Here is a 41,078-nt window from a genome sequence, read left to right as displayed (position 1 = left end):
CCGTCGCACTGGCGGCGTGACTACAACCTGTCACCTATCCGTGCAGCAGTCCCCCGGGAGCGTCGAGGACTGGCTCAGCGCCCAGAACAACGCCGTGGTGTCGCGGGTCGTCCTCGAAGCCATCCGCCCGTACCGGGAGGGTGCGCCGCTCCGAGGGCACGCGGTGATGGTCAGCCTGCAGAAGCGTCTGGTTCGCCTCGGGGCGGAGGGGCACCCGGGCACGCCGGGGGCGCTGTCGTTCCTGCGCGACCGGTGGCTGGCATCGGAGCACACGCCGGGTGAGGACCCGAGGACCGAGTGGTGGGTCGCGCTGAAAGGCGCGGTCGAGAAGTACGGAGGCAACTGATGGCACCGAAGAAGACCAACGCGGAGGATGCGCCGACGCCGGGTGTCGCGTTCACCGATGAGCCGTCCGACGTTCTCGCGCAGACGGTCGTGGATGGCCCTGCACCTGAGGTGCCGCTCGCGGACCCGAAGATGTTCGAGCCGCTCAACACTTCGAAGTGGTTCGAGGGGGAGTGGCTGCCGCCAAAGCGCATCGGTCGAGGAGCGATCCTGCTCGACGGTCACCTCAACTGGCTCGACGGTGAATCCGGGTCGGCCAAGACGTGGCTGGCCGCGTCGTGGGCGCTCGACTTCCTCCGCGACGGTCGCAAGGTCGGCTGGCTCGATGAGGAAATGGGCGAGCCGGGGCTCCGAGAGCGAATGCTGAATGTCGGCGCGACGATCATCGACCTCGCCAACTTCGACGCACTCGAACCGATGTCGCGCGACCTCGCCACCTACGTGTCGCAGTTCCACGACTGGGCGGCGACGCTCGGCAAGGGTGCGCTGCTGGTGATCGACTCGGCCGCCCCGGTCCTCGCCGCCGCAGGCGTCGAGGAGAACAGCAACGGCGAGGTGACGCAGTTCCTCAGTCGCGTCGTGCTCCCGCTGTCGCGCCGCCTCGGCATCACGGTGCTGGTGATCGACCACAAGTCGAAGGACGCCAACGGGTCGAAGTACAGCCGAGGTGCCGGGTCGAAGCGCAACATTTCGGATGCCTATTTCTCGGTGCGGAAGATCACGCCGCTGACCAAGGAGCAGGACGGCCAGTACGAGCTGATGGTCATCAAGGATCGCGGCGCGAAGTACGCCGAAGATGACCTGTTCGACGTGGCCGCGAAGCGGGGAGTGCGACACGAGGTCGAGTGGGTGTTCACGCGCCTCGATGCCGCCGAGAAGATGCGACGCAAGGAGGCCAAGGCCGAACGCGGCGCGAATGACCTCACCGAGAAGATCATCGGCACACTCTGCCGGATTTACGACGAGGGCATGTCGGCGTCGAAGCTCCGCGACGAGATCGGCGGTGCGGACTCCGACATCAAGGAAGCCCTCAAAGCAGCAGAGGCTCTCGGGCGAGTCGCGCAGGACGGCCCCTCCGCTGGCGGTCACAAGACATGGCGCGTCACCGAATCCGAACGTGCCACGCAGGCGAAGGGGATCAGCGATGTGCCGTGACCACCGCCGGCCTAGTTCTTCTAGTTCTTCCCGAAGAGGTGCCGAAGAACTTCGCGACTGCCCAGTTCCTAGTTCTTCTAGTTCTTCCCGCCCCTTAGGGCGGAAGAACAGGAAGGCACTAAGGACAGTTCTTCCCGCCACCAACAACAACCCACCCCGTCTTTACGACCCTTCACGCGCGAGAGGAGCGCATCGATGAACGACAAGAGCAGCATCCCGCAGTTCAAGATCCCCGAATGGCTCCGGCCCCACGTCGCAGAAGTCCGCACATGGGGACCGGTCGGCGGAGAAGACACCGACTGCTGGGTCGAAGGGTGCACGCGCTCGCCGCACCTGCACGGCCTCTGCCGCCGCCACTACTTCCGCGCCTCGGAGAAGTGGAAGCGCCCCCGTGCCCGCAAGGCCGAGAGGAGCGAGCGATGAGCGAGCAGCAGCACGAAACCGACGAGGTGGGGGTGATCGACTCCTTGCGCGCGCCCGCGCGGAATCTGCATGAGACGTGGCGCTCGGACCTCACCAAGACGGCGGGTCAGTTGATGGCCGAGGAGGGCATCGACCGCAAGGAGGCACAGAACCGGGTCTTGTGGGCGCGCCGTCAGCAGAAGCGCGAGGACAAGGCATTCGCCTTCGCGGAGGCGCTCGCCGCGAAGCACGCCGCGAGGCGCAGACCTGAGCCGGGGCGCACGCCCTCGCTGCAAACCGAGACCAGCAGCACCAACAACAACGACCAGGAGGTCACGCAGTGAACAGCAAGCAGCAGATCAAGATCAACCGCGCCGAGGCCGAGTACGCCGAGGCGGTCGCCCAGGCGCAGGCGGTGCCCTCGGGCTACACGCGCCGCCAGGTGAAGAAGGCCGACCGGGCGCGCAAGCTCGCGGCCCTGCCCATGTGGAAGCGGGTAGTGCCGTCCGTAGTCATCGTCGGGCTCTTCGTGATCGTCGTGGCCTCGTGCACCGCGAACGGCCAGGCCGACCGCGCCGAGGTAGAACGGTGCATCGCCGCCCAGGAGTCGGCGCTGGCCGACGCGGGTTCGGAGCGGGCGCTGACGACCGAGGAGGTCGCCGCCTGCAATGACCCCGCGAAGCGCGCCTGGATTCTCGGGGAGCAGTGATGGCGGCTCCGGGCCTGGCGCGTCCGCCCCCGCGCGGTCCCGCCGCCGACAACCAGCAACCAACCAAGGAGAGCAAGACCATGACCATCATCAGCCCCAAGTTCATCGAGGACGCCAACCTCCTCGATATCGAGGCCGAACTCGACCGGGCCCGTGAAGCGCTCAACGAGGCACGCGCCCAGCTCCACCGCGAAGCCGAGTACGTGCTCGTGACCGTCGAGTACAGACACGGCGAAGACGGCGAACCCGTCGAGGACCGCGACATCACGTACGACGGCGACTTCGTGAAAGCCGTGATCGCCGTGAAGCAGGCTCGCGCCCGTATGGACGACCTCGAACTGCGCGAGTTCGAGGCGCGCCAGCGCTGAACCCAACACCGCCGGGGGCTGGGCGACTGGCCCCCGGCATCAACCGCAACCAAGGAGATCAACATGACCACGACCGTCGACCTCGAACCGTACGACGCCGACGCACCCGGCATCCCCGAGTACGTCCGCCAGAACCGCCGCATCGGCAACTTCTTCGCCGCCTACCCGGCAATGCGGACCCCGACCGAGAAGCTGACCCTCCGCGACGCCCTCGAACGGATGGCGATCTCGAACCCTCACTGGCGTAAGCGGGTGTTCCTCGGGCACCGGGACACCGGGGAGGAAATGCTCGCCTACGCGCGGTTCCTCGGGGCGGAGCTCGACGACCTCGTGTCGCCCGAGTTCACCCACCAGCTCGGACTGCACCTGTACGGGCTGTACCAGGCCGCGTGGGACGAGCGGACCAGCACGGAGGAGGGCCGCGCCTACATCGCCGCCGTCCGCAAGCAGATGGGGCGGGTGCTCTGATGAGCAAGCAGGAGAAGACCGAGGCACGCATCGTCCGGTGCCAGCGACTGATCGTGCTCGGGATCATCGCGCAGAAGGCCGGTGACGCCGACGAGGAGGCCCGCTACCTCGCGCTCTATGAGCGCGAGTTCGCGAAGCTCCCGCACGTCCACCAACTGATCCCGGTCCACGAACACGAGGTGGCCCAGCCGGTCCAGCAGATGTTCAACCGCCACGGCGTCCTCGGGATGCGGGAGCGCGCGGTGGCAGAGGACTGGACGGCGGAGTTCGCGGAGCAGTGACGGCGGGATACCCCTACCGCCCGCCCTGACTCCATGCCCCGTAGTCACGCTCTGGCGTGGTCAATTGTGCAGCGAATTTCGGCCTGGTGGACTTCCGCCCGAAGTCCAATATCCACGGGCTCAACAGCAACTTCCTAGGAGAACTGATGGCACTCGACCTCGGCACCCTCGTCGCCAAAGTCCGAGTCGATGACGACGACTTCGACAAGAAGACCAGCGGATGGTCGCAGAAGGGCGCAGGCATCGCCTCGGCCTTCGGCAACCTCGCGGCGGACGCCATCAGCCAGGCATCCAACATGCTCGTGGACTTCGTGGGCGACGCCGCCGAAGCGTCCGACGCCACCGACAAGTTCCGCAAGACCCTGGACTTCTCGGGCCTCAGCACGTCGGCAATCGACGCCCTGACCGCCTCGACCCAGGCGTACGCCGACGCCACCGTCTACAGCCTCGGGGACATCCAGAACATCACGGCCCAACTCGCATCCAACGGCGTGCAGGGACCGGACGAGCTGGCCAAGGCCCTCGGCAACCTGAACGCCGTGGCCGGTGGCAACGCTGAGACCTTCGGTCGGGTGGGCTCCGTCCTCACGCAGACGACCTCGCTGGGCCAACTCAACACCGAGAACTGGCGGCAGATGGCCGAGGCGATCCCCGGCGCGACGGGCGCGGTCAAGGATGCACTCGCCCAGGCCGGGGCCTACACCGGCAACTTCGAGCAGGCGCTCTCCGAAGGTCAGATCACCGCCGAGGAGTTCAACGCCGCCCTGATGACCGTGGGCACCGACCCCATCGCTGTGGAGGCCGCGAAGAGCACCGAGACCTTCGAGGGCGCGGCGGGTAACCTATCGGCCACCATCCAGGGCAAGCTCGTCGAAGCGCTCAACATGGTAAAGGGGCCGATCACCGACTTCCAGAACGGGCTGTCCTGGTTCATCGACAACATCGCGCAGTTCACCCCACTCCTGGCGGGGCTTGGGGCCGCGATCCTGGTCGCAGTGGCACCCGCGATCTGGGCCGCTGTGACCGCGACGTGGGCCTGGACCGCCGCCCTGCTCGCCAACCCCATCACGTGGATCGTCCTGGCAGTGGGGGCGCTGGTCGCGGCCATCGTGTGGCTGGTCATGAACTGGGACACCGCCGTCGCGTGGGTGACCGAGGTGTGGGGCGGCTTCGTCGACTGGATCACGGGCGTCATCGACGGCTTCGTAGCCTGGTGGAACGGAATCTGGGCAGCGGTCGGCGCGTGGATCACCTCGGTCTGGGAGGGGTTCGTCGGCTTCGTCAGCGACGTGTTCCGCAACTTCATGCTGGGCATCCAGATCATCGGCAACGCCATCGCCTCGTGGTGGAACGGCCTCTGGTCGGGCATCGGCTCGTTCTTCACCGACCTCTGGACCAACATCGTCAACTTCGTGCAGGGCGTCATCCAGGGCTACGTGTCGTTCGTCATGGGGATCTTCAACGGGTTCCTGGGGTTCTGGAACGGGCTGTGGACGAACGTCGGCAACTTCTTCCGCACGACCTGGGACGGCGCGCTCGCGTTCGTGCGAGGTATCCCGCAGGCGATCTTCGACGTGTTCACCGGGGCGGCGACCTGGCTCTACGACATCGGCAAGAACATCGTCCAGGGGCTCTGGAACGGCCTCAAGGCGATCTGGGAGTCGGTCAGCTCGTGGTTCCAGGACACCTTCGGCGGGATCATCGACACGGTGGCCGGGATCTTCGGCATCCACTCGCCCAGCCGGGTGTTCAGCGAGTTCGGTGTCTTCATCGGTGAGGGTCTGATCGAGGGTCTCGCGAAGATCCAGCCCGACGTCGAGAACGCGTTCACGGACATGGAGCGGGTGCCTTCGACCGGCGGCTGGAACTCTGCCGGTGCGGATGCTCCGGTCTCGGGTGGCAACACGCGGAACATCACGGTGCAGATGTTCGAGCCCCAGCACCCCGACACGGAGGAGGCGCTGTACCACGCGCTCGGCTCGCCTCGGGTGCGCGACTGATGCCCGGGCTTACAGCAGGAGCGTCCGTCCCGGCGACGGCTTCCGCTCTCCACGCCTCTCCGGCGAACTCGCACCCCGTGACCCTCCTCCCGGGCCTCACTGACACCGCGAGTTCGCCGGAGATACCTCCGCAGGCAGGGGAAACCCGCTCCCGGCCCACGCTGACCACGGCGCAGACCGACAAGCTGATCGAGGACGTGCTCGCGCGGCACACTCAGAGCTTCGCCGCGCTGGACGCGTTCGAGGATCTGAGCCACGGTCTACTGCTCGCTCGCGAGAAGCGCCAGGAAGTGCCCTGCCTCGGGCCGGGTGCGGAGGCATGGACCTCGGACGACGAGACCGACCAGGAACTCGCCGCCGACCTCTGCCTGCTCTGCCCGGTGTTCACGCTCTGCCAGCGGTACGCCGACGAAGCGAAGCCGGAGGCGGGGACGTGGGCGGGTGTGACGCGCGATCCTGCGAAGGACCAGACCGGCAGGCTCAGGCAGCGCAGGCCAGGCATGTGTGTCCGTGGCCTACACGACGTGACGCGACCCGGTGCGGTCTACACGTCACCGCGTGGCCGCAAGGAGTGTATGGAGTGCCGCAACGCTCGCCAACAGCGGGGGACCAGGCGCACCGAGCGTCAACGTCCGCCGCGCACGGGGCGTCGGTGGAATCCGGGGACGCGTGAATGCCGGTGCGGGTGCGCCGGGGTGACCAAGGGCGGCAACTATCTCCCGGGCCACGACAGCCAGCACCTCGCGCGGCTTACCAAGGAGGTCCGCGGCGGGCGGTCGCTGGATGACGCGCTGGTCGAGGTCGCGCACTCCGAGCGCCTCGGGGTGAAGCTCCGCGCCTGGCTCGGGAAATAGCCCTGATGAACGACCAATTGTGCCGAAAACACGGGCATGTTTTCATTGAAAGTGAGACAAGAAAGCCCCGGTCAGAAGCCAAATCCAGGAGATACCCCATGAACACGAAGGCCACCGCCACCAGCAAGACCACCGAAGCCCGCGCTTGCGCGTGCGGCACCTGCCACGAAGCCGTCAGCGCCAAGGCGACTTACCGCCCGGGCCACGACGCCCGCCACGTCAGCTACCTGCTCCAGGGGCTCGTCAACAGCTACGCGGACGGCCAGCCCGTCACCAAGGCGCTCATCAACGGCATGGCGAAGGAGCTTCCCAGCGAGCCACTCCGCGCCAAGTTCCTCCGCGCCGCCGACCGCCTCGTCGCGAAGGAGACCGAGGCCGCGAAGGCGAAGGCCGACGCCGCGAAGGAGGCGAAGGCCGCGTGAACGTCCACGACGACCAAGCACGCTCCGCCGAGATCGCGGGCGAGATCGGCCAGCGCATCCTCGCCAGGCAGGCCGCGCAGTCCGACGACTGGGCGAGCCTGCCCGAGAACCTGAACCCCACGGAGGCGGGCGCGCACATCGCGCTCGTGTCCGTGGCGGACCCGTACACCCGCTTGGAGCCGAACGCGACCGGCGTGGTCGAGTCCGTCGATGACGCCGGGACCGTTCACGTCGCCTGGGACGACGGCTCGACGCTCGGGCTCATCCCCGGAGTGGACCACTGGCGACGCATCCACCCGCGCTGGCTCCCGACCCCGATGGAGGAGGTCAAGTGATGACCATGACCGCCGAGCACACCAAGACGTGTTCCCACTGCACCCGAGACCTGCCGCTGTCGGCGTTCGCCCGCCGCAGACGAGGAGCCGAGACCCGCCAGGCGTGGTGCCGCGACTGCATCAACCAGACCCGCCGCGAGGCATACGCCCGAGCCCACGGGAGGACCGCATGAGCATCAGCAAGACCCGCGCCGCGACGTACCGGCGAGTCTCATCGGAGGGCCAGCGCGACAACACGTCACTGCCCGAGCAGAAGCGGCTGACCCGCGCGGAAGCGGAGCGCCGCGACTGGGAGATCGTGGCCGAGTACGCCGACGAGGGTATCTCGGGCAAGCTGGAGGACCGCCCCGGGTGGCAGCAGATGCTCAGGGACGCCAAGGACGGCAAGTTCGACGCGCTGATCGTGCTCAACGTCAAACGGTTCAGCCGGAACAGCGCCCACGCGATCCAGCAGGCGAACAACCTGCACGAGCTGGGCGTGTCCATCGTGTCCCTCAGGGAGAAGTTCGACTACTCGACGCCCGCCGGTCGAGCGATGTACGGCGTGATGGCTGTCTTCGCAGAACTCGACCGGGAAACCATCGTCGAGGGCACCGCTGCCGGTCAGCGTGGCGCGGCGCGGATGGGTCGGTGGCCGGGATCAAAGCCCCCGTTCGGCTGGCGGCTCGAAGGGCTCAAGAAGGACGCCCGCCCCGTACCGGACGAGCGGGAACGCGAGGTGCTCCGCACGATGCACCAGCTGTTCGTCAAGGAGCGCCTGAGCACCGCCGAGGTGGCCGAGCGCCTCAACCTCATGGGGCTCCGCCCGCGCCAGGCCGCAACGTGGCAGTACCAGACCGTCCGGCAGACCGCGACGAACCCGACCCTGTGGACGGGAGAGTCCGAATGGGGGGCGGCGGTGCGGGGCAACTACCGCCCGCATCGCAAGGTCACCAAGATGAACCGCGACGGCACGCCCAAGTACGGCGACACCGTGACGGTCGAACTCGGCAACCCAGTGTTCACCCGGCAGGAGTGGCAGGCGCTCCAGCGCGCGGTGAACCGCCGTGCAGGGTGGTCGCCCTCGGCACCCCAGCGGCAGATGCTGACCGGGCGGCTGTTCGGCCCGTGCGAGTTCGGCAAGCACTACGACGGGGTGACCACGAAGTCCCGCCCGTCCCACTGGTACACGTGTGCCGGTCGCCGCTACCGGTCGAAGGAGCAGCCGCGCTGTACCTGCACCCAGATCAAGGGACCGGCCATCGACGAGCCGGTGTGGGCCGAACTCGCCGCGATGCTGGCCGACCCCGAGCGGCTGGAGCGCCTCGCGCGCCAGTGGCTCGAACTGGACGACGACGCAGACCTGAACGACGAGGCCCCGATGACCGCCGCGCTCCGCAAGCAGGAGGCCACTCTGGAACGGGCGATGACTCGGGCCAAGGACCTGTACCTGATGGCCGACGACCCCGCCGAGCACCTGGCGACGGTCGAGCGGCTCCGGGGCGAGCTCGCGGACGTGCGGGAGCGCCTGGAGGCTATGGCCTCGATGCAGACCCGGCGCGCGGACCAGGCCCAGCGGATCACGGACGTGGCGGCGCTCGCGGAGCGGGCTCGTGGCCGTCTGGCGGACGCATCGGCGGCGATGCGCCGTGAGGTGGTGGAGCTGCTCGACGTGCGGGTGATCGTGTCGGACATCGTGGCCGGACGGCCCCAGGCGATCACCATTCACGGGGTGCTCGACCCGTCGATGTTCCTCCCGGCGGATGCGGCAGAACGCAAGCCAGCCCAGCAGGGAGGCTCCTGCCTCTGGTCTTTCTCATCCTGCCTCTCAGCGTGCTGTTCGCCGTATTCCCCGGCATCTTCATCCTGCGTCTCGGGCTCGGCTGACCGCCTTCCGGAAAGGACAATCCATGTTCAGAACTCCCTCTCGCGCGTTTCCTCCGCCCTCGGGGAACGGCGAACCGGATGATGCCGAGCGGGGCGACGTCCCCGGCTGGGTTCTCATTACCCTGATGACGGCGGCGCTGGTCGTCCTGATCTGGGCCGTCGCCGGGCCGGCGCTGACGCACCTGTTCGAGCAAGCCATCTCGCGAGTCGGCGGTCTCTGAGATCGGCATGTCCGACGATCTGTGGCCTCCCCACGTGACGGGCGATCGGGCCCATGCGACCGGCGATCGGGGATCCAGTCCCGTTGAGTTCGTGCTCGTCGGGGCCCTGCTCACGGTTCTCACTCTCAGCGTGATCCAGCTCGGGCTCGGCCTCTACGTGCGCAACGTCGTGCACGACGCGGCGGTGGAGGGCGCGCATGTCGCGGCGCTCGCCGACACCGATCGGGCCGAAGGCGTGCAGCGGACCCGGCTCCTGATCTCCCGCGCTGTGGGATCCGCGTTCGCCACCGACGTCCGCGCGCGCGAGTCCACGGCGCTCGGCACCGCGACCGTCGAGATCACGGTGCGCACGACGCTGCCTCTCATCGGGCTGATCGGCGTTCCGTCCGGGCTGGAGGTGACCGGACGTGCTCCCGTGGAGAGGCTCGCGGAGGAACACTGAGACGTGGGTGCTCACGCGGCCATATCGGCTGACCGAGCACGCTCGACGTTTCGAGCCCGCCCGACCGGCCGAGCGCATCCGACTCGGACTCGACTTCGCGCCGGCGGACGGCGTCCCGCCCGCGGAGCGAGGCAGGGAAGCCGGGTCGGCGGCTCTCGAGTTCATCGCGCTGGGAGTCATCCTGCTCGTACCTCTGGTGTATCTCGTCCTCGCTCTCGGCGCAATCCAGGATCAGACCCTGGGCGTCGAGTCGACGGCGCGGCACGCCGCGCGCACGATGAGCGCCGCGTCCGATGCCGACGACGCGCAGGCGAGGGCCGCCGCAGCGGTCCGATCCGGCGTCGAGGACTACGACCTGGATCGGGATGCCGTCACCATCGAGGTCCGCTGCGCGCCCGCCGGCGTCGACTGTTCCTCCGCGGGGGCGACCGTGGTGGTCACCGTGCGCGCGACGGTCCGGCTGCCCCTGCTGCCCTCCATCCTCGGCCTCGATCGCGTCGCGACGGTCCCGGTGCAGGCGAGTTCCGCATACAAGGTCTCGCGGACATGGACAGGTCGATGAGCGGCGCGCGGGGAAGTGTCGGTCGGCCGAGGCCGGGTCCGCCGCCCGACGCGGGAAGCATCCTTCCGCTGATCCTCGGCTACGCCCTGCTCGCAATCGCCCTCATCGTCGTGTGCGTCTGTGCGACCGATCTGTACGTCGCTCAAAAGCGCCTGGACTCGGTCGCCGATGCGGCCGCGCTCGCCGGAGCCGACGGATTCCGGGTCGAAGTGCAGGGCACCACGATCCGCGCCGAGCTGACGGATGACGACGTCCGGGCCAAAGCCGGGGCCGTACTCGATGTGCTCGACGACGGGTCCGAACTCGTCTCCGCGGAAAGCCCGGACGGCGTGTCCGCCCGGGTGGTCATCCGCACGACCTGGACGCCGCCGCTGGTCGGCGACTTCGTCCCGCCGCTGCTGACGCTGCACGCGACGGGGACGAGCAGGACGGCCCTCGGATGACGGCGGAGGGGGATCGTGCCTCAGTCTCCGCGACGCACGCGGTAGACCGTGAGTGCCCGGCGCACGGCGCGCACGCGCAGCGTGTCCGCGGGATCGCCGACCTCTCCGTCGCGGGCGACGCGTTCGGGTCCGTCCGGCAGCGTGATCTCCAGCTCCGGAGCGGACACCTCGTGGTACTGCTTCACCCTCGCGAGCTGTCCGGTGAGGGTCGCCAGCAACACGACGAATCGCGACCAGCGACTCGACACGTCGAGGATGCGCAGATCCAGCAGCCCGTCCTGGAGATCCTCGCGTTCGCTCGGTGCGAAGCCGCGCGGTACGTACTGTCCGTTGCCGACGAACAGCAGACTCGACTCCCGCGTGGCTCCATCGACCGTGACGGCCACGGACCGATCCCTCGACATCGTGCGCCAGCCGGCGACGAGTGCGGCGAGGGGCTTGCCGATCCTCTTCTCCAGGCTCTCGCGGATGCGCACGAAGTCGGTGTAGGCGCCGACACTGGCCGTGTTGAGGAAGATCTCGTCGTTCAGGTAACCGACATCGACCTTTCCCGCCGTGCCGCGGCGGATCGCGTCGACGGTGCGTGTCGCAGGATACGCGCCGATCGCACGCGCGAAGTGATTGAACGTCCCGGCGGGGAAGACCGCCAGCGGCAGGTCGTGATCGATCGCCGCCTGCGCGGCGACGCCGACCGTCCCATCGCCGCCGGCCACGGCCAGCACCTCCGCCTCGGACGCAGCCTGCGCCATCACCGCGCCCACGTCGTCGCCGTGGCGCAACTCGACGATCCGCATCTTCGGGAGGCGACGGTGCAGGCTCTTCGACAGCTTCGCACCGCGCCCGCTGTGCGAGGCGGGGTTGACGACGAGCGTCACCCCCTCGCCGCGCGGACGGGGGGCGAGCTCGTCCAGCTCCCGAGGAGCCGACACGGTCGGCACGGGAACGGGGGGTACGAGCCGGCGCCCGATCGCGGCCACCGTGCTGCCGAGGACGAGTCCTGCCGCCACGTCGGAGGGATAGTGTGCCCCCGTCGCGACGCGCGAGAAGCCGACGAGCCCTGCGAGCACCTGCAGGGGTACGGCGAGCGCCGGCATCTCGGCCGACACGCCGGCCGCGAAGGCCGCGGCACTGGCCGAGTGCCCGCTCGGAAAGGACGAGGAAAGAGGCGCGTGTCGAGAAAGGCGACCCAGGGGGACGAGGGTCCGCACCGGTCGTTCGCGATGGTGCAGACGTTTCGCGAGCTGGTTGGCGATCAGACTGGTCGCGCCCAGCGTGATCACTCCGCGCAGCGCCGCGCGCCGGGGGCGGGCACGCCCCGTCAACGCGAGGGCGCCCGCGATGCCCAACCAGAGCATCGAGTGGTCCGCGACATTCGTGAGCTTCGGCATCCAGCGGTCCAGCACGGGGCTCGGGGTGGACGCGATCGCCGAGAAGACGGCCGAGTCCAGGGCGTGGATCTGCTCCCGAGCCTCGTAGGCCGCCTGGCGGACCTCGCCCGGTCGACCGTGCCGCTGCGGCAGGAGCCTGTGCGCCTGTCGGCCCTGCGTCTGCCTGCTCTGCGTCTGCCGGCCCGCCGTCTTCCTCCGCTGCGCCATCCGCCACCTCCGGGATTCACGTTAGCGAACCGGCCGCGCATCGGTGCGCCGCCGTGCGGGCCCGGCCCTCCGGAGCACGCGTCAGCGGAGGGACGATTCGGTCCGCGGGTGTGGTAGCTGTGGAGCATGCGCGCGCGATCCTGGATCCCGGCGGTCGTCGCGCTCCTCGCCTACGTGCTGCTCTGGGTCGCGTGGGCGGCGGGGGCGCCGGCGGTCGCGGCGATCGATCGTGCTCTGCTCGATGGTGCCGTGTCGCTGGCGGCGGGCCGACCGGGCTGGGTGCAGGGGTGGGACGCGTTCTGTCGCGCGGGGAGTCCGGCGGTCCTGCGGGTCCTGCTGATCGCACCCATCATCTGGCTCGGGGTGCGGCGGCGCTGGCGCGCTGCGCTCTTTCTGCTCGTCGCCGGCGAGGGGAGCGGACTGGTCGACACCCTTGCGAAGGCGCTTGCCCAGCGTCCGCGTCCGGCCGGAGCCCTGGTGCCCGCGTGGGGCTCGTCGTTCCCCTCCGGGCACGCGCTGGGGACCCTCGTGATCGTCCTGGCGGTTCTCGCCGTGGTCCTGCCCCACGTCGGGCCGCGGTCGCGTGCGCTGCTGAGCGCGGTGGGGCTGTTGTTCGCGATGGCGATCGGGGTCGGACGGGTGATGCTGCTGGTGCACCATCCGAGCGACGTGCTCGCGGGGTGGCTCCTGGGGTATGCGTTCTTCACGCTGTGCCGGGGAATCCTCGGCCCTTCCTCGACGGCTGCTCGGGTGCCGTCGCCGACGACGACCGCGCCTTCGCCGTCCGGAGCGTCGTCCACGTCGCCTCGTCGTGTCCGTGCGTCACGGGGCGGGGCGACGCGGCACGAAACGGGGGATGTAGCGGATGAAGCCGATCGCCCCGAGGACTCCGATCGCACCCATCGCCGCGGCACCCACGGCGAGTGAGCTGAGCGCAGCCACACCGGAGAAGATCAGCGGCGCCACGGCTCCGCCGGCATCGGTCAGGGTCCGCCACGACCCCAGGAACGCGGCCGGCTCTGACTGCGGGGCGACGTCGGCGCCGAGCGTGAGCAGGATTCCGCTAGACAGGCCGTTGCCGACGCCGAGCACCGCGGCGATCATGCCGAACCACAGCACGTTGGTCGCGACGTCATGGGTGATCGACAGCACGAGGAACCCGGCGCCCATGAGCACCATCGCCGGCAACGCCGCCCAGAGCCGGCCGAAGCGGTCCATGACCTGGCCGCTCGCATAGAACAGGGCGAAGTCGATCGCACCCGAGACGCCGACGACCAGCGCGATCGAGGAGGCGTCGAGGCCGATCGACACCCCCCACAGCGGCAGCACGACCTGGCGGGCCGACCGCACCGCCGACAGGCTCGCGGCCGACAGTCCCAGACGGGAGAGCACGCCCCGGTACCGCCAGAGCGTGCGGAAGACGCCGGCGCGCTCGACAACGGGAATGGATCCGCTGACCGCCTCGCCCGAGTCCTCCCTGTCTCCGTCGTCGCTGTGCACGTCGTCGCTATGCACGTCGTCCCTGTGCACGTCGCGATCCATCGCGGTGGCCTGGGCCTCCGGATCCGGTCCGAACAGCACGAGCACGATCAGAGCGACCAGGCACACGGAGAAGAACCACAGCGCCGCGTTCTCCGTGTGGAAGACGGCGAGGAGCGCCGCGGCGACGAACGGTCCTACGAACATGCCGGCGCGGAACGATCCGCCCAGCAGCGACAACGCCCTGGCGCGGAACACGAGGGGCACCCGCGTCGTCATGAAGGCGTGGCGAGCGAGCCCGAACGCCGCGGCCGACATGCCTACGACGAACACGGCGACGCTGAACAGCGCGAGGCCGGGAGCCAGAGCGGTCGCGACCACCCCGAGAAGCGAGACCGCACCTGCGATCACCATCGTCACCCGTTCGCCGAGCCTCGCGACCAGCCACCCCGCCGGGATGTTCCCGCAGAGCTGCCCCACCACGAGCGCCGAGGCGATGAGACCGGCGGACGCGAGAGTCGCTCCGCGGCTCGCGGCGATCACCGGGATCAGCGGAACGACGGCGCCCTCGCCGAGCGAGAAGAGCAGGGTGGGCAGGTACACCATCGGCCCGAACTTCCACAGCACCGAGATCGCACGTTCCGCCACGCTCCCACGGTAGTCCCGCGGAGGAGCCGGTTCGCCACGGCCGCGGCGCGCGCGATACTCTGGACTGCCATGCTCGAACTTGATCTCTCCGCCGAAATCGCGGCCCTCCGTCAGACCTTCGGCGACATCCGCGAGGTCGTCGACGTCGATTCCCTCCGCGCCGACATCGAACGTCTCAGCGAGGAGGCCGGCGCCCCCGACCTCTGGGACGATCCGGAGAAGGCGCAGAAGGTGACCAGCGCGCTGAGCCACCGTCAGGCGGAGCTCAAGCGCGTCACCGAGGTCGAGCAGCGCCTCGACGACCTCGAGGTCCTCGTCGGCCTGGCCAACGAGATGGAGGACGAGGACTCCGCCGCCGAGGCGCGCACCGAGCTCGCCGCCCTCACCGAGACCATCAACCAGCTCGAGGTGCAGACCCTCCTCGACGGCGAGTACGACGAGCGCGCCGCGATCATCACGATCCGCTCGGGCGCGGGAGGCGACGACGCCACGGACTTCGCCGAGATGCTGCTGCGCATGTACCTCCGCTGGGCCGAGCGCCACAAGTACCCCGTCAAGGTCATGGACACGTCCTACGCCGAGGGCGCGGGCATCAAGTCGACGACGTTCGAGGTCGACGCGCCGTACGCGTTCGGCACGCTCTCCGTCGAGGCCGGCACGCATCGCCTGGCACGGATCAGCCCGTTCGGATCCGCCGACAAGCGCCAGACGTCCTTCGCCGCGGTCGAGGTCATCCCGCTCATGGAGGAGGCGACCGAGGTCGACATCCCCGAGGGCGACATCCGCGTCGACGTCTTCCGCTCCTCGGGCCCGGGGGGACAGTCCGTGAACACGACCGACTCCGCCGTGCGCCTCACGCACCTCCCGACCGGCATCGTCGTGTCGATGCAGAACGAGAAGTCGCAGATCCAGAACCGCGCCGCGGCGATGCGCGTGCTGCAGACCCGCCTGCTGCTGCTGCAGAAGGAGGAGGAGGCAGCGAAGAAGAAGGAGCTCGCCGGCAACATCACGGCGAGCTGGGGCGACCAGATGCGCTCCTACTTCCTCTACGGTCAGCAGCTCGTCAAGGATCTTCGCACCGGGTTCGAGTCGGGGAACCCGACGACCGTCTTCGACGGCGACCTCGACGGCTTCATCTCGGCGGGTATCCGCTGGCGCAAGCGTAAGGACGACGACGACTGAGTCGTTCCCAGCCGATGTCCGGTTCCGCCGCGTAAGGTCACGGCCGATGGAATCGACACGCAGAGTGGCCGCGGCGGCCGCGATCACGGCCTTCCTCGTCCCGTTCGCCGTGACGACCGCCCTCACGGCCCAGGCGTCGGACGTGCCGGCCCGTCACGGCGTCTCCCTGGTGGTGGATCCGCAGTCCTACACGGTCGCGTCCGCGGCGCGTCACCCCGACGTCGCCCGGGCGGTCTTCGAAAGCTACACGCCGCCTCCGCCGCCGGCGGCCGCCGCACAGCCCGCGGCGACGTCCGAGGCTCAGGAGACCTCCTCGACGTCGTCGATCTCCGCGCAGGCGTTCTCCGGAGAGGCCGTCGTCGACTATGCGTCGCAGTTCGTCGGCGTCGTGCCCTACGGCCTGGGCAACGATCCGAGCGACTCCTTCTCCTGCGACGGCTTCGTGCAGTACGTCTTCGGGCACTTCGGGATCAGCCTGCCGCGCGGCGCGGACTACCAGGCCGCACTGGGCACGGTGATCCCGGCGAGCGAGGCGAGGGCCGGGGACCTGATCTGGTACCCGGGGCGCCACATCGGCATCTACGACGGTGCGGGAGGAGTGATCGACTCGCCCGACTGGGGGCGCTTCGTCGAGCACCACGCCCCGTGGCCCAGTTCCGGTACTCCGGTCTACGTGCGTCTCTGAGGGTCGCCGATCGCGACGGCGGAGATGGCATCCTCGTCGCCGTCGCGATCGGTTGCTCGATCATGATCAACCGTTCAGGTGCTGCACGGCGTAGTCGGCTTCTTCCTGCGTGAACTGCTCGCCGTATTCGCTCGTGAGTTGGTCGCGGATCGCTTCGGGCGACATGGACATCTGCGACTGGTAGTCCTTGGCCTTGGCCAGCGCGTTCGCGTTCCAGTCCGCCTTCACGTTGTCGATCGCGTACTGGGCCGCCTCCGGGGAGAACTTCTCGCCGTACTCCGACGTGAGCTGTCGATAGACGCCTGCCTTGCTCATGTGCAGGATGTTCGAATATTGGGTGGCCTTCGTCAGCGCCGAGCGGTACTCCACCGGGACGTCGGGCACGGCGGGGGGAGGGGTGGTCGCCACGGGCGACGGCGTCGTCGTCTCCACCGGGACAGCGGACTCCGCGGGGACCGTCGCTTCCGGCTCAGCGTCGGCGGAGGATGCGGTGGATGCCACGTGCGTTCCGATCGCGGCGATCCCCAGCGTCATGCCCGTCGAGGCCAGAACCGCGATCCCGGCCAGCACGATAGCCGTGACGCCGAGACCCTTCGACTGGCGCCGAAGCAGGGCGAAGATTCCGAGGCCGACGCCGGCCAACCCGAGAAGGATTCCGAGTACCGGGACCAGTCCGGTGAGGAACGCGACGATTCCGACGACGAGGGCGGCGATCGCGAGGCCCTTCGCCTTTCCGGAGACGCCCGAGACAGGTGGTGTGGTTCCCGGGGCGTCCGTCACCGGGATAGTCGGCGTCTCCGTGACGCCCGGCGAGGCGTGCGTCGCGGGAACGTCGGTCGCCGCATCGGCGTACTGTTCCGTCCACTGCTGGCCGTCCCACCAGCGCTGTCGTCCGGAACCGTCGTCGTACCACCCTGCGGGCGCGTCCATAAGCTCTCCTAGCGTTCAGCTAAATTCGGGCAATTGCTCAGCATATTGTCAGATACGTCGGTCGGACGCCACCGCGTCCGACGGCCGCGTCGCTGCTCCGAGGGCCGAACCGCGGCGCGCGGGTGTCGCTCGCGGGCTGCGCGCCAGGCCCGCTTAGGCTCTACACGCCATGATCCGATTCGAGAACGTCACCAAGCGCTATCGCGGGACGAAGCGCCCCGCGCTGTCCGGGGTCGATTTCGAGGTGCAGCGAGGCGAGTTCGTCTTCCTCGTCGGCGCGTCGGGATCCGGGAAGTCGTCCTGCCTCCAGCTCATCCTCCGCGAGGAGTCCCCGACCTCCGGCCGCGTCGCCGTGCTCGGTCGCGACCTGAAGACCATCGCGAACCGCAAGGTGCCGTACTTCCGGCGCAGCATCGGATCCGTGTTCCAGGACTTCCGCCTGCTGCCTTCGAAGACCGTCTATCAGAACGTGGCGTTCACGCTGCAGGTCACCGGATCGTCCCGCGGCTTCATCCAGCAGGCGGTGCCGGAGGCGCTCGCGCTGGTCGGGCTCAGCGGCAAGGAGAAGCGTCTCCCGCACGAACTGTCCGGTGGTGAGCAGCAGCGCGTCGCGATCGCGCGCGCCATCGTCAACCGTCCGCAGATCGTGCTCGCGGACGAGCCGACCGGAAACCTCGACCCCGCGACCTCGGTCGACATCATGCAGCTGCTCGCGCGGATCAACGCGGGAGGCACGACCGTGCTGATGGCGACGCACGAGGCCGCGTTCGTCGACCAGATGCAGCGCCGTGTGATCGAGCTGCGCGACGGCGAGCTCGTCCGCGACGAACTGGGCGGCGGTTACGGCGACACCTCCAACGTGCCGCTGCTGACGCCGGAGGCGATCCGCGGGGCCGCCGCGGCCGCCGCGCTCACGGCCGTCCTGGAAGTGCAGCGCGAGACCGAGGCGGCGATCTCGGGGCCGATCGCGGCTTCCGCGCTCGTCGTCGACGGGCCCGGCGAACGGTCGGAGACGATCGTGCAGGCGGCGCCGTCCGCCGAGGAGAGCGGGCCGGCCACGCCTCCGATCGTGGTTCCGCCCGTGGACCTGGCAGAACTGGGGGTCGCAGACCGGCTCGGCCTCGACAAAGGCGACGACGAGGAAGTGGGCCCCGTCTCATGAGGTTCGGACTCATTCTGGGCGAGGCCCTCACGGGGCTGCGCCGCAACGCGTCGATGGTCATCTCGGTCGTCCTCGTCACGTTCGTCTCCCTGACGTTCGTCGGGGCGGCGATCCTCATGCAGGCCCAGATCGGGACGATGCGCGCCTACTGGCAGGACCGCGCACAGGTCGCCGTCTACATGTGCTCGTCGGTGTCGACCTCGGCCAGCTGCGCGGACGGCGCGGCGACCGAGGAGCAGATCCAGGCGGTCAGGGCCGAGCTCGACAGCGACACCCTCAAGCCGCTCATCGCGAAGATGAGCTTCCAGACCTCGGAAGAGGCCTATAAGGAGACGCTCACGCTCGTCGGCAAGGACTACGCCGGGGTGCTCAGCGCCGACCAGGTCAACGCGGTCTTCAAGGTCAACCTCAAGGATCAGACTCAGTCGTCCGTGATCGCCGAGGCGTTCCACAACGCCAAGGGCGTCGACGAGGTCAAGGACCAGCTGGAGTACCTCGATCCGCTCTTCAACGCGCTCACGGTGGCGACCTACATCGCGATCGGCATCGCCGTGCTCATGCTGATCGCGGCGGTGCTCCTGATCGGCACGACGATCCGATTGTCGGCCTATGCGCGGCGCCGGGAGATCGGGATCATGCGTCTCGTGGGCGCATCGAACCGCTTCATCCAGACGCCGTTCGTGCTGGAGGGCGTGTTCGCCGCCGTGATCGGCTCCGTGCTGGCGAGCGTGACGGTGCTGCTGGGCGTGCAGTTCGGCGTGCACGACTACCTCAGCAAGCGCGTGCCCTTCATCACGACCTGGGTCGGCCTGCAGGAGGCGGCGCTGGTCGTCCCGGTCCTCATCGGGATCGGTGTGGTCCTCGCCGCGCTGAGCGCCGGATTCGCGATCCGTCGCTGGCTCCGCGCCTAGCGGCCCGCCGCTTCTGTATATACTGGCGGGCTGGCCGTTCGGCCGGATCACCATCGACACATGCAGGAGACAGCCATGCCCAGGGAACGCGGGGAGAAGGTCATCGCGACCAATCGTCGCGCACGTCACGACTACAACCTCGAGAAGTCGTACGAGGCGGGACTCGTGCTCACGGGCACCGAGGTGAAGTCGCTGCGCCAGGGACGCGCCAACCTGACGGACGGATACGCGTTCATCAAGGGCAACGAGGCGTTCCTCGACGCCGTGCACATCCCGGAGTACTCGCAGGGGCACTGGACGAACCACTCGGCCAAGCGGATCCGCAAGCTCCTGCTGCACAAGGAGGAGATCGCGAAGCTCTCGCACGCGGTCTCCGCCGGCGGCTACACGCTCGTCCCCCTGCGGCTGTACTTCTCGGACGGGCGCGCCAAGGTCGAGATCGCGCTCGCGAAGGGCAAGCGCGAGTACGACAAGCGCCAGGCGCTGCGCGAACGGCAGGACTCCCGTGAGGCGGAGCGCGCCATGCGGCTGCGCAACCGCATGGGGGAGTAGCCGACGCGACGGTCGGCCTACGGGCGCGACGCGAACCCGAAGACCCGTCCGAGGAAGCGCACTTCGGCCTCCGCGGCGGCCTCGATCGTCTGGGCCTGTCGGAACCCGTGCCCCTCGCCGGGGAAGAGCAGGTACTCGTGGTCGACGCCTCGGGCCGCCAGGGCGTCGCGGATCGCGGCCGACTGCGACGGCGGGACGACGGTGTCGTCCTCGCCCTGCAGGATCAGCACGGGCACGTCGATCCGCGCGGCGTGGGTCAGCGGGGAGCGCTCGACGTAGACGGCGTCGGCCTCCGGCAGCGGGCCGACGAGACCGTCGAGGTAGAAGCGCTCGAAGTCGTGCGTCTCCTCCGCGAGCAGGCGGAGGTCGGCGACGCCGTAACGGTCGATCCCCGCGGCGAACACCCCGCCCCGCACGAGCGACGACAGCACCGTCCATCCCCCCGCGGATCCGCCGCGGATGGCGATGCGCCGCGGATCCGCGATGCCGTTCTCGACCAGTCCCCGTGCCGCGGCGAGCACGTCGTCCACGTCGACGACACCCCACTGCCCGTCCAATCGCGAACGATACGCGCGTCCGTATCCGGTGGATCCGCCGTAGTTCACCTCCAGTACCCCGATTCCCCGGCTGGTGAAGTAGGTGATCCAGCCCGTCTGCGCGCCCGCGGCGTGCGCCGTCGGCCCGCCGTGCACCTGCACGACGTAGGGCGCGAGGGTACCGGGCTCGCCGGAGGCCTCCGGGTTCGCCGGAGCGTGGTCGAACGCGTGCACGGGGCCGTGCGGACCCTCGAAGGTCACCGGACGCGCCCCCGGCACCCACGCCGGATCCGCCGGCGCCCCTCCGCGGATCGTGCGCAGAGCCCCGGTGTCGGTGTCGAGCTCCCACAGCCCGGGGGAGACCGGCCGTCCCTGCCCTGTGACGAGCACCCGCGATCCGCGGGAGTCCTCGATGCTGAGATCGGCGTCGAACGGCACCTCGAAGACACGGATCTCCGCACCGTCGCGGTCCAGAAGCGCCAAGGAGTCCGAGCCGTCCGTGCGGACGGCGAGGATCCGCCCGTCGTCCAGGACGCGGAACCAGCGCTGGCCGAGCACCCAGAGGCCGCCGCCGGTGTCGGCCGGTGCCGCCGGGAAGACGGTCGTCGTGCCGTCGAGCGCGGCGCGGACGAGGTTCCACCGCCCGGTGTCGTCGCTCGCGAGGAGCACCTCCCCGTCCGACACCCATTCCGGCTGGAGCGCCGCACGGCCGGGGAGCGTCGTCACGGAGCCGGTGTCGGAGTCGGAGTCGGAGTCGGTGCCGGATCCGAGCCCGAGGACGACCGCCTGAGACGCCTCCCACGGCATCCGGCGCTCGTCCCAGCGGACGAATGCGAGTGCGGAGCCGTCCGGCGACAGGGAAGGGTGGGCGAAGAAGCCCGGACCGCGGGCGAGGAGATCCACCGCGCTGTCGTCGTCGGCGGCGGAGCCGTCGGTCGGGATCTCGACGATCGCCCGTTCGTGCGGATCCCCGCGCAGATCCTCCCGCACGGCGAACAGGCGCCCCTGCTGCCGTCGCAGGCCCCCGTACCGGGGCCCCTCGGCGGTCAGCGGCTCCGGGCCGTCGGCACCCGGCGCCAGCCGATGCACGCGCTGACTGTCACCGTCGACGAACAGGAGCGCTCCGTCGTCGGTCACGGTCCAGGCGCCCCCGCCGTACTCGTGCACGCGGGAGCGGGCGCTCCACGGGGTGGGCAGCACCTCGTGCACCGAGCCGTCGGGATCCTGTCGGCGCACGGTCATGCGACCGCGCTCGGCCGGCACGGACTCGCTCCACCAGATCCCCTCGGCGGAGTACCGGGCGCCGTCGATCCGGGAGCCGGAGATCGCCAGTGAGGCGGCGGAGAAGGGGGAGGGCCAGGAGCCGTACGCAGAAGCCATGCACCGAGCGTATTGACCCTGCGACACATGGTGAAACACAGAACGCGGGCATCCTCCGGGCCGCCTAGGTTGGGGAGACCGCCATCAGCCAGGAGAGTCATGTCGTTCGACGCGCCGCCGTTCGCCCCCGCCGGGGGCGTCGTGCCGCGCGTGCCGATCTCCTTCGAGCTGTACCCGCCGCGCACCTCCGCACCGGCCGAGGCGCTGCACGAGACCATACAGCAGCTCGCGGCCGTCGCTCCCCGGTTCATCTCGGTGACCTACGGCGCGGGGGGATCCGTGGGCGGACGGTCGCTCGACGTGCTGCGCTACATCCGCGCGCACACCGCCGTGGAGCCGCTCGCGCACCTGACCTGCGTGGGCAACACGTATGCCGGCGCGTCGCGCCTCATCCGGGAGTTCCTCGACGCGGGGATCCTCAGTTTCCTCGCGCTGCGGGGCGATCCGCCGCTCGACGAGAGCGAGCCGTTCCTCGGCGACCTGGAGAGCTCGGCGCAGCTCGTGCAGCTCATCGACCGGGCGCAGGCGGAGCGCGCCCCCTACGAGGAGCGGCCGATCCCCGGCGTTCCCGGCGCCGTGCAGGTCACCCCGAGGAAGAGGGTGAGCATCGCCGTGGCGGCCTATCCCAACGGTCATCCGCGCTCCACCTACCGCCACCAGGACGTCGAGGCCCTGCTCGCCAAGCAGGCGGCGGGCGCGACGCTCGCCATCACCCAGCTCTTCTTCCACCCGGACGACTACTTCGCGTTCGTCGAGCGCGCGCGCCGTGCCGGGGTGACGATCCCGATCCTGCCCGGCATCATGCCGATCACGTCCCCCGCGCGCCTGCGTCGCGTCCTGGAGCTCAGCGGCGAGGAGCTGCCCGCGGAGCTCTCGATCGCGCTCGAGGTCGAGCCGACGGTCGAGGGGCGCACGGAGATCGGGATCGCCCGCGCCGCCGCCCTCATCCGGGAGCTCGTCGACGGCGGCGCCCCCGGGATCCACCTGTACGCGTTCAACCAGCACCGCACGGTGCTCGCCGTGCTGGAGGACGCCGGCATCCTGCCGAGCACGGCCGACCGAGTCCGCGGCGCGCACTGAGCCGCACCCTTCCCTTCCGTCAGAGAGGACCGACATGACCGCTTTCCCCGAGGGCACGATCCTGGGATATCCCCGCATCGGCCGACGCCGCGAGCTCAAGAAGGCCGTCGAGGCTTTCTGGGCCGGACGGATCGACGAGCGGGAGCTCGAGGAGACCACCGCAGCCCTGCGTGCGGCGACCCGCGACAGGCTCGCCGCCCAGGGCCTCGGCCGCGAGGACTCCGCGATCCCTGAGTCCTTCTCCTACTACGACCAGGTTCTCGACGCGGCGGTGACCGTGGGTGCGATCCCGGCCCGCTTCGAGGACCTTCGTTCGGCGGACGGCACCATCGGGCTGCCGGCCTACTTCACGATCGCGCGCGGCGAGGGCGATCGTGCCCCGCTGGAGATGACGAAGTGGTTCGACACGAACTACCACTACCTCGTGCCGGAGATCGGTCCTGACACCGCGTTCTCGCTGTCCAGCGATCGGCTCGTGCGTCAGGTGCAGGAGGCGGCGGAGGCCGGATTCCGTACGCGCCCTGTCCTCGTCGGACCGGTCACCTTCCTCGCGCTCGCGAAGGCCGCCGACGAGGCGCCCGAGGGCTTCGATCCGCTGTCCCGTCTCGACGATCTCGTGCCGGTGTACGCCGAGGTCCTCGCCGCGCTCCAGGCCGCGGGGGCCGAGTGGGTGCAGCTCGACGAGCCCGCGCTGGTGAGCGAGTCGCTGCCGGCGTCGGCGTCGGTGCTCGGCGATGCCGCCGCGCGGGCGTACGGCGCGCTCGGGGCTCTCTCCGACCGTCCCGCGATCTTCGTCGCGGCCCCCTATGCGGCCCTCGACGCGAACCTCGCGGTGCTCGCCGCGGCGCCGATCGAGGCGATCGGACTCGATCTCGTCCGCGGGACGGTTCCGGCGCCGGTTCCCGGTCTGGAGGACAAGGTCCTCGTCGGCGGCGTCGTGGACGGTCACAACATCTGGCGCGGCGACCTGGCCCGTGCGTTCGACACGCTCGAGGCGCTGCGGGGGCTCGGCGCAGCGGGCATCGCGGCGTCGACGTCCACCTCGCTGCAGCACGTGCCCCACGACGTCGAGGACGAGACGAAGCTCGATGCGCGTCTGGTGAGCTGGCTCGCCTTCGCCGACCAGAAGGTCGCCCAGGTCGTGACGCTCGCGAAGGGTCTGCGCGAAGGCCGTGCGGCGATCGCCGAGGAGCTCGACCCGGCCACCGCGGCGCTCTCCGACCGTCTCGGCGCCCCCGGCGTGCGCGTCGACGCCGTGCGCGCCCGCACCGCGGCGCTGGCGGCCGCGGACTTCGACCGGGGCGACTACGAGGCGCGCGTCGCTGCGCAGGACGCATCTCTCGGCCTGCCCGCGTTGCCGCTCACGACCATCGGATCCTTCCCGCAGACGGGCGACATCCGCCGTGCCCGCGCTCGTTTCACCCGCGGAGAGATCACCGCGGAGGACTACGACGGGTTCCTGCGGGCCGAGATCGGCCGCGTCGTCGCGCTGCAGGAGGACCTCGGACTCGACGTGCTGGTGCACGGCGAGCCGGAGCGCAACGACATGGTGCAGTACTTCGCCGAGAACCTGGACGGTTTCGACGTCACGGAGAACGGCTGGGTGCAGTCCTACGGGTCGCGGGCGACGCGCCCCTCGATCCTCTGGGGCGATGTCTCGCGCCCTGCGCCCATGACGGTCGCCTGGTCGCGGTACGCCCAGTCGCTCACCGCCAAGCCCATGAAGGGCATGCTGACGGGACCCGTGACGATCCTGGCGTGGTCGTTCGTGCGCGACGATCAACCGCTCGCCGAGACGGCCAATCAGGTCGCCCTCGCGCTGCGCGACGAGATCGCCGACCTCGAGGACGCGGGGATCACGGTGATCCAGGTGGACGAACCGGCGCTGCGCGAACTCCTGCCGCTGAAGAAGGCGGACCAGCCGGCCTACCTCGACTGGTCGGTCGCCTCGTTCCGCCTCGCCACGGCGGGCGCGGAGACGGCGACCCAGGTGCACACGCACCTCTGCTACTCGGAGTTCGGCGTCGTCATCGACGCGATCAAGGCGCTCGACGCCGACGTCACCTCGATCGAGGCGGCGCGCAGCCGCATGGAGGTCGTCACCGACATCGCGGCGAGCGGCTTCGACCACGGGATCGGCCCCGGCGTCTACGACATCCACTCGCCGCGCGTCCCGGCCGTCGACGAGATCGAGACCCTGCTCCGCCGCGCGGTCGAGGAGATCCCGAACCGCCAGCTCTGGGTGAACCCGGACTGCGGACTGAAGACGCGGGGATACGACGAGACCAACGCCTCGCTCGCGAACATCGTGGAGGCCACGCGCCGCGTGCGCGAGGACGTGTCCGTCGCGATCTGAGCGAGAACGACGAGGCCGCCCCGGATCCGATCCGGGGCGGCCTCGTCGCGTGTGCGGGGCGGCGGCTCAGACGGCGCGCAGCACCGCCACGATCTTTCCGAGCACCACGGCGTCGTCGCCGAGGATGGGCTCGAACGCGCTATTGCGGGGGAGGAGCCAGACATGGCCGTCACGACGGCGGAAGGTCTTGACCGTGGCCTCGCCGTCGAGCATGGCCGCCACGATCTCGCCGTTCTCCGCCGTACCCTGGGAGCGCACCACGACCCAGTCGCCGTCGCAGATCGCCGCATCGATCATCGACTCCCCTGACACCTTGAGCATGAACAGGTCGCCCTTGCCCACGAGCTGGCGGGGCAGCGGGAAGATCTCCTCGACCTGCTGCTCGGCCGTGATCGGCACCCCGGCGGCGATCCTGCCGACGAGCGGGACGAGCGCCGCGTCGCCGAGGGACGGCGCCGCGTCTGCGGGATTCTCCGTCGACGATCCGGGCAGGTCGATGAGGACCTCCATCGCACGCGTCTTGCCGGGGTCTCGGCGCAGGTAGCCGCTCAGCTCGAGCTGACCGAGCTGATGGGTCACGCTGCTCAGCGACTTGAGCCCGACCGCGTCGCCGATCTCGCGCATGCTGGGCGGGTAGCCGTAGCGGGCGATCGACGTCTGGATGACCTCGAGGATCGCCATCTGCTTCGCGCTCAGGCTCTTGCGGCGCCGCGTCCGCGGGGCCTCGTCGGGGGTCGCGCCGTCGCTCATGCCATCTCCTTCGTGTGCGCGATGCCCTCATCGGTGCTCGGATCGCGGGTCGGGGACCTCGTTCCCGCCGGCGGCGGTTCGAATGTCGGTGGTCCGTGATGAGGTCTGTACATCGAAACCGTATCCGAGAAATTCCCGGATTCGGAAGATCTGTTCGAGCGTGTCGAGCGATTCTCCGGAGTGATCTTCGAAGAAGGGTTGACAGATGTTCGAACTCGAAAGTATCTTCGGAACGTAGGTTCGCCTCTCCAGAGGCCCGGGGCGGCTCTTCCTCACACGGAAGAACTCCCCGGGGAGAGGCGGATCCCCACACACCAAAGGAGAAGCACCATGAGCAGCATCACCTTCGCCCCTGCAGCCCCCGTCACGCGCCTTCGGATCACCGCGCGCGGGCGTCGTGTGCTGGCGGCTCTGGTCGCGGTGCCGCTCTCCGGTGCGCTCGTGTTCGCGGCGCTGAGCGGAGGGGCCGCGCTCGCCTCGGGTGACCTCGGGCACGCGCAGTCGTTCGAGACCGTCACGGTGCAGCCCGGCGACACGCTGTGGTCCATCGCGGGCGACATCGCGCCGGAGGCGGACCCTCGCGACGTCGTGGCCGACATCTCCCGGCTCAACGTCATCCAGGCCGGTGCGCTCTCGGTCGGCCAGCACCTCGCGATCCCGGCGCAGTACTCGTCGCACTGATCGTCGCACGGACGTCATGAGGAGTCGGTGTTCAGCCGGGACGCCTAGCATGGGACGGTGACTGTCTCGCTCGACGACCTACCGCTTCGCGACGATCTACGCGGGCTCCGCCCGTACGGTGCGCCGCAGGCCCCGCTGCCCGTGGCACTGAATGTGAACGAGAACACCCACCCGGTGCCGGAGGGGGTGGCGAGCGACATCCTCGACGAGATCGCGGTCGCGCTGCACGACGTGAACCGCTATCCCGATCGGGAGTTCACCGAGCTGCGCGAGGGCTTCGCGAACTATCTGGGTCACGGCCTCGAGGCGAAGAACATCTGGGCCGGCAACGGTTCGAACGAGGTCCTGCAGCACATCCTGCAGGCGTTCGCGGGCCCCGGCCGGACGGTGTTCGGGTTCGCACCCACCTATTCCATGTACCCGCTGCTGGCGCAGGGCACCGGCGCCACCTGGGTCGCCGGGACGCGTCACCCCGACTACGAGGTCACCGTCGACGACGCGGTCGCGCAGGTGCGCGACAACGACCCCGATGTGATCCTGCTCTGTTCACCGAACAACCCGACGGGTACGCCGCTCTCGCTCGACGTCGTCGAGGCGGTCTACGAGGCCTCCTCTGGCATCGTCATCGTCGACGAGGCGTACCAGGAGTTCGCGCCGAAGGACGCGCCCTCGGCGTTGTCTCTGCGCGAGGGGCGCCCGCGTCTCGCGGTCTCGCGCACGATGAGCAAGGCCTTCGCGTTCGCCGGCGCCCGCGTCGGCTATCTCGCGGCGGACCCGGCGTTCATCGACGCACTGCGCCTCGTCCGCCTTCCGTATCACCTCAGCGCGCTGACGCAGGCGGCGGCCGTCGCGGCGCTGCGCAACGCGCCGACCATGCTCGCGATGGTCGACGAGATCGTCGGGCAGCGCGATCGGATCTCCGCCACGCTCGAGGCCCTGGGCTACACCCCGCACCCGTCCTGGGCGAATTTCGTCCTGTTCGGCGGGGTCTCCGATCCCTCGGCGACCTGGCGTGCGCTCTACGACAAGGGCGTGCTGATCCGCGACGTCGGGATCCCGCAGCACCTGCGCGTCACGGCGGGCACGGAGGCCGAGACCACCGCGTTCCTGGATGCGCTCGCCTCGATAGGATCGGCATCATGACCGCCCGCACCGCCCGCCGTTCCCGCGCCACCTCGGAGTCGACGGTCGAACTCGAGCTGAACCTCGACGGCACCGGCCAGAGTCGTATCGACACCTCGGTCCCGTTCTTCGACCACCTGCTCACGGCGTTCGCCAAGCACTCGTTGACCGACCTGACCGTGCGGGCCTCCGGCGACACGGACATCGACGCCCACCACACCGTGGAGGACGTGTCGATCGTGCTCGGGCAGGCGATCCGCGAGGCGCTCGGCGACAAGAACGGGATCTCCCGGTACGGCGACGCCCTCGTGCCCCTCGACGAAGCGCTCGTGCAGGCCGTCGTTGACATCTCCGGCCGTCCCTACCTCGTCCACGAGGGGGAGCCGTCCGGCTTCGAGCACCACCTCATCGGCGGTCACTTCACGGGATCGCTCGTCCGCCACGTGTTCGAGGCGATCGCCTACAACGCCGCCCTCACGGTGCACGTCCGCGTGCTGAGCGGACGCGACCCGCACCACATCGCGGAGGCCGAGCTCAAGGCCTTCGCCCGTGCCTTCCGTCAGGCGAAGGCGCTCGACCCGCTCGTCCAGGGCGTGCCGTCGACGAAGGGCTCCCTGTGAGCGATCCCGCCGTGCGTCGTCCCACCGTGGCGGTGTTCGACTACGGGTCCGGCAACGTGCACTCGGCGGTCAAGGCGCTCATCCGCGCCGGGGCCGATGCCGAGCTGACGGGCGATCGGGCTGCCGCGCTCGACGCCGACGGCCTCGTGGTGCCCGGCGTCGGCGCGTTCGCCGCGGTCCGCGAGGCGCTCGCGGCGCAGGGCGGGGACGAGATCATCGAGCGTCGACTCGCGGGCGGTCGTCCCGTGCTGGGCATCTGCGTGGGCATGCAGGTGCTGTTCGCGCGCGGCGTCGAGCGGGGAGCGGACGTCGATGGTCTCGGCGAGTGGCCGGGCGCGGTCACGGAGCTCGACGCACCGGTGCTTCCGCACATGGGATGGAACACCGTCGAGCCCGCCGAGAACAGCGTCCTCTTCCGCGGGATCGAGGACGAGCGGTTCTACTTCGTGCACTCCTTCGCCGCACAGGACTGGGAGCTCGAGGTCGCGCCGCCGTTCCCGCAGCCCGCGCTGACCTGGGCCGAGCACGGCTCCCGCTTCCTCGCCGCGGTCGAGAACGGCCCGCTGTCGGCCACGCAGTTCCATCCCGAGAAGTCGGGCGAGGCGGGCATCCAGCTGCTGCGCAACTGGATCTCGACCCTCTGACCGACACCCGCACGATTCCAGCCGCAAGGACGACATGAACGATTTCGCACAGGAACCCTCCCTCACCCTCCTCCCCGCCGTCGACGTGGCAGGGGGACAGGCGGTCCGGCTGACGCAGGGCGAGGCCGGATCCGAGACGAGCTACGGCGACCCGGTCGACGCCGCGGCCGAATGGGTGGACCAGGGCGCCGAGTGGATCCATCTCGTCGATCTCGACGCCGCGTTCGGACGGGGCAGCAACGCGTCCATCCTGCGCAAGGTCATCAAGCAGTTCCGCAGCGTCAACGTCGAGCTGTCCGGCGGGATCCGCGACGACGCGAGCCTGGAGGCCGCCCTCGAGACAGGGGCCGCGCGCATCAACCTGGGCACCGCCGCGCTGGAGAACCCCGAATGGGCCGCCGATGTGATCGCCCGTTACGGCGAGGCCGTGGCGGTCGGCCTCGACGTGCGCGGCACGACGCTCGCCGCGCGGGGCTGGACCAAGGAGGGCGGGGACCTCTGGACGGTCCTCGACCGTCTGGAGGAGGCCGGTTGCAGCCGGTACGTCGTGACCGACGTGACCAAGGACGGCACCCTGCGCGGCCCGAACCTCGACCTGCTGCGCGAGATCACCGCGCGCACGCCCAAGCCGGTCGTGGCCTCGGGCGGCATCGCGAACCTCGACGACATCGCCGCACTCCGAGCGCTCGTGCCGCTCGGGGTCGAGGGCGCGATCGTCGGCAAGGCGCTCTATGCCGGCGCCTTCACCCTCGTCGAGGCGCTGGATGTCGCAGGATCCTGAGGCCTGCGCGCACGCCGGACACGGCGCTGCTGGGCCGGAACGCCTCGGCGACTCCGCGGGGGTTCCGTGGGAAGGGCGGCGCTTCGAGGCGAATCCGCACGCCTCGGACGACGGGTCCGCCGATCCGGCGCTCTGGGACGCGCTGATCCGGTTCCGCGCGGGCGACGCCTCGCAGACCGAGGTCGTCGATGCGTTCCGCGCGGCGCGGGTGCTCGTCCCGCTGATCGCCGAGAAGGGGGAGGAGGGGGTCGCGCCGTCGGGTCTGACCGTCGACAAGACGCAGGAGCTCTCCCTCGTCACGGTCGCCGCTCCCGACGGGCGTACCGTGCAGCCGGCGTTCACGAGCGTGGACACGCTGCGAGCCTGGGATCCGTCGGCGCGGCCGATCCCCGTCGACGCCGCGCGCGTCGCGCTCTCCGCGTCGAGCGGCGATGCCGAGCTGATCGTGCTGGATCCGGGCTCTGCGTCGGAGTTCGTGCTGCGCCGGCCGGCGGTGTGGGCGGTTGCGCAGGGCCAGCCCTGGGAGCCGTCCTTCCTCTCGCCGGAGGTCTACGCCGGGCTCCAGGCGAGCGTCGGCGCCGAGCTCGCGGTGATCGACGTCGCCGTGTCGGCGGGGGATCCGGAGGCGCGCCTGCGCGGTCCGGAGCTCGTCGTGACCCTCGAACTCGTCGAGGGCCTCGACCGCGCGACGCTCGACGCCGTCCTGTCGCGGCTCGCGCAGCGCTGGGCCGCCGACGACCGCATCGCGGTCCTGGTCGACTCGCTCACCGTCCGTCTGACGGCGAGCGCCTGACACACGGCGGCCCCTGAGGGGCCGCCGGTCCCGATCAGGTGACGGGGCCCGTGAGCTTCTCGCCGGGACCCTGGCCGATCGCGTCGGGGATCGGGGAGGCCTCGCGGAAGGCGAGCTGCACCGACCGCAGCCCGTCCCGAAGGGACCGGGCGTGCATGTCGCTGATCTCCGGGGCCGCGGCGGTGATGAGCCCGGCGAGCGCGTTGATGAGCTTGCGCGCCTCGTCCAGATCGGTCTGCGTCTCGGGATCGTCGGCGAGCCCGACCTTCACCGCGGCCGCGCTGAGCAGGTGGACGGCGGCCGTGGTGATGACCTCCACGGCGGCGACGTCGGCGATGTCCCGCGCGGCACCGGTCACGGTGTCGTCGAGCGTCGTCTCGTCGACGACGGAGTCGGGGTGCGGGGAGGTCGAGACGTGCTCGTGTCCGTCGGGCGCGGGGGTGCTCACAGTGCCGGCTTTCCGAAGGTCGTGCCTTCTGATAGACTTCTGCGGGCTCCGGGGCATACGTCCCGGCACGAAAGAGGATTCACTTCCCACCCGCGCTTGCCGCTCAAGGCTACCGGGTTCCGCACTCCGCCGGATCCACTCCGGCAGTCCGACGAAGGTCGGCCACCGAGCATTCGGTGGAGGGTGTACGCCGACGTCTGAGTGTCGGCGGGTGGGAGACGATTCCGATTTCGCCCGTGATCCTTCCGGATCGCGGTGGCCGAAACCATCGTCTAAGGAGTCCGCATCAGCGATCCCCGCACCAATGAGCGCATCCGCGTCCCCGAGGTCCGCCTCGTCGGTCCCGCGGGTGAGCAGATCGGCGTCGTCCGTATCGAGGCGGCGCTGCGTCTTGCGCAGGAAGCCGACCTCGATCTCGTCGAGGTCGCCCCGAACTCGAAGCCTCCCGTGGTCAAGATCATGGACTACGGCAAGTTCAAGTACGAGGCCGCGCAGAAGGCGAAGGAAGCTCGCCGCAACCAGGCGAACACCATCCTCAAGGAGGTGCGCTTCCGTCTGAAGATCGAGGCGCACGACTACACCACGAAGCTCAAGCGCGCCGAGGGCTTCCTCAAGTCCGGCGACAAGGTGAAGGCGATGATCCTGTTCCGCGGTCGCGAGCAGTCGCGTCCCGAGCAGGGCGTGCGTCTGCTCCGCAAGTTCGCGGAGGACGTGGCCGAGTTCGGCACCGTGGAGTCCAACCCCACGATCGACGGACGCAACATGGTCATGGTCGTCGCCCCGCTGAAGAACAAGTCCGAGGCGAAGGCCGAGCAGAACGCGGTCCGCGCCGCGAACAAGCAGGCCGCGCGCGACGCCAAGGCCCCCGTCGGCCAGGGCGAGCCGGCCGAGCCCGCCGCGGAGTGATCCGCGGGGCGCAGCCCCACACAGACCTCCCGCACCGCGCGGGCAGAACCCTGTCGCCCACACGGGCGCCATACGAAGGAAGAGAAGATGCCGAAGCAGAAGACCCACTCGGGTGCCAAGAAGCGCTTCAAGATCACCGGCAGCGGCAAGCTGAAGAAGCAGCAGGCCGGGATGCGCCACAACCTCGAGCACAAGTCGAGCCGTCGCACCCGTCGCCTGAACCAGGACGAGGTCCTGTCGGCCGCCGACACCAAGGTCGCCAAGAAGCTCCTCGGCCGCTGACGCGTCCGATCCGACGAAGAGGAACACAAGAAAATGGCTAGAGTCAAGCGCGCCGTCAACGCTCAGAAGAAGCGCCGCGTCATCCTCGAGCGCGCCTCGGGTTACCGTGGCCAGCGCTCGCGCCTGTACCGCAAGGCGAAGGAGCAGGTCACCCACTCCCTGGTCTACGCGTACCGCGACCGTCGCAAGCGCAAGGGCGACTTCCGTCGCCTGTGGATCCAGCGCATCAACGCTGCTGCCCGTCAGAACGGCATCACGTACAACCGCTTCATCCAGGGCCTCGGTCTCGCCGGCGTCCAGGTCGACCGTCGCATGCTCGCCGAGCTCGCGGTGAACGAGGCCGCGACCTTCGCGGCGCTCGTCGAGGTCGCCCGCAAGGCTCTGCCGGCGGACGTCAACGCGCCGAAGTCGGCCGCGTAAGCACCGGAATCCCGAAAGGGCGTCGTCTTCGCAGACGGCGCCCTTTCGCGTTCCCTAGACTGTGTTCGTGCTGGAGAACCCTCGATCCCCGCGCGTGCGCGCCGTCGCCAAGCTGACCAAGCGCAGCGCGCGCACCGAGACCGGTCTGTTCCTCCTCGAAGGACCGCAGGCCGTCCGCGAAGCGCTCGCGTACCGGCCGGACGCGATCGTCGAGCTGTTCGCCACGCCCACGGCCTGGGACAAGCACGCCGACCTGCGCGCCGCAGCCGTCGACGAGGACATCCGCTTCGAGTTCGTCACCGAGTTCGTGCTCTCGGCGATGGCCGACACGGTCACCCCGCAGGGCGTCGTCGCCGTGGCACGGCAGACCCCGACCTCGGTCCGCGACATCTTCGCCGCCGGGCCGCGGCTCGTCGCGATCTGCGAAGAGGTGCGGGATCCGGGGAACCTCGGCACGATCATCCGCGCCGCCGATGCCACGGGCGCCGACGCCGTGGTGCTCACCGGACGCACGGTGGACCTCTACAACCCCAAGGTCGTGCGATCCACCACGGGCTCGCTCTTCCATCTTCCGGTGTCCGTCGGCGGCGACCTCGCGGACGTCGTCGAGAGGGCGCACGGCGCCGGCCTCCAGGTGCTCGCGGCCGACGTCGGCGGCGACGACCTGCTCGCGGCCAGGGCCGAGGGCGTTCTCGCCGCGCCGACCGCGTGGCTGTTCGGCAACGAGGCGCGCGGGCTCGACGAGGGCGCACGCGATCTCGCGGACCGGGCACTGCGGCTGCCGATCTTCGGCCGTGCCGAGTCTCTGAACCTGGCGACGGCGGCCAGCGTGTGCCTCTACGAGAGCGCCTTCGCCCACCGGGCCTGAGGGGCGGGATGAGCATCCTCATCGTCGAAGACGACGAACGCGTGGCCGATGCGCTGGCCGGATTCCTGGGTCGCGCCGGCTATGCGGTCGAACGTGCGGGCGACGGCCGCAGCGCGATGAAGGCCCTCGGATCCGAGACGGAGGCGGTCCTGCTCGACCTCGGCCTTCCCGACGTCGACGGGATCGAGCTCTGCCGGCGCATCCGTGCGGTGAGCGGCGTCCCCGTTCTCATCGCGACCGCCCGCAGCCAGGTGCACGAGCGGATCCGCGGGCTGCGGGCCGGAGCCGACGACTTCCTGGTCAAGCCGTACGACGTGCAGGAGCTGCTCGCGCGCATCGAGGCGGTCGCGCGCCGCACCCACGCCCTGCCGGGGGAGGCGGGTCCGGTCGGCATCGACATCGACGGGGTGCGCATCGACCTCGTCGCGCGCCGCGTGCTCGTCGACGGGGTCGCGGTCGAGCTCACGCGCAAGGAGTTCGACATCGTCGCCGTGCTGGCCCGGCATCCCGGTGCGGCGGTGCCCCGCGACCGCCTGATCCGCGAGGTGTGGAACACCGACTGGCAGAGCTTCGCCCGCTCGCTCGAGGTGCACGTGGCCTCGATCCGGCGCAAGCTCGGCCGCCCCGCGCTCATCGAGACCGTGCGCGGCGTCGGATACCGGCTGACGGGGCTCTGAGCGATGCGGCGCCGGCTGTTCATCGTGCTGCTCGTCCCGCTCGCCGCGGTGCTCGTGCTGCTGAGCGGGGCCTACGGCTGGGCGGCGTCGCGCAGCGTGCAGCAGGCGTTCTACACGCAGCAGGTCGGCGATCTCGGAACGTTCCTCACGAGCGCGCGGCAGGCGCTGCAGTCCGCCGATGCGAGCGGCGGCAGCGCCGCAGTGCTCGACGCGGAGCTGAGCCGCTACCGCGAGCTGTACGGCACGCGGGTCGTCGTCGTGGACCGGTCAGGACGGCCGTGGGCGCCGTCCTCCGATGCGGCGGTCGTCTTCGACGAGCCGACCGCCGGCAAGGTGCAGCTCGCGCTCTCCGGACGCCGGGGCGACCTGCCGGAGCCGGTCCTGCTGCCCTGGCAGTTCGCCGAGCAGTCCCTCGTCGAGCCGATCGTCGACCAGGGCGACGTCATCGGTGCGATCGTGATGTCGGCGAGCGTCGATGCGCCCAGGGCCGAGATCGTCCGGCAGTGGATCCTGCTGGGCGTGGTGGTCGTCGTCGCACTGGCCCTCGGACTGCTCGTCGTGCTGTGGCTGGCGACCTGGGTCCTGCGCCCCGTGCAGCGGGTCGATCGGGCGATGGAGGCGATCGAACGCGGCGACATGGATGCCAGGATCGCGGACGACACGGGCCCGCCGGAGCTGCGCCGCATGGTCGCGCTGTTCAACCGCATGGCGGGGGAGATCGAACGCGTGGTCTCGCGGCAGCAGGAGTTCGCGCTGAACGCCTCGCACGAGCTGCGCAATCCGCTGAGCGCTCTGCTGCTGCGCCTGGAGTCGCTGGCCACCGGCCTGGACCGCAGCTGGGACGGCGAGGTGGAGGCCACCCGCGAGGAGGGGCGGAGGATGACGCGCATCCTCGACACGCTGCTCGCCTTCGCACGCGGCGGCGGGCGCTCCGGACTGCAGGGGCCGGTCGACCTCGCTGCGCTCGCGCAGCGCAGGGTCGACTCCTGGCGGGACGCGGCGGCCGCGCAGGGCGTCTCCTTCGAGACGCGCCTGGACGAGTCGGCCACGAGCGTCTGCGACGAGACCATCGCGGAGAGCGCCCTGGACGCGGTGATCGACAACGCGGTCAAGTTCTCCCCGCGTCGCAGCACGATCGAGGTGGCCGCGGAGAGGCTCGGCGACGACTGCCTGCTCTCGGTCCGCGATCACGGACCGGGGATGGACGACGAGGACATCGTCCATGCGACGGACCGGTTCTGGCGCAGCGAGCGCACCAGCGACCTGCCCGGATCCGGGCTGGGGCTGGCCATCGCCACGGATCTGCTCGCGACCGTCGGCGGCAGGCTCCGGGTCGAGTCGGCGGACGGCGGAGGTCTGCGCGTGCTCCTGCTCCTTCCTGCTGCGGAGGCGCGATGAACGGGCCGGTGCGACGGACCGTCGCCCTGCTCGCGGCGCTGCTGTGCGTCGTGGGGCTCGCGGCGTGCGCGCCGGGCGACCGGAGCTGGACGGACCGTCCGCAGGCGATCGCCGGCGGAGGGCCGACGGGCGTGTACTTCGACTACGGGACGCAGCTCGCCGTCACCCTGCACGACCGGTTGGGCGCACGCTTCTCGGGGCAGCGCACGGCCGGATCCGTCGACAACCTGCAGCGGGTCGGAGACGGACGCGCCGTGCTCGGTTTCGCGCAGGGCGACGCGGTCGCCGACGCGGCGGCCGGCACCGGGGCGTTCGCGACGCCGATCCCCGTCGTCGCAGTGGCGCGGCTGTACGACGAGTACGTGCACATCGTGGTCCGCGACGATTCCACCGTGCGCACTCTCCGCGATCTCGCCGGCCGCTCCGTGTCGCTCGGCGCGCGCGGCTCGGGCGTCGAGGTCCTCGCCCAGCGGGTCCTGAGCGCGGCGGGCGTCGACGTCTCGTCGGTGCACAACGCCCAGGCGGGGCTCGAGGACTCGATCACGGCCCTGCGACGGGGGCAGATCGACGCGTTCTTCTGGGTGGGGGGTCTGCCGACGCCCGGGATCGAAGCACTCGCGGCCGCGAGCCCGATCCGTCTCCTGTCGATCCCGCCGGCCGTCGTCGACGCCGTGAACGCCGCGCACAACGGCGCCTACCGCCAGGCGGACTTCCCGGTCGGCGTCTACGGGATCGACGCGTCCACAGTCACGATGACCGTTCCCAACTACCTCGTCTGCCGACGCGACACCTCCGAGAGCCTCATCCACGACGTGACGGCGACGCTCTTCGACGCCCGCGCCACGCTCGCGGCCCGGGTTCCGGCGGCCGCGCTGCTGGACCGTCGGCAGGCGATCTTCACGGATCCGATCCCGCTGCACCCCGGTGCGATCCGGTACTACCGCGAAGCGCACGGCTGAGCCGATCGCGCGTCGCGAAACCGGCGGGGAACGGGCCGGAAAAGCCCCGGAAACACGGGCCGCTCAACCCTCAAGGATTCCTCAAGGACGCCGCGGAAGGCGCACCGCGCCCAATAACGTCATCGGCACCACGGCGACACAGCCGTCCCGTCGATCCTCACGGAGATCCGCATGCCCGATGCCCCCGCGCCCGCCGGCGCCCCGCTCGTCGTCGTCGATCACGTGCAGAAGCACTACGGCGACTTCCAGGCGCTCACCGATATCGACCTCACCGTGCGCAAGGGCGAGGTGGTCGTCATCATCGGCCCGTCCGGATCCGGAAAGTCGACCCTCTGCCGCACGATCAACCGTCTCGAGACGATCACGAGCGGCACCATCTCGATCGACGGGGAGAAGCTCCCGAGCGAGGGCAAGGGGCTCGCACAGCTCCGGGCCGACGTCGGCATGGTCTTCCAGTCCTTCAACCTCTTCGCGCACCTGACGATCCTGGAGAACGTCACGCTCGGCCCGATCAAGGTCCGCGGCAGGAAGAAGGCGGACGCCGAGAAGGAGGCCATGCAGCTCCTCGAGCGCGTCGGCGTCGCGCAGCAGGCCGCGAAGCTTCCCGCGCAGCTCTCGGGCGGTCAGCAGCAGCGCGTCGCGATCGCCCGTGCGCTCGCCATGCACCCCAAGGTCATGCTCTTCGACGAGCCCACCAGCGCGCTCGACCCCGAGATGATCAACGAGGTCCTCGACGTCATGGTCGAGCTCGCGGCGAGCGGCATGACGATGATCGTCGTCACCCACGAGATGGGCTTCGCACGCAAGGCCGCGAACCGCGTCGTCTTCATGGCCGACGGCCGCATCCTCGAGGAGGCCGAGCCCGAGGAGTTCTTCACGCATCCGAGCTCGGATCGTGCGAAGGACTTCCTCTCCAAGCTCCTCACGCACTGACCCCGCACCACAGCACCCGCACCTGCACCATCGAAGGAGAAACGCACATGCTCAAGACACGCGCACTCGCGGGCGTCGGCCTCGCCGTCGCCGCGCTGCTCGCTCTCACCGGCTGCAACAGCGGCAGCCCGTCCACGCCCGCCGGCGAGGGCTCGACGCCGACCAGCGACAAGCCGCTGTTCGAGGTCGCCAAGGACGTGAAGCTCGAGGGCAGCCCCACGTTCGACCGGATCACCAAGAACGGCAAGATCACGATCGGCGTCAAGGAGGACCAGCCCGGTCTCGGCTACAAGGACGCGGCCACCGGCAAGCGCAGCGGCTTCGACATCGACATCGCGCGCTGGATCGCCGCCTCGCTCGGCTACAGCGAGGACAAGATCGACTTCAAGCCGATCCCGTCTGCGAACCGCGAGCAGGCCATCGTGAACGGTGACGTCGACTACTACGTCGGCACCTACTCGATCACCGACAAGCGCAAGGCCGTCATCGACTTCGCCGGCCCGTACTTCGTCACGGGCCAGGGGCTCCTCGTACGCAAGGGCGACGACTCCATCAAGAGCGAGAAGGACCTGGCCGGCAAGACGGTCTGCTCGGCGACCGGATCCACGCCGCTGCAGAACATCCAGGCGAACTTCCCCGACACGAAGACCGTCGGCCTCGACCTGTACTCGGCCTGCGTGGACCAGCTGATCAGCAAGCAGGTCGACGCGGTCACCACCGACCAGGCGATCCTGCTCGGCTACGCGGCGCAGGACCCGGACGAGCTCAAGGTCGTCGGCGAGCCCTTCACCACCGAGAAGTACGGCGTCGGCCTCACCAAGGGCGACACCGCGTTCCAGACCTTCGTGAACGACATGTTCACGAACGGTGGGGACACCTGGAAGGCGATCTTCGAGAAGAACCTCGGCGCGAGCGGCCTGAAGGTCAGCCAGCCCGCCGTCGAGAAGTAGGCCTTCCTTCGACCGGTGCGGCCGGCTGGGGGGCCCGGCCGCACCATCTCCCCTTTTCTTCCCCGTCCTGAAGGAGAAGCACGCGTGGACGCTCTGCTGGGCAACCTCGACCTCTGGGGCCAGGCGATCGCCAACACGGTCCTCCTGTTCCTCGGCGGAGGTGCGCTGGCTCTCGTGCTCGGCACCCTCGTCGGTGCGATGCGGGTCTCGCCCGTGCCGATCGCCCGTGGGGTCGGCACGGTGTACGTCAACCTCATCCGCAACACCCCGCTCACCCTGGTGTTCTTCTTCTTCGTGTTCGGCTACCCGAAGCTCGACCTGCCGGAGATCCCCTTCCTGCCGCTGGGGATCATCGCGCTCGGCGTCTACACCGCGACCTACGTGGCCGAGGTGCTCCGCGCCGGCATCAATACGGTCCCGGTCGGCCAGGCCGAGGCGGCCCGCGCGATCGGGCTGTCCTTCGGCCAGGTCATGACGCTCGTCGTCATGCCGCAGGCCTTCCGCTCGGTCGTGCCGCCGATGATGAGCGTGTTCATCGCGCTGCTGAAGAACACGACCGTGGCCGCGGGCTTCTCGATCGCGGAGCTCGCGGCGCTGCGCGCCACCGTCGCCGACTCGGCCAACCGCCCCGGCACCGTCATGGAGATCCTGCTCTGGGTCGCCGTCGTGTTCATCGTCCTGGTACTGCTGCTGAGCCTGCTCCAGCGGCACTTCGAGAAGAAGTGGAGGATCGCCCGATGAGCGGTGCATCCGTTCTCTACGACGTCCCCGGGCCCCGGGCGGTCGTGCGCAACCGCGTCCTCGGCGTCGTCACCGTGCTCGTGGTGCTCGCGATCCTCGGCTTCGTCGTCTACCGCTTCGCGGTGACGGGGCAGTTCGACGCCGCGCGGTGGAACATCTTCACCTACACCCTCGTCTGGCAGGGCCTCGCGCAGGCGCTCTGGGCGACCGTGAGCGCGTTCCTCGTGTCGGCGGTCGGCAGTCTCATCCTGGGCTTCGTGCTCGCGATCGGGCGGCTCTCCGAGCACGCCTGGGTGCGGGTTCCCGTCACCGTCGTGATCGAGCTGCTGCGCGCCGTGCCGGTGCTCGTGATGATGATGATCTTCTACTACGGCATCAACTCGATCCCGGACAGCACCTTCCGGATGTCGCCGTACGCCGCCGTCGTGATCGGACTCGTGCTGTACAACGGCTCGGTGCTCGCCGAGGTCCTCCGTGCGGGGATCGAGGCCCTGCCGCGCGGTCAGAAGGAGGCCGGGTACGCGATCGGGCTGCGCAAGTCCGGCGTGATGGCCTTCATCCTGCTGCCGCAGGCGATCCGGGCGATGCTGCCGGTCATCGTCGCCCAGCTCGTGGTCACCCTCAAAGACACCGCGCTCGGGTTCATCATCACCTACCCCGAGCTCATCTACTACGCCAAGTTCCTCAGCTCGCAGCCGGGGCGTCCGCTGCTGCAGGCGGGGCTCGTCGTGGCGGTCATCTACATCTCGATGTGCCTCATCCTCTCCGGGGTCGCCAAGTGGCTGGAGGGTCGCGCGCGGCGTTCGCCGAGGCTGAAGGGGTACACGCCCGACGCGGGCGGCGACGACCCGCGGATCCACGACGGGAGCACCGTCACGGAGGTGATCGCGCTGCAGCGCGGCGGGGGCAAGTTCGACGGCACGTCCACGGGCCCGGGGAACGGGATCTGAGCGCCGTTCGGCCCGGCGGGCCGCGCCGGTAGACTCGACTCTCGTGTCCGACAACACCCAGAACACTCCCGACATCACGCCCGAGGCGGTGGAATCCGCGGTCGATGCCGCGCTCGCCGCGATCGGATCCGCGGCAGACACGGCCGAGCTCAAGGCCGCCCGCGCCGCGCACGTCGCCGAGGGATCGCCGCTCGCGATCCTGAACGCGTCGATGCGCCAGGTCGCCCCCGAGCACAAGGCCGCCTTCGGCAAGCTCATCGGCCAGGGCCGCGGACGCGTGACCCAGGCGCTCGCGGCGAAGGAGTCCGAGCTCGCCGAAGCGGAGACGGCGGCGCGCCTCGAGGCGGAGCGGATCGACATCACCGCGGTCGCCTCGCGCACCCCCGTAGGCGCCCGCAACCCGCTCACGCTCCTGCAGGAGCAGATCAGCGACGTCTTCGTCGGCATGGGCTGGGAGATCGCGGAGGGCCCGGAACTCGAGCACGAGTGGTTCAACTTCGACGCGCTGAACTTCGACGTCGACCACCCCGCCCGGCAGGAGCAGGACACCTTCTACGTGGATCCGCCGTCGCGCCATCTCGTCATGCGTACGCACACGAGCCCCGTGCAGGTGCGCTCGATGCTCGACCGCGAGGTCCCGATCTACGTCCTCTGCCCAGGGCGCGTGTACCGCACCGACGAGTTCGACGCGACCCACCTCCCCGTGTTCACCCAGTTCGAGGGGCTGGTCGTCGACAAGGGCATCTCGATGGCGCACCTCAAGGGCACGCTCGACCACGTCGCGCG

At 69.9% G+C, this 41,078-nt stretch carries 50 protein-coding genes; 44 read left to right on the top strand and 6 right to left on the bottom strand.

Annotated elements, in window-relative coordinates:
• From Q0P88_RS12790 to Q0P88_RS12705, 18 genes are all read left to right on the top strand, one after another.
• The coding region (locus Q0P88_RS12790; protein WP_295014738.1) for a hypothetical protein at window positions 1–346 on the top strand (346 nt) is incomplete at its 5' end.
• On the top strand, window positions 301–1,500 hold the full coding sequence (locus Q0P88_RS12785) for an AAA family ATPase (RefSeq protein ID WP_295014736.1): 1,200 nt from the start codon (window positions 301–303) through the stop codon (window positions 1,498–1,500). The genes Q0P88_RS12790 and Q0P88_RS12785, both read left to right, overlap by 46 nt.
• A 195-nt stretch (window positions 1,501–1,695) precedes the next feature.
• Window positions 1,696–1,923, top strand: coding sequence for a hypothetical protein (locus Q0P88_RS12780; RefSeq protein ID WP_295014734.1), 228 nt, complete (start codon window positions 1,696–1,698; stop codon window positions 1,921–1,923).
• Entirely contained in the window at window positions 1,920–2,246 is a 327-nt protein-coding gene (locus tag Q0P88_RS12775; protein ID WP_295014732.1) for a hypothetical protein, read from the top strand. The genes Q0P88_RS12780 and Q0P88_RS12775 overlap by 4 nt, the downstream gene beginning before the upstream one ends.
• Window positions 2,243–2,611, top strand: coding sequence for a hypothetical protein (locus Q0P88_RS12770; RefSeq protein ID WP_295014730.1), 369 nt, complete (start codon window positions 2,243–2,245; stop codon window positions 2,609–2,611). The genes Q0P88_RS12775 and Q0P88_RS12770 overlap by 4 nt, the downstream gene beginning before the upstream one ends.
• Window positions 2,611–2,979: a hypothetical protein gene (locus Q0P88_RS12765; protein WP_295014728.1), complete on the top strand. Its 369-nt coding sequence runs from the start codon at window positions 2,611–2,613 to the stop codon at window positions 2,977–2,979. The genes Q0P88_RS12770 and Q0P88_RS12765 overlap by 1 nt, the downstream gene beginning before the upstream one ends.
• 63 nt (window positions 2,980–3,042) lie before the next feature.
• A complete protein-coding gene (locus Q0P88_RS12760) occupies window positions 3,043–3,447 on the top strand; it encodes a hypothetical protein (RefSeq protein WP_295014726.1) in 405 nt (134 codons plus the stop codon).
• Window positions 3,447–3,728, top strand: coding sequence for a hypothetical protein (locus Q0P88_RS12755; RefSeq protein ID WP_295014724.1), 282 nt, complete (start codon window positions 3,447–3,449; stop codon window positions 3,726–3,728). Before Q0P88_RS12760 ends, Q0P88_RS12755 begins: the two co-directional genes overlap by 1 nt.
• Before the next feature lie 146 nt (window positions 3,729–3,874).
• Window positions 3,875–5,728, top strand: coding sequence for a tape measure protein (locus tag Q0P88_RS12750; protein WP_295014722.1), 1,854 nt, complete (start codon window positions 3,875–3,877; stop codon window positions 5,726–5,728).
• Between the two features lie 77 nt (window positions 5,729–5,805).
• Entirely contained in the window at window positions 5,806–6,582 is a 777-nt protein-coding gene (locus tag Q0P88_RS12745; protein ID WP_295014720.1) for a WhiB family transcriptional regulator, read from the top strand.
• A gap of 98 nt (window positions 6,583–6,680) precedes the next feature.
• On the top strand, window positions 6,681–7,004 hold the full coding sequence (locus Q0P88_RS12740) for a hypothetical protein (RefSeq protein ID WP_295014718.1): 324 nt from the start codon (window positions 6,681–6,683) through the stop codon (window positions 7,002–7,004).
• Complete coding sequence (locus tag Q0P88_RS12735) at window positions 7,001–7,339, top strand: DUF4314 domain-containing protein (protein WP_295014716.1); 339 nt, start codon at window positions 7,001–7,003, stop codon at window positions 7,337–7,339. The genes Q0P88_RS12740 and Q0P88_RS12735 overlap by 4 nt, the downstream gene beginning before the upstream one ends.
• Window positions 7,339–7,512: a hypothetical protein gene (locus Q0P88_RS12730; protein WP_295014714.1), complete on the top strand. Its 174-nt coding sequence runs from the start codon at window positions 7,339–7,341 to the stop codon at window positions 7,510–7,512. The genes Q0P88_RS12735 and Q0P88_RS12730 overlap by 1 nt, the downstream gene beginning before the upstream one ends.
• Window positions 7,509–9,287, top strand: a complete 1,779-nt coding sequence (locus Q0P88_RS12725) for a recombinase family protein (protein ID WP_295014712.1) — start codon at window positions 7,509–7,511, stop codon at window positions 9,285–9,287. Before Q0P88_RS12730 ends, Q0P88_RS12725 begins: the two co-directional genes overlap by 4 nt.
• Window positions 9,229–9,426 (top strand): hypothetical protein, encoded by a 198-nt coding sequence (locus Q0P88_RS12720; protein WP_295014710.1) that lies wholly within the window; start codon window positions 9,229–9,231, stop codon window positions 9,424–9,426. The genes Q0P88_RS12725 and Q0P88_RS12720 overlap by 59 nt, the downstream gene beginning before the upstream one ends.
• A gap of 7 nt (window positions 9,427–9,433) precedes the next feature.
• Window positions 9,434–9,868 (top strand): TadE family protein, encoded by a 435-nt coding sequence (locus Q0P88_RS12715; RefSeq protein WP_295014708.1) that lies wholly within the window; start codon window positions 9,434–9,436, stop codon window positions 9,866–9,868.
• Between the two features lie 7 nt (window positions 9,869–9,875).
• A complete protein-coding gene (locus Q0P88_RS12710; RefSeq protein ID WP_295014706.1) occupies window positions 9,876–10,430 on the top strand; it encodes a TadE family protein in 555 nt (184 codons plus the stop codon).
• Window positions 10,427–10,873: a pilus assembly protein TadG-related protein gene (locus tag Q0P88_RS12705; RefSeq protein ID WP_295014704.1), complete on the top strand. Its 447-nt coding sequence runs from the start codon at window positions 10,427–10,429 to the stop codon at window positions 10,871–10,873. Before Q0P88_RS12710 ends, Q0P88_RS12705 begins: the two co-directional genes overlap by 4 nt.
• 20 nt (window positions 10,874–10,893) lie before the next feature.
• Here the strand turns inward: Q0P88_RS12705 and Q0P88_RS12700 are convergent, their stop codons facing one another.
• Window positions 10,894–12,468: a bifunctional phosphatase PAP2/diacylglycerol kinase family protein gene (locus tag Q0P88_RS12700; RefSeq protein ID WP_295014702.1), complete on the bottom strand. Its 1,575-nt coding sequence runs from the start codon at window positions 12,466–12,468 to the stop codon at window positions 10,894–10,896.
• A gap of 126 nt (window positions 12,469–12,594) precedes the next feature.
• Between Q0P88_RS12700 and Q0P88_RS12695 the strand changes: the two genes are divergently transcribed.
• On the top strand, window positions 12,595–13,395 hold the full coding sequence (locus Q0P88_RS12695; RefSeq protein WP_295014700.1) for a phosphatase PAP2 family protein: 801 nt from the start codon (window positions 12,595–12,597) through the stop codon (window positions 13,393–13,395).
• Here Q0P88_RS12695 and Q0P88_RS12690 read toward each other — a convergent pair.
• Window positions 13,291–14,553 (bottom strand): MFS transporter, encoded by a 1,263-nt coding sequence (locus Q0P88_RS12690; protein WP_295014744.1) that lies wholly within the window; start codon window positions 14,551–14,553, stop codon window positions 13,291–13,293. The two genes, Q0P88_RS12695 and Q0P88_RS12690, sit on opposite strands and share 105 nt — an antisense overlap.
• Before the next feature lie 111 nt (window positions 14,554–14,664).
• Here Q0P88_RS12690 and prfB point away from each other — a divergent pair, with 111 nt between their 5' ends.
• Both prfB and Q0P88_RS12680 read left to right on the top strand, forming a co-directional pair.
• Window positions 14,665–15,777, top strand: a complete 1,113-nt coding sequence (gene prfB / locus Q0P88_RS12685; RefSeq protein ID WP_295014698.1) for a peptide chain release factor 2 — start codon at window positions 14,665–14,667, stop codon at window positions 15,775–15,777.
• Between the two features lie 46 nt (window positions 15,778–15,823).
• Window positions 15,824–16,462, top strand: a complete 639-nt coding sequence (locus tag Q0P88_RS12680; RefSeq protein WP_295014696.1) for a C40 family peptidase — start codon at window positions 15,824–15,826, stop codon at window positions 16,460–16,462.
• 66 nt (window positions 16,463–16,528) lie between these two features.
• On the opposite strand, the gene Q0P88_RS12675 is transcribed toward Q0P88_RS12680, so the two are convergent.
• Window positions 16,529–17,392, bottom strand: coding sequence for an Ltp family lipoprotein (locus tag Q0P88_RS12675; RefSeq protein ID WP_295014694.1), 864 nt, complete (start codon window positions 17,390–17,392; stop codon window positions 16,529–16,531).
• Window positions 17,393–17,561: 169 nt separating this feature from the next.
• Here Q0P88_RS12675 and ftsE point away from each other — a divergent pair, with 169 nt between their 5' ends.
• The 3 genes from ftsE (at window position 17,562) to smpB (ending at window position 20,017) form a co-directional block, all read left to right on the top strand.
• Window positions 17,562–18,554, top strand: a complete 993-nt coding sequence (ftsE, locus tag Q0P88_RS12670; RefSeq protein WP_295014692.1) for a cell division ATP-binding protein FtsE — start codon at window positions 17,562–17,564, stop codon at window positions 18,552–18,554.
• Window positions 18,551–19,465: a permease-like cell division protein FtsX gene (gene ftsX, locus Q0P88_RS12665; protein ID WP_295014690.1), complete on the top strand. Its 915-nt coding sequence runs from the start codon at window positions 18,551–18,553 to the stop codon at window positions 19,463–19,465. The genes ftsE and ftsX overlap by 4 nt, the downstream gene beginning before the upstream one ends.
• Window positions 19,466–19,540: 75 nt before the next feature.
• Window positions 19,541–20,017 carry an SsrA-binding protein SmpB gene (gene smpB, locus Q0P88_RS12660; protein WP_295014689.1) on the top strand — a complete coding sequence of 159 codons (477 nt, stop codon included), beginning with the start codon at window positions 19,541–19,543 and terminating at the stop codon, window positions 20,015–20,017.
• A gap of 17 nt (window positions 20,018–20,034) precedes the next feature.
• Here the strand turns inward: smpB and Q0P88_RS12655 are convergent, their stop codons facing one another.
• Window positions 20,035–21,933, bottom strand: a complete 1,899-nt coding sequence (locus Q0P88_RS12655) for a prolyl oligopeptidase family serine peptidase (protein ID WP_295014687.1) — start codon at window positions 21,931–21,933, stop codon at window positions 20,035–20,037.
• A 99-nt stretch (window positions 21,934–22,032) separates the two neighbouring features.
• Here Q0P88_RS12655 and Q0P88_RS12650 point away from each other — a divergent pair, with 99 nt between their 5' ends.
• Window positions 22,033–23,013 (top strand): methylenetetrahydrofolate reductase, encoded by a 981-nt coding sequence (locus Q0P88_RS12650; protein ID WP_295014685.1) that lies wholly within the window; start codon window positions 22,033–22,035, stop codon window positions 23,011–23,013.
• A gap of 34 nt (window positions 23,014–23,047) precedes the next feature.
• A complete protein-coding gene (gene metE / locus Q0P88_RS12645) occupies window positions 23,048–25,369 on the top strand; it encodes a 5-methyltetrahydropteroyltriglutamate--homocysteine S-methyltransferase (protein WP_295014683.1) in 2,322 nt (773 codons plus the stop codon).
• A 66-nt stretch (window positions 25,370–25,435) separates the two neighbouring features.
• Here metE and lexA read toward each other — a convergent pair whose 3' ends face one another.
• The gene (gene lexA, locus Q0P88_RS12640) at window positions 25,436–26,119 is read right to left on the bottom strand and encodes a transcriptional repressor LexA (RefSeq protein ID WP_295014681.1); all 684 of its coding nucleotides are present in this window, start codon (window positions 26,117–26,119) and stop codon (window positions 25,436–25,438) included.
• A gap of 330 nt (window positions 26,120–26,449) precedes the next feature.
• On the opposite strand from lexA, the gene Q0P88_RS12635 reads away from it, so the two are divergent.
• Genes Q0P88_RS12635 through Q0P88_RS12610 form a run of 6 tightly spaced genes read left to right on the top strand, consistent with a single transcriptional unit; the run spans window position 26,450 to window position 30,760 of the window.
• Window positions 26,450–26,800 (top strand): LysM peptidoglycan-binding domain-containing protein, encoded by a 351-nt coding sequence (locus Q0P88_RS12635; RefSeq protein WP_295014679.1) that lies wholly within the window; start codon window positions 26,450–26,452, stop codon window positions 26,798–26,800.
• A gap of 57 nt (window positions 26,801–26,857) precedes the next feature.
• Complete coding sequence (locus Q0P88_RS12630; RefSeq protein ID WP_295014677.1) at window positions 26,858–27,943, top strand: histidinol-phosphate transaminase; 1,086 nt, start codon at window positions 26,858–26,860, stop codon at window positions 27,941–27,943.
• Window positions 27,937–28,542, top strand: coding sequence for an imidazoleglycerol-phosphate dehydratase HisB (gene hisB, locus Q0P88_RS12625; RefSeq protein ID WP_295014742.1), 606 nt, complete (start codon window positions 27,937–27,939; stop codon window positions 28,540–28,542). The genes Q0P88_RS12630 and hisB overlap by 7 nt, the downstream gene beginning before the upstream one ends.
• Window positions 28,539–29,186, top strand: a complete 648-nt coding sequence (gene hisH, locus Q0P88_RS12620; protein ID WP_295014675.1) for an imidazole glycerol phosphate synthase subunit HisH — start codon at window positions 28,539–28,541, stop codon at window positions 29,184–29,186. Before hisB ends, hisH begins: the two co-directional genes overlap by 4 nt.
• A gap of 34 nt (window positions 29,187–29,220) precedes the next feature.
• Window positions 29,221–29,967: a bifunctional 1-(5-phosphoribosyl)-5-((5-phosphoribosylamino)methylideneamino)imidazole-4-carboxamide isomerase/phosphoribosylanthranilate isomerase PriA gene (gene priA, locus Q0P88_RS12615; protein ID WP_295014673.1), complete on the top strand. Its 747-nt coding sequence runs from the start codon at window positions 29,221–29,223 to the stop codon at window positions 29,965–29,967.
• Window positions 29,951–30,760 carry an SseB family protein gene (locus Q0P88_RS12610; protein WP_295014671.1) on the top strand — a complete coding sequence of 270 codons (810 nt, stop codon included), beginning with the start codon at window positions 29,951–29,953 and terminating at the stop codon, window positions 30,758–30,760. The genes priA and Q0P88_RS12610 overlap by 17 nt, the downstream gene beginning before the upstream one ends.
• 34 nt (window positions 30,761–30,794) lie before the next feature.
• Here Q0P88_RS12610 and Q0P88_RS12605 read toward each other — a convergent pair whose 3' ends face one another.
• Window positions 30,795–31,208, bottom strand: a complete 414-nt coding sequence (locus tag Q0P88_RS12605) for a DUF1844 domain-containing protein (RefSeq protein WP_295014669.1) — start codon at window positions 31,206–31,208, stop codon at window positions 30,795–30,797.
• Window positions 31,209–31,493: 285 nt separating this feature from the next.
• Here Q0P88_RS12605 and infC point away from each other — a divergent pair, with 285 nt between their 5' ends.
• From infC to Q0P88_RS12545, 12 genes are all read left to right on the top strand, one after another.
• On the top strand, window positions 31,494–32,114 hold the full coding sequence (gene infC / locus Q0P88_RS12600) for a translation initiation factor IF-3 (protein WP_295014740.1): 621 nt from the start codon (window positions 31,494–31,496) through the stop codon (window positions 32,112–32,114).
• 87 nt (window positions 32,115–32,201) lie between these two features.
• Window positions 32,202–32,396: a 50S ribosomal protein L35 gene (gene rpmI, locus Q0P88_RS12595; protein ID WP_295014667.1), complete on the top strand. Its 195-nt coding sequence runs from the start codon at window positions 32,202–32,204 to the stop codon at window positions 32,394–32,396.
• A gap of 33 nt (window positions 32,397–32,429) precedes the next feature.
• Window positions 32,430–32,816: a 50S ribosomal protein L20 gene (gene rplT / locus Q0P88_RS12590; protein WP_295014665.1), complete on the top strand. Its 387-nt coding sequence runs from the start codon at window positions 32,430–32,432 to the stop codon at window positions 32,814–32,816.
• A 67-nt stretch (window positions 32,817–32,883) separates the two neighbouring features.
• Window positions 32,884–33,684, top strand: coding sequence for an RNA methyltransferase (locus tag Q0P88_RS12585; RefSeq protein WP_295014663.1), 801 nt, complete (start codon window positions 32,884–32,886; stop codon window positions 33,682–33,684).
• Between the two features lie 8 nt (window positions 33,685–33,692).
• A complete protein-coding gene (locus Q0P88_RS12580) occupies window positions 33,693–34,361 on the top strand; it encodes a response regulator transcription factor (protein WP_295014661.1) in 669 nt (222 codons plus the stop codon).
• A 3-nt stretch (window positions 34,362–34,364) separates the two neighbouring features.
• The gene (locus tag Q0P88_RS12575) at window positions 34,365–35,759 is read left to right on the top strand and encodes a HAMP domain-containing sensor histidine kinase (protein ID WP_295014659.1); all 1,395 of its coding nucleotides are present in this window, start codon (window positions 34,365–34,367) and stop codon (window positions 35,757–35,759) included.
• Window positions 35,756–36,718 carry a TAXI family TRAP transporter solute-binding subunit gene (locus Q0P88_RS12570; protein WP_295014657.1) on the top strand — a complete coding sequence of 321 codons (963 nt, stop codon included), beginning with the start codon at window positions 35,756–35,758 and terminating at the stop codon, window positions 36,716–36,718. Before Q0P88_RS12575 ends, Q0P88_RS12570 begins: the two co-directional genes overlap by 4 nt.
• Before the next feature lie 171 nt (window positions 36,719–36,889).
• Complete coding sequence (locus Q0P88_RS12565) at window positions 36,890–37,651, top strand: amino acid ABC transporter ATP-binding protein (RefSeq protein WP_295014655.1); 762 nt, start codon at window positions 36,890–36,892, stop codon at window positions 37,649–37,651.
• Between the two features lie 47 nt (window positions 37,652–37,698).
• A complete protein-coding gene (locus Q0P88_RS12560; protein WP_295014653.1) occupies window positions 37,699–38,601 on the top strand; it encodes a glutamate ABC transporter substrate-binding protein in 903 nt (300 codons plus the stop codon).
• A gap of 84 nt (window positions 38,602–38,685) precedes the next feature.
• Window positions 38,686–39,342, top strand: coding sequence for an amino acid ABC transporter permease (locus Q0P88_RS12555; protein ID WP_295014651.1), 657 nt, complete (start codon window positions 38,686–38,688; stop codon window positions 39,340–39,342).
• Window positions 39,339–40,292, top strand: a complete 954-nt coding sequence (locus Q0P88_RS12550; RefSeq protein ID WP_295014649.1) for an amino acid ABC transporter permease — start codon at window positions 39,339–39,341, stop codon at window positions 40,290–40,292. The genes Q0P88_RS12555 and Q0P88_RS12550 overlap by 4 nt, the downstream gene beginning before the upstream one ends.
• A gap of 43 nt (window positions 40,293–40,335) precedes the next feature.
• On the top strand, window positions 40,336–41,078 hold a 743-nt coding region (locus Q0P88_RS12545; protein WP_295014647.1), incomplete at its 3' end, for a phenylalanine--tRNA ligase subunit alpha.

Origin of the sequence: uncultured Microbacterium sp., from assembly GCF_945952435.1 — a bacterium.
GTDB lineage: Bacteria > Actinomycetota > Actinomycetes > Actinomycetales > Microbacteriaceae > Microbacterium.
This window is presented reverse-complemented; position numbering and strand designations above follow the sequence as displayed.

Bases quoted from the DNA above. Each gene is read 5' to 3' on its own strand.
- Q0P88_RS12780 (WP_295014734.1), top strand. From the start codon at position 1,696: ATGAACGACAAGAGCAGCATCCCGCAGTTCAAGATCCCCGAATGGCTC.
- priA (WP_295014673.1), top strand. From the start codon at position 29,221: ATGAACGATTTCGCACAGGAACCCTCCCTCACCCTCCTCCCCGCCGTC.
- Q0P88_RS12715 (WP_295014708.1), top strand. From the start codon at position 9,434: ATGTCCGACGATCTGTGGCCTCCCCACGTGACGGGCGATCGGGCCCAT.
- Q0P88_RS12610 (WP_295014671.1), top strand. From the start codon at position 29,951: ATGTCGCAGGATCCTGAGGCCTGCGCGCACGCCGGACACGGCGCTGCT.
- Q0P88_RS12655 (WP_295014687.1), bottom strand. From the start codon at position 21,933: ATGGCTTCTGCGTACGGCTCCTGGCCCTCCCCCTTCTCCGCCGCCTCA.
- Q0P88_RS12575 (WP_295014659.1), top strand. From the start codon at position 34,365: ATGCGGCGCCGGCTGTTCATCGTGCTGCTCGTCCCGCTCGCCGCGGTG.
- rpmI (WP_295014667.1), top strand. From the start codon at position 32,202: ATGCCGAAGCAGAAGACCCACTCGGGTGCCAAGAAGCGCTTCAAGATC.
- Q0P88_RS12765 (WP_295014728.1), top strand. From the start codon at position 2,611: ATGGCGGCTCCGGGCCTGGCGCGTCCGCCCCCGCGCGGTCCCGCCGCC.
- Q0P88_RS12705 (WP_295014704.1), top strand. From the start codon at position 10,427: ATGAGCGGCGCGCGGGGAAGTGTCGGTCGGCCGAGGCCGGGTCCGCCG.
- Q0P88_RS12635 (WP_295014679.1), top strand. From the start codon at position 26,450: ATGAGCAGCATCACCTTCGCCCCTGCAGCCCCCGTCACGCGCCTTCGG.
- Q0P88_RS12755 (WP_295014724.1), top strand. From the start codon at position 3,447: ATGAGCAAGCAGGAGAAGACCGAGGCACGCATCGTCCGGTGCCAGCGA.
- lexA (WP_295014681.1), bottom strand. From the start codon at position 26,119: ATGAGCGACGGCGCGACCCCCGACGAGGCCCCGCGGACGCGGCGCCGC.
- Q0P88_RS12690 (WP_295014744.1), bottom strand. From the start codon at position 14,553: ATGGTGTACCTGCCCACCCTGCTCTTCTCGCTCGGCGAGGGCGCCGTC.
- Q0P88_RS12680 (WP_295014696.1), top strand. From the start codon at position 15,824: ATGGAATCGACACGCAGAGTGGCCGCGGCGGCCGCGATCACGGCCTTC.
- Q0P88_RS12695 (WP_295014700.1), top strand. From the start codon at position 12,595: ATGCGCGCGCGATCCTGGATCCCGGCGGTCGTCGCGCTCCTCGCCTAC.
- Q0P88_RS12775 (WP_295014732.1), top strand. From the start codon at position 1,920: ATGAGCGAGCAGCAGCACGAAACCGACGAGGTGGGGGTGATCGACTCC.
- Q0P88_RS12675 (WP_295014694.1), bottom strand. From the start codon at position 17,392: ATGGACGCGCCCGCAGGGTGGTACGACGACGGTTCCGGACGACAGCGC.
- Q0P88_RS12580 (WP_295014661.1), top strand. From the start codon at position 33,693: ATGAGCATCCTCATCGTCGAAGACGACGAACGCGTGGCCGATGCGCTG.
- Q0P88_RS12565 (WP_295014655.1), top strand. From the start codon at position 36,890: ATGCCCGATGCCCCCGCGCCCGCCGGCGCCCCGCTCGTCGTCGTCGAT.
- Q0P88_RS12740 (WP_295014718.1), top strand. From the start codon at position 6,681: ATGAACACGAAGGCCACCGCCACCAGCAAGACCACCGAAGCCCGCGCT.
- Q0P88_RS12730 (WP_295014714.1), top strand. From the start codon at position 7,339: ATGACCATGACCGCCGAGCACACCAAGACGTGTTCCCACTGCACCCGA.
- smpB (WP_295014689.1), top strand. From the start codon at position 19,541: ATGCCCAGGGAACGCGGGGAGAAGGTCATCGCGACCAATCGTCGCGCA.
- Q0P88_RS12560 (WP_295014653.1), top strand. From the start codon at position 37,699: ATGCTCAAGACACGCGCACTCGCGGGCGTCGGCCTCGCCGTCGCCGCG.
- Q0P88_RS12720 (WP_295014710.1), top strand. From the start codon at position 9,229: ATGTTCAGAACTCCCTCTCGCGCGTTTCCTCCGCCCTCGGGGAACGGC.
- Q0P88_RS12570 (WP_295014657.1), top strand. From the start codon at position 35,756: ATGAACGGGCCGGTGCGACGGACCGTCGCCCTGCTCGCGGCGCTGCTG.
- rplT (WP_295014665.1), top strand. From the start codon at position 32,430: ATGGCTAGAGTCAAGCGCGCCGTCAACGCTCAGAAGAAGCGCCGCGTC.
- Q0P88_RS12760 (WP_295014726.1), top strand. From the start codon at position 3,043: ATGACCACGACCGTCGACCTCGAACCGTACGACGCCGACGCACCCGGC.
- Q0P88_RS12750 (WP_295014722.1), top strand. From the start codon at position 3,875: ATGGCACTCGACCTCGGCACCCTCGTCGCCAAAGTCCGAGTCGATGAC.
- metE (WP_295014683.1), top strand. From the start codon at position 23,048: ATGACCGCTTTCCCCGAGGGCACGATCCTGGGATATCCCCGCATCGGC.
- Q0P88_RS12700 (WP_295014702.1), bottom strand. From the start codon at position 12,468: ATGGCGCAGCGGAGGAAGACGGCGGGCCGGCAGACGCAGAGCAGGCAG.
- Q0P88_RS12550 (WP_295014649.1), top strand. From the start codon at position 39,339: ATGAGCGGTGCATCCGTTCTCTACGACGTCCCCGGGCCCCGGGCGGTC.
- Q0P88_RS12725 (WP_295014712.1), top strand. From the start codon at position 7,509: ATGAGCATCAGCAAGACCCGCGCCGCGACGTACCGGCGAGTCTCATCG.
- ftsX (WP_295014690.1), top strand. From the start codon at position 18,551: ATGAGGTTCGGACTCATTCTGGGCGAGGCCCTCACGGGGCTGCGCCGC.
- prfB (WP_295014698.1), top strand. From the start codon at position 14,665: ATGCTCGAACTTGATCTCTCCGCCGAAATCGCGGCCCTCCGTCAGACC.
- ftsE (WP_295014692.1), top strand. From the start codon at position 17,562: ATGATCCGATTCGAGAACGTCACCAAGCGCTATCGCGGGACGAAGCGC.
- Q0P88_RS12650 (WP_295014685.1), top strand. From the start codon at position 22,033: ATGTCGTTCGACGCGCCGCCGTTCGCCCCCGCCGGGGGCGTCGTGCCG.